We start from the raw sequence: 56201 nt of genomic DNA, 5'->3' as shown, positions 1-56201 counted from the left end.
TGATCTCTTTATCAGCTCATTACCCTATCGGGGCCATTGAAAAGGGCCGTCCGTCAACCGGATGACGGGGTTCCGCGACCGGCCTGCTCCCGGACGCCGGCCTGTTGGGCGGTGGCCGCGATGTTCTGGAGGGCCGCGATGTGGCGGGCCAGCGCCTCGCGGCCGGCGGGCATGAGGGACAGCCAGGTCCGGGGCCGCTTGCCGATGTGGCCCTTGCGCACGTGCAGGTAGCCGGCTCCCTCCAGTGCCGTGGACGTCTTGCTCAGGACCGAGTCGGACACCTGGCAGGCGTCGCGCACGGTGGCGAACTCGGCCTCGTCGCAGGCGGAGAGGAACGCGACCACGGACAGGCGGGTCGGATGGTGGATGGCGTCGTCCAGGGCCGCCCGTTCCCGGCGGGAGTCCTCCCGGGCCTCCTGTGCCGAGGTGGTGTCGTCCGGGGCCCCCTGCTTCCGGGCGGTGTCGTCCGGGGCCGTCCGCTCGCGCCCGTCCGGACCGCCGCTCACGCCAGCTCCCGCAGGGTGCGCCGGATGGCCGCGTTGCGGACGAGGCACGCCGCCCACACGCCGAGCCCCCAGACGCCGAACACGGTGATCTGGACGACGCCCGCTCCCGCGCCGAACGCCCAGCAGCCCGCCCCCGCGAGGATGCCCGCCCCGAAGACGGCCGGCAGCACGACCCGGCTCCGCCGCAGCCGCGAGGACCACGACGGGGTCACCAGCACACCGGACCCGCGCTGCGCGGCACGGACGAGCACGAGGACGGCGCACAGCCCGAGCAGCGACACCAGCAGCGAGGCGACCGCCGCCACGCCGCCCCGGCCGTCGCTCCAGGCCCGCACCACGCTCGGCAGCACCAGAGCCGCCGCGGCGGCCGGCCCGTACGCCGCCGGGGTCAACCCCGCCCGGAGCCGGGCCCGCTCCCGCGCCACCCGTACGTCACTCAGCGCACCGGCGGCGTACTCGGCGGAGGCGAGGGGGAGTTCGGGCCGGTCGGTCCGGTTCTCCCGGGGCGAGGCGGACGGCGAGGGGGACGACGGCGAAGAGGGCGAGGGCATGGGCACGGCGGTCCTTCCGGGGATACGCAGACGACCTGCGGGCTTTCATCATGGCATCTACTTTCCATGAAGGAAAGTACTTGCCCCGGGTCCGGGAGGGAGGTGAGTGGAGGGGCGTGCGGCGGAGTTCCGCGATGGAGCGGGCCACGGCCCTTCGTCGGCCCGGCCAGGCGCGGGTCTGCGCCGGGTCGCCCGCCCGGCCCGGAACACCGCAGCGGCCCCGCAGAGGTGAGCCCTCTGCCACGAGCAAGCTCGTCCGAACCATCCGTCCCGACCGAGCAGAGAAGTGAGGCCGTTCCCATGAACCGGGTCCGTACAGCTTCACCACCCGTCACCGGCACGGACGACCCTCCGGGCGGCGCGGCACGGGTCCCCTCAGCGCCCAGCGGGATCCGGGTGGAGGGGCTCGACCTCCAGAGCCCCCGCCCGGCCGAGCGGTACGGCGCCCCGGTGCTGGGCCTGTCGCCGTTCAACTCCTTCTACTCCACGCAGACCGTGACCGCCCTGCGCCAAAGCGCCGCCGAGTCCTTCTCCGACGTGCACGTGGTCCTCCCGGGGGGCGCCGGAATCTCCTGGATGTCGCGAACACGGAAGGCTCCGTGACCGTACAGTGGACGGCATTCTCCTCCCGGCGGCGCTTCGGGCCCATCCGCGACGGGTTCGGCGCCGAATCACCGGGAGGGGCGGGCATCGGAGTCCCGCGCCCGTACGTGGAGGTAACGCGTGGTCGAACGACCGGCGACGGCAGCGGTTCTCGTCCTGCACGGAGGCCGCGAGACCGGGACGGCGCCGCCGCCGCCCGGTCCGCTCAACCTGCCCGGCGTCCGGATGCGGCCGTTCGTCCGCGCCCTGGAGCGCGCCGCCCGGCCGCGGGAGGACGGCGCGGAGGTCCTGGTACGCCAGGTGCGCTACGCCCATCGCGGCTGGAACGGCGCCCGCGCGGACGCCTACCGCGACGCCGTCGCCGCGCTGGACGCCCTCGGCGAGGAGGCGGGCGACGTGCCGGTGGTGCTTCTCGGCCACTCCATGGGTGCCCGCGCCGCCCTGCGCGCGGCCGGGCATCCCCTGGTCCGCTCCGTCGTCGGCCTCGCGCCGTGGTGCCCGCCGGGCGACCCCGTGACCCAGCTCGCCGACCGCGACGTCGTCCTCGTCCACAGCACCCGCGACCGGACGACCAGCCCGCAGGCCAGCCAGTCGCTCACCGCGCGCGCCCGCCGGGCCGGGGCCCGCACCTGCATGGTCACCGTGCGCGGCGGCGACCACGCGATGCTCCGCCGGGCGCCCGCCTGGCACCGCGTGGCGACGGACCTGGTCACCGGGCTGCTGGGCCTCGGACCGCTGCCGGGGCCGGTGGCCGTGGCCTTGGCCCTGCCGTCGACCGCCGAGGCCGTCGAGGGCACGGTCGACCTGGACCTGCTGCGCGCCGAACGCCCCGGCACGGCCCCGCCCGCCCGCAGCCAGTGAGGCCGGGCGGCCGCAAGGCCCGCCCCGCGCCACCCAGCTCAGCCCAGTTCGAGGCTCGTGACGCCGTACAGCCCGGACCGGTCGATCACCGGCTCCGGACCCGCGTACATCCGGGCCGTGTCGAACGACGGCGACAGGCCCAGCTCCCCGGCGAGCCGGACCGCCGCCGCGTTGACGTCCGGTACGTCGATGGCCACGGCGGCGCGGGGCCCGCCGGGCGCGCCGGCCGCGACCGCGCTCACCAGGGCCGCCGCCACCTGCGGGGACGCCGCGTACAGCGGGCCGATCCGGGAGGCGTCCCGGCACGGGCGCAGCACCGCCAGGCCCTGCACCCCGCCGTCGTCCAGCGCGGCCAGGGCCACGTGCCGCGGGGCGGTGATCCAGGACGCCAGGAAGGTGTCGCGGCCGGCGGGGAAGAACCGCCGGTCGTAGGCGGCGAGCCGGTCGAAGGGCAGCGTCCGGGCGTCGGCCAGGACGGTGCCCGGCGGCGGTGCGAGGCCGGGCGGCACGGTCCCCTCGTAGCGCGCGTTGCTCCAGCAGGTGCGGAACCCCGAACGGCGGTAGTTGTCCTGCTGCGCGGGCACTCCGTCGAGCCCGATCGTCCGGCCCGAGAGCCGCGCCATCCCCGCCCGCCAGGTCCGCATGCCGTAGCCCCGGCCGCGCAGCTCGGGGCGGGTCAGGTAGAAGCCGAGGAAGCCGTAGTCGTCGCCGTAGCGGACGACGGAGACGGAGCTGACCGGCGCGCCGTCCAGGCGGCCGATCAGGAACGCGCCCGGGTCCGTCGCGAAGAAGACCCCGCCGTCGGCGAGGCCCGGATTCCAGCCCTCCTCGTGCGCCCACTCGCCCAGGACCGCGATGTCCTGGGCTCCGGCCGTGGTGATCTCGAAGTTGTTCGGCACGGCTCAGTCGTACCCCGGTCGCGGTCCGTTCAAGGGGCGACTCTCAGGCGGAGGACGCGGACTTCCGCCGCCGTCCGCGCAACCGGCGCAGGACGAGCGCCGCCGAGGTGACCAGCGGCAGGAGGCCCGCCACCGCGTCCGCCGTGTTCAGCCTGTCGTGCGAGCCCTTGGCGTGGCGGACCCGTTTGGCCGCCCGGACGACGGCCAGGGCGCTTCCGCCCAGACTCAGTACGAGCCCCGCCGTGCCGCCGCGCGATCCCTGGGCGGACGCCGACTTCTTCCTGGCCATCGCGGGTACCTCCCGGTGCGGAGTGCCGGACCCCCGGTTCGGGTGGACCGCCCTCTCCACGTAACCGGGTGTCCGGCGCGCCCGCAAACGGACGCGGGCGCGCCGCCGGTCACCAGCCGGTCCACAGCAGGTGGTTGACCAGCAGCGCCGGTACGGCGGACGCGACCAGCCAGAAGCGGGCGCCGCGTACGGGCAGGAGCGCGGCGGCGGGCAGCAGCCAGAGGAGGAACGGCTGCCAGATGCGCTCGGTCTCCGCCTTGCTCATCCCGGACAGGTCGGCGGCGAGCAGGGCCAGCAGCGCCGCCAGGACGAGCAGGGCCAGCCGCTGTTCGGCGGACGTCCCGCCGCCGCGCAGCGCCCGTACGGCGGCGGGGGCCCGCGCCGCGCTCCGGCGCAGTCCGGCGACGGCGGCCAGGCCCGCCGCGAGGGTGGCGCAGGCGAGGTTGGCCCAGACCCAGTAGCCGTAGGGGCGGATGCCGCCCGCGCCCTGGTAGTAGCGCTCGACCAGCAGGTGGTAGGCGGTCCACCAGTGGAAGCCCGTCAGGGTGAACGCGGCCGGGACGACCAGGGCGCCGAGGACGAACGGCGCCACCGGGCGGCCGGTCCGGGCCACGAGCAGCACGGTGAGCAGGACGGCCGTCATCAGCCCGAGCCCGTAACTGAGGTAGCAGGTCCACCCGAACAGCAGACCTCCGCCCGCCGCGGCGGCGGCCGGGAAGCGCGCCCGGCGGGTCGCGGCCAGGGCGAGCAGCGCCACCGCCCACGCGGCGACGGCGGCGAAGTACCCGTCGGCGGAGACGCCCGCCCAGACGGCGGCCGGGGCGAGGACGAGGAAGGGCGCGGCCCGCCGGGCGAGCGGTTCGCCGGCCAGCGCCCGCACGGTGATCAGGACGGCGAGCACCGCCGAACTCCCCGCCACGACGCACCAGACGGCGGCCCATGCGCCGCCGCCGAGCCCGATCCGGTCCAGCCAGACGAAGGTCAGGGTCGCGCCCGGCGGATGGCCGGCGACATGGGCGGGCCAGTTGCCGGGCGGCCCGATGACGATGTGGTTCGTGAAGTCGCGCAGGGCGGCGGGGATGTCCTCGAAGCGGTCGATGACCCGCAGGTACTCGTGCTTGGTGGTCAGCCGGCGGGTGACGCCCCGGTCCCAGCCGTCGACGAGCGCCATCGCGAAGACCCACACCGTGTTCGCCGCCCAGGCCGCGGCGAGCAGCCCGCGCCAGGGCAGCCGGGCGGCCAGCGGCGGCCCGTAGGCGACCACCAGGACCGCCGCGGTCAGGGCCGCCGGGGTGCCGGGGCCCAGGTGCGGGTCCCAGGAGGCCAGCAGCGGCGGCCACTGGGCGCGCAGGCTGCCGTCCCGCTGCTGGATGACCCGGCCGATCAGCACGGCGGCGGTGACGAGCGCGACGCCCGCCGCGGCGGCGGCCAGGTCCCGGCGCCGCTCCCGCCCGCCGGACGGGCTTCGGGACGCGCTGCCGGGTCCGCTCCCGGAGGCGGTCCGCCGGTCGTCCGTGCGGTCCGGTGGCGCGTGGTCGACGCCGGTCGCCGTGGTGGCGGTGTCGTCGGCGGGCTCCGCGTTCTCGGTGTCTTCGGTCTTCACGCTGGCACGCTATGCAGGCCGGACGCCGATCCGGCGGTACGGCAGGGCCGGGTCGCCGGATCGGGCCGGGCCGTCGCGGCGGCGGGGCGGTCGCGGCGGGGCGCTCGGGCGGGGCACCGGCGGCACGCGAGGCGCGCCGTCGGACCGCCGGACGCCGCGCGTGCGGGGGACACCGGGGCGCGGCCGGGCGTCGCAGCCGGAGCGAGCGGCCCGCGCCGCCTAGCGTCGCCCCCATGCCCGACCTCCGACGGCTCCGCGCTCCCCTCCACCGCCCGACCGCCGTACGCACACCCGCCGACCCGGCCTTCTGGCGCAGCCCGGTGCGCGGGCTGCGCCTCACCGCCGTGCTCGGCCTCGTCCTGCTGGCCGGTCTCACCCTGGTGCTGGTGACCGGCCTGCTCTCGTACGCCGCGTACAACCCGGATCTGAACCCGGTCAACGACAAGACGCCCGACAAGGGCCTGCTGGGCTTCTACCTGTTCTCCTGGCCGACCGGACCGCACTGGCTCTACCGGCTGACGCAGGGCCTGCACGTCACGGTGGGCGTGGTGCTCGTGCCCGTCGTGCTGGCGAAGCTCTGGTCGGTGATCCCGAGGCTGTTCGTGCTGCCGCCGGTCCGCTCGGCGGCGCAGGCACTGGAGCGGATCTCGCTGCTGCTGCTGGTGGGCGGGGTGCTGTTCCAGATCATCACCGGACTGCTCAACATCCAGCTGGACTACCTCTTCCCGGGCTCCTTCTACACCCTGCACTTCTACGGGGCGTGGGTGTTCACCGCCGGTTTCGTCGCCCATGCCGCGCTCAAACTGCCCCGGGCCGTACGGGCGCTGCGGCGCGGCGTCCCGGACTCCCCCGCCGCCGCCCCGGACCCTCCCGTTGACGCGGCCCCTCCCGTGGTCCCGGACCCGCTCGCCTCCCCGGACCCGCTGCCGCCCACGGTCTCCCGGCGCGGCGCGCTCGCCATGGTCGGCGCGGGCTCCTTACTCCTGCTGGTCACCACGGCCGGGCGCAGCTTCGACGGGCCGCTGCGCAGCCTGGCGCTCCTCACCCCGCGCGGCGGAGAGGAACCGGGGTCGGGCCCGAACGGCTTCCAGATCAACAAGACGGCCGCCGCCCTGCGGATCACCGAGGCGGACACCGGTGAGGGCTGGCGGCTGACGGTGCGCGGACCGGCCGGCGAGTTCCGTTTCTCCCGGGCCCAGTTGCTGGCGATGGAGCAGCACGGGGCGGCGCTGCCGATCGCCTGCGTGGAGGGCTGGTCGACGTCGGACCAGCGGTGGCGCGGAGTACGGCTGTCGCACCTGGCGGCGCTCGCCGGATACCCGGCCGACCCGCCCGGCGTGTTCGTGGAGTCCCTTCAGCGCGCCGGGTCGTTCCGCAAGGCCGCGCTGCGCGACAACCAGGTCCGCGACGGCCGGTCGCTGCTGGCGCTGGAGGTCAACGGCGCGCCGCTGTCGGCGGACCACGGCTATCCGGCCCGGATCATCGTGCCGGCCGCGCCCGGGGTGCTGAACACCAAGTGGGTGCGGACACTGACGTTCGGAGAGCTGTGATGGCGATGGCGTTCGCGGACCGTGACGGCCACGACGGTCGGGAATCCGTGACGGCCACGACGTTCGGAGAGCTGTGATGTCCACGACCGCGACGCCCCGCCGCCCGCGCTTCTCCTCGCGCCGCCGCTACGGAGCGGGCCCGCTGCACCTGCTCCTGCTGGCGGCCACGTTCTGCCTGGCGGGCTACGCGGGGGTGCGGCTGCTGGACGGCGACACCCTCGGCGTCCTGCTCTGGTTCGCCGGATCGGCCGTCGTGCACGACCTGGTGCTGCTGCCGGTGTACGCGGGCGCGGACCGGGCCCTGCGGGCGGCTCTCGGCCCGCGCAGGGACCTGGTCGTCTTCGTCCGGGTGCCGGTGTTCCTGTCCGCGCTGCTCCTGGTCGTCTGGTTCCCCCTGATCACCCGGCGGACCGAACAGCGCTACGAGGCCGCCTCCGGCATGTCCCCGGACGTCTACCTCGGCAACTGGCTGCTGATCACCGGCGCGCTGTTCGCGCTGTCGGCGCTCTGGCTCCTGGTGCGCGCGTTGCGTTCCAGGACGGGGCGGGGCCGCCGCAGCGAGACGAAGGGCCGGCCCTCCGCGCTCCACTGATCGACGGTGCGCCAGCCGCACGCGCGGGCGTACCGCAGCAGCGCCTCCGTGCCCAGCCGGGCCCAGGGGAACAGGGCGGCGGCGGGCTCGGAGCCGGGTGCGGCGGCGGCCTCGGGGGCGGGGCGGCCGTCGTCGAGGCGGACCTGGACGCGTTCGTCGAGGTCGAGCGGGGCGGTCTCCGCGATCAGCAGCCCTCCGGTGCCGAGCAGTTGGGCCGTCCGGTGGAGCAGGGCGTCCGGGTCCCCGCCGATGCCGATGTTGCCGTCGACGAGGAGCACGGTGCCCCAGCGGCCCTCGCCCGGCAGCGGGTCGAAGACGCTGCGCAGCAGGGCCGAGCCGCCGAGCCGGCGGGTGCGGGCGACCGCGGCCTCGCTGACGTCGATGCCGAGCGCCCGGTGGCCGAGCGCGGTCAGCTCCGCCACGAGCCGCCCGGGTCCGCAGCCGACGTCCAGGACCGGCCCCTCGCAGCGGTGCAGGGCCGACAGGTCGGCGGCCCCCGCCCGGGAGCACCAGCGCTCGACGTCCAGCGGCAGCAGCCAGCCGTCGCCCCGGCGCAGGAAGAGCGGACCGCGGCCGGTGCGCAGGGCGTTGGCGTACGGGTCGGCGCCCCAGGGCGCGAGACGGCCGCCCGGGGCGTCGGGCGGCGCGTCGGCGGCGGGGCCGGATGACGGGGGCAGCGTGGTGCTCATCGCACCCCCGCGGCCGTCAGCCCGGCGAGCGCGGCGGCGAACCGGCCGTCCGGCGCGTCGGCCGCCACCCGGTCGGCGTCGGCGGCGGTGTCCACGTCGAGCAGGACCGGCAGGTCCCGCACGGTGAGCCCGGCCTCCACCAGTCTGCGGCGCTGGACCGCGCCGGTCCGCGGCGTGGACATCGGCACCCCGCGCAGCAGGGCCGGGTCCGGCTCCGCCAGGCCCAGGGCCCAGAACCCGCCGTCCTCGGCCGGTCCGAACCACGCCCCGCAGCCGGCCCAGCCGTCCGGGGCGAGCGCCGGGGCGAGATGCCCGGCGGTGATCTGAGGAGTGTCCATGCCGACCAGGAGGGCCGGCCCGGTACACGCGCCGAAGGCCGCCGCCAGCCGCTCGTCCAGGCCGCCCGCGCTCTGCGCCACCACCTCGACGCCGGGCGGCACCCAGGGGCCGGGACGTCCTTCGAGCACCAGGACGCGCCGCCGGGCGGGCAGGGTGAGCAGGGTCTCCAGGGTGTCCGCGAGGGCCGCGGCGGCGAGTTCGGCGGCCTCGGCGGGGGTGAAGGGCGGGCAGAGCCGGGTCTTGACCCGTCCCGGCACCGGTTCCTTCGCGATGACCAGCAACTCCGTTGGTCCCACGGGGCCGTACGCGCTCATCGGACGCCCTCCGCTTCCGTCCTCCGGACGGGTGCCGGGCGGGCGGCCACCGGTGGTTCGCGCAGGACGCCCCGCATGTCGCGCACGGCGTGCCAGGTGCCGAGCCAGGTGCCGGTGACCTTCGACCTGCCGGTGCGCGGGCGGTAGGGGACGTCGCTCTCGGCGACCCGCAGTCCGGCGTCGGAGGCGCGGACGACCATCTGGAGCGGGTAGCCGCTGCGCCGGTCGGTGAGGCCGAGCGCCAGCAGGTCGGTGCGCCGGGCGGCCCGCAGCGGTCCGAGGTCGCGCAGCGCGAGGCCGGTGCGGCGGCGGAGCATACGGGCCAGCGCCAGGTTCCCGGCCCGCGCGTGGGCCGGCCAGGCTCCCCGGCCCTCGGGACGGCGGCGGCCGAGCAGCAGGTCGCAGTCGCCGTCGGCGATCCGCCGGACGAATCCGGTGAGCAGCGACGGGTCCAGCGAGCCGTCGCAGTCGCAGAAGCAGACGTACTCGGCCTCGGCGGCGAGCAGCCCGGCGTGGCAGGCGGCGCCGAACCCCCGCCGCGCCTCGGTGACGACGGTGGCGCCGAGGGAGCGGGCGAGGTCGGCCGAGCCGTCGGTCGAACCGTTGTCGACGACGATCGCGCGCCAGCCGTCCGGAATCCTGTCGAGGACCCAGGGGAGCGCTGCGGCCTCGTCCAGGCAGGGCAGAACGATGTCGGCCTTCGGGAGTGCGGTCTTCGCGAGGGCGTCAGAGGAGTCTGTCACCCGGCCCACCCTACGGAGACATCTCGGGCATTTAGGTCTTCATGTTGTGAGGAAGCATGGACATCGGCCGGATGGCGGTGTGCGCCTCGCCGCCCCCCGCCTCGCTGCCTCGCCGCCTCGCTGCCGCCCTGCCGCGAGCCGCTTCCGCGACGGCCCCGGTCGCGGCCTGCTCCTACGCCTACGCCACCGAGGACGTCGGCTGCGAAGTCCCGGACGGCGCGACCGGGTTCCGGGAGCTCTCCCGGGGCGCCTCGCCGCGCAGCGGGGCCGCGGCGAACGCCTCCATCCCGGCCGTGAACGCGACCTCCGGCCGCCAGCCCAGCTCCTCGCGCAGCCGCCGCGAGTCCGCGGTGACGTGGCGGACGTCGCCGAGGCGGTACTCGCCGGTCACCACCGGATCCGGCCCGCCGTGCGCGGCGGCGAGCGCCGCGGCCATCTCGCCGATGGTGTGCGGCTCCCCGCTGCCGGTGTTGTACGCGGCGAACGCGCCGGGCCGGCGCTCCCGCACCGCCTCCAGCGCCACCGCGTTGGCCGCCGCGACGTCGTGGACGTGGACGAAGTCGCGGCGCTGGCGGCCGTCCTCGAAGACCCGGGGCGCCTCGCCGCGCGCCAGGGCGGAGCGGAAGAACGAGGCGACGCCCGCGTACGGCGTGTCGCGCGGCATCCCGGGGCCGTACACGTTGTGGTAGCGCAGCGACACCGCCCGGCCCCCGGTCGCCCGCGCCCACGCGGCGGCCAGGTGCTCCTGGGCGAGCTTGGTGGCCGCGTACACGTTGCGCGGGTCCGCCGGGGCGTCCTCACCGACCAGGCCGGGCAGCAACTCCGCCCCGCAGGACGGGCAGTGCGGCTCGAAGCTCCCGGCACGCAGATCGGCGTCCGCGCGCGGCCCGGGGCGGACCGATCCGTGGCGCGGGCAGTCGTAGCGGCCCTCGCCGTAGACCACCATCGACCCGGCCAGCACCAGGTCCCGCACGCCCGCCGCCGCCATCTCCGCCAGCAGCACCGCCGTACCGAGGTCGTTGCACCCCACGTACAGCGGCGCGTCCGCGAACTCCTTGCCGAGGCCGACCATCGCCGCCTGGTGGCACACCGCGTCGACCCCGGCCAGCGCCCGCGCCACCGTCTCGCGGTCCCGCACGTCGCCGATGACCACCCGGTCGCCCGGCACGTCCGAGGCCGGCCCGTGGTGGGCCGAGGGCAGCAGCGCGTCGAGCACCGTGCTCTCGTGCCCGGCCGCGGCGAGGGCGGCGACGACATGTGACCCGATGAACCCGGCTCCGCCGGTGACCAGTACGCGCATGGGGCCACGCTAGGGGTCGTCCCGTGATTCCCGGCGGAGCAGCGCCCGCGCCCCGCCCAGCGCCCCGCGCTCAGCCGAACGCGTACGCCACGGTCGTCGCCGCGCCGAGGGCCGCGCCCGCCGCCGTCTGCGCCACCGAGTGGTAGCCGAGGGCCACCCGCGACCAGCAGACGGCGATCGTGAGCACGTACGCGGCGATCCACCAGGGCGTGTGCACGACGGCGAGCAGGGAGACGACCGCCGAGGCGACGGCCGAGTCGACCGAGATCTTCCAGACCGTGTTCACGGCCAGCAGTCCGATCGTCATGACCCACAGCGCCAGCATCGCGACGAGGATGCCGCCGGGCGCGTCGCCCGCCACCATCACCAGCGAACCGGCGCCGATCGAACCGAGGATGACGAAGAAGATCGGGGCGCGCTTGGTGCGGTCGACCACGTGGCGGTCGCCCCAGGTGCCGCGCCCGCGCTCCCACTCGATGTAACCCGCCGGGATCAGCCCGGCGCAGAGCGCCCCGAGGAACCCCCAGAGCAGCCCGGTCCAGTCGCCCGCGGCGGCGAGGCCGACGCCGAGCATGCCCGCCAGCAGGACGTTGCGCGGCTGGAGCACGTCGGTGACGGTGCGCGCCGCGAAGATCCGGGCGGCGGCGGGGGTGCGGACGTCGTCGGTGGTGCTCACGCGGTCTTCTCCGTCGGGTGGGGGGTGTGCGCGGTCGCCGCCGCGAGGATCTCGCGGGCACGCGGCTCGGCGACCGACCGGTACGCGGCGGCCACCCGGACCAGCCGGGCCACCTCGCCGTCCTGGTCGGCCGCCTGCTGGGCGGCCACGGCCGCGGCGGGCCCGGCGGGCGCGCCGGACTCCTTGGCGACCAGGGCGGCCTTGATCCAGTACGCGTCGCCGAGCGCCGCCGTCCGGCGTGGACCGGCGCTCTCGCGCGCCGCCTCGCGCTCCGCGACGGCGGCCAGCCGGTCGGGCACGTAGTGCCGCAGCTTCTCGACGGCGTCCGCGATGTCGGCGGCCCAGCGGTCGACGCGCAGGTCGGCCGGGGCGTTGAAGCGGGTCAGCTCGCGGACGAGCGAGGCGGGCGGGTCGAAGGGCTGGTCGGGGAACGACGCCATCAACTCGAACCAGAGGGCGTGCAGTTGGACCTGGGCCCGCCACAGCCGGGCGCGCCGGGCCCTGGCGGCGAAGGCCGGGACCGAGGCGCCGAGGGCGAAGAAGGCGAACAGCACCAGCTGCGCGGCCTCGGTGATCTGGTCGAAGCGGAGCGCGAACTCCTCGGTGGGCCGGTCGGCGACGCTGATCCAGAGGAAGAGGGTGCGGCTGACGGTGTAGCCGACGCCGATGAACATGGCGAAGGTCATCATGCCGAGCCCGACCCGCAGATGGCGCCGCCGCGCGTCGGCGGTGGCCAGCGCCCACTGGAAGGCGCAGACGGCGGACGCGGCGCCGAGGTAGAGGTAGAACACGCTCATGTAGAGCGTGGCGCCCCACTCCCCGGCGTGGTCGGAGACGAAGCGGTCGGAGGGTTCGGAGCGGTCCACGACGGTGAAGAAGAGGACCGTCAGCAGGATCAGCGTGGCGACCGACGCCTTGGCCGCGACCTGCTGGACGAGGCGGGCGAAGCGCACGTGGCGCGGGACGTCGCCCGCGTCCGGGTAGCTGCCGTAGATGGCCACGATGTAGCTGAGGATGGCCAGAATCGCCACGGTGGCGGTGTAGTGCTTGATGAGTACGGCGAGGTCGGTGACGGCGCTGTTGTTGAGGCCGGTGCGCACCACCTCGGTCTTGGTCCACAGGGCGACGGCGAATCCGGCGTAGCAGCCCCACAGGGCCCGCCGCCGGCGGTCCTCCTCGTCGCCGCACAGGGCCGCGGGCAGACGCCACAGGGCAACGGCCGTCATGAGCCCGGCTATCAGGTAGCCGGCGAGGTCGAGGGAGGTCACGGCGGTCTTCGTTCCTCGGTGTCGGGAGGTGCGGGCAGGAGGGGGAGCGGACGGCGGCGGTGCGCCCGGGCAGGTGTCACGTGTCAGGGGTCATGAGGCGGCGCCGGGCTTCTTCCGGAACAGCCCGCGACGGCGGTGCGCGACGGGGCGGGAGAGCGAGTTGGCGAGCCGCCCCACCATGTCATCGGTGGTCAGGTCGCGCGCCATCCGGGGGATCAGCGAGGCGCCGAATTCGGCCATCCGTTCGTCATGGGTGTCGTACTGCGCGCGGGCCTGGACGGTGCCGCCGCCGGAGGCGAACGCCTCGGCGGCGGTGGGGGAGATCATCCGGGCGATCAGCGAGGTGTCGAAGACCGGCAGCAGCGCCCGCAGTTGCCCGGCGTCGAGCGTCGTGCCGTGGTCGAACCACTCGTGGCACAGCTCGTGCAGGACGACGTGCTGGGTCTGGTAGTCGGTGGGCCTGCGGCGGTAGAGCACGAGGCTGGTGTCGCCGGCCTTCAGCCGCAGCCCGCAGGCCGCGTTGACGCGGGCGAGCCGGTCCGGCATCTCGTGCAGGCGGATGGTGCGCCCGCGCGCGGCCTCCATGTTCGCCACCAGTCCGGTGAGCGAGAAGGGCGCCGGGATGGGCAGGTCGGCGAGCCCGGCCTCGCACTCTTTCCGCAGCTTCCGCAGGGACATGACCAAGACGCTACGCTTCCGGACCGGTCGGGCGGGAGGCCGCCTCGCTCCCGTCCGTCCCGCCGCCCCCGCTGTCCCGGGCGGCGTCCTCCAGCAGGGACAGGGCGAACCGGAGCAGTTCCGGCGGGAGTCCGTCCTCGTCGAGGCCCCGGCCCGCCAGCCCGCTGATCTCGCCGGTCCGCCGCTTGGCCAGGAACTGGAGCCCCGCGACGACGTCGTCGACGACCTCCGACTCGTCCTTGAAGAAGCGCCAGTCCACACCGAATCCCAGACCCAGGGCCTTGAGGATGTCCTCCGAGGGCTGGGTGACCTTGCCGGCGAGGATGTTGGAGAAATAGCTGTGCGAGAGCGACCCGCCGCGTTCCTTCACCAGGTCCGCGAAGACGCGGCCGGAGATCTTCTGGCCGGGAAAGGTCTTCTCGACCATGTACTCGACCTTGTCCCGCAGCGAATCGAGCCGCGGAAGCTCCTCCGACGGTCCGGGCGGTTCGTGAGGGTCCGGCCCGTGTTCGCCACCGTGGTCCATCGCCATCCGGGCCTCCACGATCACCTCGGAGTCGGAACTGAGCTTGCGCAAACACTCTACGTCACTGTTAACTCGAAAAAACACGGGCAGGGGACCACGAGGGGAGTCCCCTGCCCGTGATTCGCCGAGAGTGTCCGGAGAATCGGCACGGCAGGTCCGGAGCGGTCCCGGGGGCCGTCCCGGACAGGGGTGTAGCCCTTCACGACGGGGGATGCGTGAAGGGCTACGCGTGCATTATGGCCCCGCGGTCCGCCCGACGACAACTGACCGGTCGGTCAGCGATTCGCCGCGCCGCGCGCACGGCCCGCTCCGAGGTCCCCTGAACCTGTTCCGGCCGCGATAGACATGGCCTTCCGGTCCCCTTAGGCTTTCTTGTGCAGTCAGGTGAAACAGCGGTACGCAGCAGAGGGGCACCCCGCGGGCGTACGGCGCCCCGGGTCCTCCGGTCCTGTGTGACAGAAGAGGTGCAGATGCCCCCGGAGACCCCCTCGCACGCCACCGACCGGCTCGACGACGACGACTACCCCGCCTACACGATGGGGCGAGCCGCGGAGATGATCGGCGCCACGCCGGGTTTCCTGCGGGCGATCGGCGAGGCGCGGCTGATCACGCCGCTGCGCTCCGAGGGCGGCCACCGCCGCTACTCCCGCTACCAGTTGCGCATCGCCGCGCGCGCCCGCGAACTGGTCGACGCCGGGACGCCCATCGACGCGGCCTGCCGCATCGTCATCCTGGAGGACCAGCTCGAAGAGGCGCTGCGCCTCAACGAGGAGCTGCGCGGCGACGCCGACCGCTGAGCCCGGCCCGGACCGACGCCCCGGGTGCGTCCGGCGCTCTCGCGTGCATATCTGTATTCGCCGGCACAGAATTTCACGCAAAGCGCGATGAGGCTTTTTTGCCGGCCGGTTTGTTCCGCCGGGCGGAGTGATTTGACGTACAGCCTCCGCCGGTGGCGCCGTGCTAGTGTTGATCTCAGTTGCAGTTGTGGTTCCCAAAAACTTCAAGTGCTCTTGCCGGTCGGATGTCGGCGGGCGCACTTTTGTATTTCCGGTGTTCTTCCGGACGGGGTAATCATCGCGGCGACGTGGGGTCCGCACAGTGTGGACCCGCGGGCTCTGCCCCTAAGGAGATATGACATGGCTACTGGCACCGTGAAGTGGTTCAACGCGGAAAAGGGCTTCGGCTTCATCGAGCAGGACGGCGGCGGCGCCGACGTCTTCGCCCACTACTCGAACATCGCCGCCACCGGCTTCCGCGAGCTGCAGGAGGGCCAGAAGGTGAACTTCGACGTCACGCAGGGCCAGAAGGGCCCGCAGGCCGAGAACATCACCCCCGCCTGACCGCTCAGGCAGTACTGCGCAGCTGGGGCCCGCACCTTGGGGTGCGGGCCCCAGCTCGTTGTCGTTTCCGGGGAGCGCCCGGCGCCTCCCCTTCCGAAGCCGTCCCCGGTGCACTGATTCCCGGCGGCCCGGTTTCACTTTCTTTTGTCATTTCATCGGCTCGTTCTTGCGATTCTGGGCGCCGTTCACGGCGGTCCTCGAAGAATCCCTCGATACGCGCCACATCGAGGAAAGGTTCTGCATGAACCGCGAACGCGCGCCCCGCTCCAACGACCGATATTCCCGCACCCGCTCGGGCGGCGCCCCCGGCGGTCGCACCGGCGCTCCGAAGTACTCCGGCGGCGGCGACCGCCGCGCGGCGGGCTTCGGCGGCGGACCCAAGCGCTCCGGCGGCCACGGCCGCCGCCCCGCCGCCGTGAAGGGCGAGTTCGCCCTCCCGGTGACCATCACCCCGGCGCTCCCCGCGGCCGAGACGTTCGACCAGCTGGAGATGCCCGCCGCGCTGAAGGCGGCGCTCGTCGCCGAGGGCATGACCGTGCCGTTCCCGATCCAGGCGGCCACCCTGCCGAACTCGCTGGCCGGGCGCGACGTCCTGGGCCGCGGCCGGACCGGTTCGGGCAAGACGCTCGCCTTCGGCCTCGCGCTCCTCGCCCGCACCGAGGGCCGCCGCGCCGACGCCCGGCGACCGCTGGCCCTGGTCCTCGTCCCCACCCGGGAACTGGCCCAGCAGGTCACCGACGCGCTCACCCCGTACGCCCGGTCGCTCAAGCTGCGGATCGCCACCGTCGTCGGCGGCATGTCGATCGGCCGCCAGGCCAGCGCGCTGCGCGGCGGCGCCGAACTCGTCGTCGCCACCCCGGGCCGGCTCAAGGACCTGATCGAGCGCGGCGACTGCAAGCTGGACCGGGTCACCATCACCGTCCTCGACGAGGCCGACCAGATGGCCGACATGGGCTTCATGCCCCAGGTCACCGAGCTGCTCGACCAGGTGAACCCGGAGGGGCAGCGGATGCTCTTCTCGGCCACGCTCGACCGCAACGTGGACCTGCTCGTCCGCCGCTACCTCCACGACCCGGTCGTGCACTCCGTCGACCCGGCCGCCGGCGCGGTCACGACGATGGAGCACCACGTGCTGTACGTCCAGGGCGCCGACAAGTACGCCACCACGACGGAGATCGCGGCCCGCGAAGGGCGCGTGATCATGTTCCTGGACACCAAGCACGCCGTGGACAAGCTCACCGACCACCTGCTCCAGAGCGGGGTCCGGGCGGCGGCGCTGCACGGCGGGAAGTCCCAGCCGCAGCGCACCCGCACCCTGGAGCGGTTCAAGACCGGGCACGTCACGGTCCTCGTCGCCACGAACGTCGCGGCCCGCGGCATCCACGTCGACAACCTCGACCTGGTCGTCAACGTCGACCCGCCCAGCGACCACAAGGACTACCTGCACCGGGGCGGCCGGACCGCCCGCGCCGGGGAGTCGGGCAGTGTCGTCACGCTGGTGCTGCCCAACCAGCGCCGCGAGATGACCCGGCTGATGGCGGACGCCGGGATCACCCCGCAGATCGCCCAGGTCCGCTCCGGCGAGGCCGAGCTGAGCCGGATCACCGGCGCGCAGGCGCCGTCCGGCGTCCCGGTGGTCATCACCGCACCGCCCAAGGAGCGCGGCAGCCGCGGCGGCGCGTTCATGGGGCGCGGCACCAAGCGCGGCGGCGGGGCCCCCGCGCGGAGCCGCCGGCCGGGCCTGCCGACGCCGGAGGCGCGTGCCGCCGCCGCCCAGCGGCGGACCAACCGCGCGGCCTGACCCGCGGGGCGGCGGCGCGCGCCGCCGCCCTTCCCGTACGGCTCCCCCGTACGCCTCCCGTCGACGCGAACCCTGGTGAGGAACCATGCGCTGTGTCATCGCCCGCTTCCCCTTCGATCTGTTCAAGAACGAGGTGGAGGACTCGATGAAGGGCATCAAGCCCGAACCCGTCACCGGCGACGCGGTGGTCATCAGCCGCCGGGTCTACCCGGTCAAGCAGGTCGGCGAGGTCATCACCCGGCAGGACCGGCGCGACTTCAGCTCCGCCGAGGTCGTGCGGGCGCTGACCCGGCTCGGCTTCACCTGCCGCACGGCCGAGAGCGCCGCGCCCGCGCCCGCCCGTACGCCGCTGGAGACCGCCTCCGCGCTCCTGGGCACCCCGGACGCCGCCGCGGCCCCCGTCCGGGAGCCCGGCGTCGGCTGAGCCCCGCGCCCGGCGCGTCGGTAACCGGGCGGCCGACGTCGGTTACCGGCCGACGTCGGCCGCGCGGGGGGCCGTTCGGGTGACGCGGGACATCGCCGCGCCACCCGGACGGGCGAAGATCGGATCATGAAGAAAACGCTCACCGCGCTCGGCATGACCGTCGCGGCCTCCGTCCTGCCCGCCGGGTCCGCGTCCGCCGACGAGACGCACACCGACTCGCACAACGCCCCGCACGTGTCCCTGATCTCGACCGGTCAGATCGACGACCCGCTGGAGGACGTCCTGGAGCACGTCGCGCTGCTCGGCAGGAACTCGCTGGTGGACACCTGAACGGCCCTCCTCCGGGCGGCCGTTCGGCGGTTCAGGACGGCCGCCCGGAGGCGGAGGGCTGCTTGGCCCACGCCATGCGCGACTCCAGCACCGGGCGCAGCAGCCGCCGGACCGGCGGGGTGCACAGCAGGGTGACCATCACCGCGGCCCCGGCGGTGACCGCGACGGTGCCCGCCGTGGTCCGGAAGAACGGCAGGTCGTAGACGCCCTCGTAGCGCAGGCCCCGGACGACGAAGCCGTGCAGCAGGTACCCGTACAGCGTGCCGGTGCCCAGCGCCGTCATCCAGGTCCGGCCCTTCGGCACCCAGGACAGGAAGCAGGCGCCGAGGACGACCGCGCCGAGGAACAGCAGGACCGTGGCCGCCGGACCCGTCCAGTCGGCGGTCCCCATCGCCTCGGCGCTGTTCTTCCGGAAGAACCACGACGTGGAGATGCGGGGCACCAGCCAGTACGCCAGCAGCAGCCCCGCGATCATGACGGGCACCGAGGCGACCCGCACCCAGGTGCGGCGGACCAGCTCGAAGTGGTGCGGGCCCAGCCGCAGGCCGAGCACGTAGAACGGCAGGAACTGCAGGATCCGCTGGATCTGCAACGGTCCGTCGGCGGCCGGCGAGAGCGTGGCCAGGGCCGCGATGGCGAGCGAGACCAGGACCGGCGCGCGGACCGCCTGCCACAGCGGGGTGGACAGCCGCCAGAAGAACAGGGCGGGCAGGAACCACAGCAGCCAGTACGGCGAGAGCGGCGACAGCTCGAAGTCCGGTGTCTCCAGGGCCCGGTGGAAGAGCGTGTAGAGGATCTCGAACAGCACGTAGGGCACGAGCAGGCTGGTGACCAGCTTCCACACCCGGTCCGCGCGCAGTTCGAAGCCGCGGGAGAAGTAGCCCGCGATCAGGATGAACACCGGCATGTGGAAGGTGTAGACGAACGTGTACGCGGTCTCCACCAGGCGACCGCTGCCGGGCAGCGGCTCCCAGGCGTGCCCCATCGCCACGAGCACGATGGCGAGGTACTTCGCGTTGTCGAAGAAGTGGTCCCGGCCGCCGGCCGCCGGGGCGGCCTTGTCCGGGGCGGCCACCGCGGTGGACAGCGGCGGCTTCGAGGTCAGGGGCGAGGGCATCCTGACACCTTAGGGCGTGCCCCCGCCGCCGTCGCCGGGTGCCCCCCGGCGCTCCGGACGCCCGCCGTCCGCCTGCCCCTCCGGCTCCACGTGCGGCAGGATCCGCTCCAGCGGGCGCGGAATCCACCAGGCGGCGCGGCCCAGCAGCGTCATCACGGCCGGCACCAGCAGCAGCCGGACGACGGTGGCGTCGATGAGCACACTGGCCGCCAGGCCCAGGCCCAGCATCTTCACCACGATGTCGTCGCTGATGATGAACGCCGCGAAGACGCTCACCATGATCAGCGCGGCGCAGGTGATGACCCGGGCGGTGATCTCCAGCGCGTGCGCCACGCTCGCCTTCGGGTCGCCGGTGCGCAGCCACGCCTCGTGGATGCGGGAGAGCAGGAAGATCTCGTAGTCCATGCTGAGCCCGAAGACGATGGCGAACATCATCATCGGCACGTAGCTCTCGATCGGGACGTCTCCCGAGACGCCGAGCGCCGGTCCGCCCCAGCCCCACTGGAAGACCGCCACCACCACCCCGTAGGAGGCGGCGATGGACAGGACGTTGAGGACGGCGGCCTTCAACGCCACGAGCAGGCCCCGGAACACCACCAGGATGATCAGGAAGGCCAGGCCGACGACGACGGCGATGATCAGGGGCAGCCGGCCGGCGACGATGTCCAGGAAGTCGACCTGGGCGGCGGTCGTGCCGGTGACGTAGGCGTCGGCCCCGGTGCCGGCGACGGCCCGCGGCAGGACGTCGTCCACGAGCCGGTTCACCAGGGCGGTGGTCCGCTCGTCCTGCGGGGCGGCGACCGAGTACGCCGTGCCGGTGAGCGCGTCGCCGTCGGAGGTGGCGGTCAACGGGGTGACGGAGGCGGCGTCCCGCACGCCCGTCAGCGCCTTCTGCGCCTGGTCGGCGAGGGCGGCCCGGTCGGCGGACGGCACCTTGCTCTGGTCGATGACGAGGGTCAGCGGCCCGTTGGAGCCGGGGCCGAAGGCGCTGGACATCAGGTCGAAGGCGCGGCGGTCGGTGAACGACGTCGGGTCGGCCCCGTCGTCGATGTGGCCGAGCTGGATGAACAGGAGCGGGAAGGCCAGCACCGCCAGCACCACCACGCCGCCACCCAGGAACCACCAGGGCCGCCGCTCCACCCGCCGCGCGTACCGGTGCCAGCCGCCGTGCGCCTCGCCGCCCGGTTCGGCGTCGGTCTCGGCCACCGGGGTGCGCACCCGCAGCCGGTCGACGCGGCGGCCGACGAGCCCGAGGACGGCCGGTACGAGGGTGAGCGCGCCGACCACCGCGGTGACGACGGTGACGGCGGCGGCCAGTCCGAGCTTGCCGATGAAGGAGATGCCGGAGACCCACAGCCCGGACAGCGCGACGATCACCGTGAAGCCGGAGAGCAGCACGGCCCGGCCGCTGGTGGCGGCGGCGTTCCCGGCGGCGGTCACCGGGTCCTCGCCGTCGATCAGGTTCTGCCGGTGCCGGGTGACCAGGAAGAGGGCGTAGTCGATGCCGACGCCGATGCCGATCATCGTGGCGAGCGTCGGGGAGACCGTGGCGAAGGTCGCGGCGGCGGCGAGCAGGCCGAGCAGCCCCAGCCCGGCCAGGGCGCAGACCAGCGCGGTGACCAGCGGCAGCACGGCGGCCACCAGGCTGCCGAAGCCGATCAGCAGCACCACGATCGCCACCGCGAAGCCGATCAGCTCGCTCAGCCGGTCGTTCGGCTCCGGCCGGGCCAGTTCGCCGAGCGGGCCGCCGTACTCCACCTCCACCCCCGCCGAGCGCAGCGGACGCACGGCGGAGTCGACGCCGTCCAGGTAGGACGGGTCGAGCGTGGTGGGCTGCACGGAGAACCGGACGGTGATGTAGGCGGTCTTCCCGTCCGTCGACAGGGGCCCGGTGTCCGGGTCGGGCGGCGGTGGCGGGGTGGAGCCGGACGGCGGCAGCGGATTCTGCGCGGAGAGCACGTCGGGCAGCTTCTGGAGGTCGGCGACGGCCGTGGCGACCTGGTCGGAGACGGCGCTGAGCGGGTGGTCGGCGTCGTGCAGCACGACCTGCGCGCTGTAGCCCCCGCCGGACGGGGCGTGGGCCGTGAGGACGTCGAGGCCGTTCTGCGACTGGGTGCCGGGCACGGAGAAGTCGTCGGAGTAGTCGCCCCCGTAGACCTGTTGGAGGACCTGGACCCCGGCGACGGCGGCCACCCAGAGCACGAGCACGGTGACGCAGTGCCGGGCGCACCACCGGCCCGTGCGGCGCAGCACCCCGGGCCGCCCGGCGGCGGACCGCGCGGAGGTGCGAACCTGTGACGACGGCATGCGGCTCCCGCTCCCGCCCCCGGGGAAGGCGCCCGTCCGGGCGCCTCGGACCCTTCGCATTCAACGGCCCCCGGCGAAGCGCGGCACCCCGGCGCGGGGGAACGGGTGACGGGCGGCCCTGTCAGGGTTCCCCGACGGGCCTGCCCCACCCTCGTCCGCCGGACAGCCGGATGGGCGGATCCGGCCCGCCCGGCCAGGCTGGGCGCATGACGCAACCCACCCGTACGGCCCTGCTGTTCACCCTCTGCGCGACCGCCGTGGCCGCGACGCTGACCCCCGGCCTCGCGGCGGCCGACGGCCGCCCGGCGGTCCGCGCCGAGCCCGCGTTCGCCTGGCACGCCTGCGAACCGTCCGGCGGCGCCCCCGTCCCGGCCGGCCAGGAGTGCGCCTCCCTGCGCGTACCGCTCGACTACCGCGACCCGGGCGGGCCGGCCGTCGAGGTGGCGGTGGCCCGGCTGCGCACGGACCGGCCCGCCGCCCGGCGCGGGACGCTGCTCGTGATCCCGGGCGGCCCCGGCTCCTCGGGGGTGCAGCGCCTGGCGCAGAAGGGCGAGGCGCTGCGGGCGGCCACCGGGGGCGGGTACGACCTGGTGAGCCTGGACCCGCGCGGGGTCGGCGGCAGCACCCGGGGGCGCTGCGGGCTTCCCGCCGGGGACCGGTGGCTGACGACCCTGCGGTCCTGGCCCGACGCGGACGGCGGGATCGCGGAGAACACCGAGCGCGCCCGGCGGACCGCCGCCTCCTGCGAGAGCGGGGGCGACGCGCTGCTGCGCTCGGTCTCGACCCTGAACGAGGCCCGCGACATCGACCGGCTGCGCGGTGCGCTGGGAGAGCGGGAACTGACGGTGTGGGGCACGTCCTACGGGGCGTACGTCGGGGCGGTGTACGCGCAGAAGTTCCCGCAGCGCGTCGACCGCCTGGTCCTGGACAGCACCGGCGACCCGGACCCGGCGCGGGTGGCGCACGGCTGGCTGGAGAACATGGCGGCCGGGGCCGCCGACCGCTTCCCCGACTTCGCGGCCTGGGCGGCGGACCCGGCCCGCGAGGAGGCGGGGCTGCGGCTGGCGGACCGGGCCGAGGACGTGGAGCCGCTGCTCCTGGCGCTGGCCCGGCGACTGGACGGCTCCCCGCGCGCGTCGGACGTGGCGGGCGTCCCGCTCACCGGGAACGGGTTGCGCCAGGCGCTCCAGAACGCGTTGTACAGCGATGCGGCGTTCCCCGCGCTGGCCCGTCTGGTGCGGGCGGCGCAGGACCCGCTGGGCCGCCCGGTGCTGCCCCCGGAGCTCGCGCGGGCGCTGCCGGACGAGGACGCGTCGCTGATGGTCGCGGGGATCTGCAACGACGTGCGCTGGCCGTCGTCGGCAGCCGGTTACGCCCGCCGGGTCGCCGCCGACCGGGAGCGGTACCCGCTGACGGCGGGCATGCCCGCGAACATCACGCCCTGCGCCTTCTGGAAGTCCGGGCCGTCGGAGAAGCCGGTGCGGATCACCGGCGAGGGCCCGTCCGAGGTGCTGATGATCCAGAGCCTGCGCGACCCGGCGACCCCGTACGCCGGTGCGCTGAGGATGCGTGAGGCCCTGGGGGACCGGGCCAGGATGGTCACGGTGGGGCAGGGCGGGCACGGCATGTACCTGGGCAACGGCAACGCCTGCGGCGACCGGGCGGTCAGCGCGTTCCTGGTCGACGGCGTGCGCCCGGCACGGGACGCGCACTGCCCGAACTGAGCGGGCCTCCACCCGGGGCGGTACCCCGCTGCCCCTCGCTGTGCGGGCCGGGCGGCGGGGTCACCCGAACGGCCCGCTCCTGTGCGAAGGCGCAGGTCTGGGCGCAGGGTGGAGGGCATGTGGTCCCGCCGACTCGTCCTGGGCGTCCTGCTGCTGCCCCTGGCCCTCCTGGTGTTCCGGGACGGGCCGGCGGTCCACGACCCGCAGCGGCAGTTCGCCGTCGGGCCGCGTCCGCCGCGCGGGCTGCCGCAGCCGGCCGTGGTGAGCCGGAGCCGGTGGCGGGCGGACGAGGGCCTGGTGCGGGAGCACCCGCACTACACGGGCCCGGCGCGGGCGGTGTTCGTGCACCACACCGGCAACCCCAACGACTACGACTGCGCCGACGCCCCGAAGCTGATCCGGGCGGTCCAGGCCGACCACATCCGGCAGGACGGCTGGGACGACATCGGCTACAACTTCCTCGTGGACCGCTGCGGCACCATCTACGAGGGCCGGGCGGGCGGGGTCGCCCGGCCGGTGCGCGGAGCCCACACCAAGGGGTTCAACACCGACACGGTGGGCATCGCGGCGATCGGCTCCTTCGGGGAGGGCACCGAGGTGCCGAAGGCGATGATGGACGCGCTGGTGCGGCTCGCGGCCTGGAAGCTGCGACCCGGCGCGGACCCGCTCGGCACCGTCGACCTGGTCTCGACGAACGCCGAGAGCCGCTTCGACAAGGGTCAGGTGGCCCGGCTCCACGTCATCTCCGGGCACCGGGACAGCTTCGAAACCCGGTGCCCGGGGGACGAGCTGTACGGGCTGCTGCCGGAGCTGAGGGAGCGTGTGGCCCGGCTGCGCGCCTCCGTGCCGGGCCACTCGGCGTCCTCCCGGCTGCGCCCGTACTTCTGAGCATCCGACCGGGACGGCCTTCAGCGCGCGACGAACTGCGTGAGGATCGCCTGCACTTCGTAGATGTCGACGCCCTTGGTGAAGGTCTTCTGGACCGGAGTGGCGTTCCCCGAGATCCAGATCTTCAACTCGGCGTCCAGGTCGAACGTTCCGGCCGTCTCCACCGCGAAGTGCGTGATGCTGCGGTAGGGGACGGAGTGGTACTCCACCTTCTTGCCGGTGATGCCCTGCTTGTCGACCAGCAGGAGCCGGCGGTCCGTGAACAGGATGGTGTCGCGGATCAGCTGGAATGCGGCCTGCACCTGCTCGCCCTGGCCGAGCAGGCGCGCGTAGTCCTGCTGGGCGGTGGCCGGGTTGACGGTGTGGGCGTTGCCGAACAGTGCCATGGATGTCCCGTCTCTCGTATCTTCGTACGGTGATACGCCTGTACGGGGTGTTTCGGTTCCCACGGGGCGGTACCCCGGCGGGTCGAGGGGGGTCGGTGGCGCCGAGCGGGTCCGCCTCGACGGTGCGCGATCCGGCACCGGCCCGCGCACGGGGAGTGCTAGCTTCCTTCCCGTGGCGGAGCACCAGGACGAGACCAGGGCGGCCTACGACGGGGTCGTCGAGCTGTACGCGTCGATGTTCGCCGATCGACTGGAGACGCGGCCGTTCGCGCGGAACATGATCGGCGCCTTCGCCGAACTGGTGCGCGGTACGGGGAATCCGCGGGTGGCCGACGTCGGTTGCGGGCCCGGACATCTGACGGCCGTGCTGCACGATCTGGGGCTGGACGCCTTCGGGCTCGACCTCTCCCCGGCCATGGTCGACCACGCCCGGCGGGCGCATCCGGCGCTGACGTTCGACGAGGCCCGGATGGAGGCCCTGCCCGTCGAGGACGGCGCGCTCGGCGGTGTGCTGGCCCACTACTCGATGATCCACACCCCTCCCGGGGAACTACCCGCGCTGCTCGCCGAGCAGGCGCGCGTCCTGGCTCCGGAGGGCCTTCTCCTGGTCTCGTTCTTCGGGACCGACGCGCCCGAGCCGGTCCGCTTCGACCACAAGGTGGCGCCCGCCTACAGCTGGCCGGCGGACCGGTTCGCCGAGTTGCTGGCGGGGGCCGGGCTCGTCACCTTCGCGCGGCTGCTCCACGACCCGTCCTCCGAGCGGGGCTTCCTCGACAGCCATTTGTTGGCCCGTCTCCGCTGAGGCGACGCCGGATGTCCGGCGCTCGAGGGCTGTCTGCCGGTGGACATCACAGCGGGACCACCGTCACCTCGGTCGCCTTGATGCCGGTCCACACGTCCGTGCCGTCGGCGATGCCCAGTTCGGCGGCGGCCTGCGGGGTGATCTCCGCGACCAGGTCCGGGGCCTCGGCGGAGGTGATCAGCAGGCGCAGCCGGCTGCCGCCCGCCGTGATCTCGCGGACCGTGCCCGGCCAGACGTTGCGCGGGCTGCCGGTGGGCCGCTCCCGGTGTACGGAGACGGCCTCCGGAGCGACGACCGCCAGGGCCTCGGCTCCCGTCGGCAGCGGGTCGGCGACGACCAGCAGCCCGCCGTCCGCGAGCGCGAGCCCGTCGGCGGTGGCGGTGCCGGGCCAGGCGTTGCGGCCGAGCATCCGGGCCACCCACGGCGAGCGCGGGTGGCGGGTCACCTCGGCGGGCGGCTCGTCCTGGACGGCGCGGCCCTCCTCCAGCACCAGGACCCGGTCGGCCAGCGAGACGGCCTCGACCGGGTCGTGGGTGACGATCAGGCAGACCCCGCCGAAGTCCGCGAGGTGCCGGCGCAGGGTGTGCCGCACCCGGGCCCGGGTGGTCTGGTCGAGGGCGGCGAGCGGTTCGTCCAGCAGCAGCAGGCGCGGACGGGCGGCCAACGCGCGGGCCAGGGCGACGCGTTGGGCCTGGCCGCCGGAGAGGTCGCCGGGCTTGCGGTGGGCCAGGTGGCCCACGCCGAGGCGGTCCAGCCACGCCTGGGCCTCGCGTCTGGCCCCGGCCCGCGACGCCCCGCGGGCGCGCAGCCCGTACGCCGTGTTGCCGAGCGCGCTCAGGTGCGGGAAGAGCGCGCCGTCCTGGGGGACCCAGGCGACGCCCCGGCGGTGCGGCGGCAGTGCGGTGACGTCGTCGTCGCCCAGGCGCAGTTCGGCGCGGGCGCGCGGGGTGAGGCCGAGCAGGGCGCGCAGCAGGGTGGTCTTGCCCGCCCCGTTGGGGCCGACGACCGCGATGGTGGTGCCCGCCGCCGCCTCCAGCGTCAGCCGGGTGAACCCGGTGACCTCGGCGTGCAGCGGCCGGCGCGCGGACGGCACGGCGTCGGCCGGCGGTGCGTGCGGGTCCGGCGGTGCGGTGGGCTCGTCCGCCGTACCGGCCCCGGCCTTGGGCGTACGGGGGCGCCGGTCGCCCGGGGTGCCCGTCCAGCGGCCCCGCAGCGCGATCAGCACGACCATGGCGATGGCGAGCAGCAGCAGCGAGACGGAGGTGGCGGCCTCCGGCGACTCCTGGAGCAGCAGATAGACCTGGAGCGGCAGGGTCTGCGTGGTGCCGGGCAGGTTGCCGGCGAAGGTGATGGTGGCGCCGAACTCGCCGAGGGCCCGCGCCCAGGTGAGCGCGGCTCCGGCGACCAGCCCGGGGGCGACCATGGGCAGGGTCACGGTGAGGAAGACCCGTACCGGCGAGGCTCCGAGGGAGGCCGCCGTCTCCTCGTAGCGGGGGTGCAGGCCGCCGAGCGCGCCCTCCAGCGAGATCACCAGGAACGGCATCGCGACGAAGGCCGCCGCGAGCACCGCGCCCGAGGTGTGGAACGGGAGCGTGATGCCGAAGGCGTCCTCCAGCCACGGCCCGAGCAGCCCGCGCCGCCCGAAGGCCAGCAGCAGCGCCACGCCGCCGACGGTGGGCGGCAGCACCATCGGCAGCAGGACCAGCGAGCGGACGAACGCCTTGCCGGGGAAGGGCACCCGGGCCAGCAGCCAGGCCAGCGGCACCCCGAGCAGCAGGGAGATCCCGAGCGCCCACAGCGAGACCAGCAGCGAGAGCCGCAGGGCCTCGGTGGTGGCGGGATCCGTGAGGTGCCCGCCGAGGCCGCCCCAGGAGGTGCGGACCAGGATGCCGACGAGAGGCAGCATCAGGAACGCCACCGCCAGCAGCGCGGGCGCCGTCAGCAGCACGGGGGCGCGGGCCCCGGGCGTGCGGCGGCCGGGACGTTTCATCGGTGCCCCCAGGGCTCGGAGTGCGGTGCCCCCGTGCCCGTCCCCCTTCGGGACGGGCACGGGGGCGGTGTCGGCCGGAGCGGCCCTACGGCTGCTGGAAGCCCGCGCCCTGGAGGATCTTCTGCGCGGCGGGCGTCGAGAGCCAGGCGACGAACGCCGCCGCGGCCTCGCTGTTCCGGGAGCCCTTCAGCGTCGCGGCCGGGTAGGAGGCGATGGCGTTCTCGGCGTCCGGGATCTCGATGGCGTCGACCTTGTCGGTGGCGGTCGCGGCGTCGGTCTTGTAGACGAGTCCGGCGTCCGCCTCGCCCAGCTCGACCTTGCTGAGGACCGCGCGGACGTTGGGCTCCTGGGAGACCGGCTTCACCACGATCTTCCGCGCGTCGAGGATCTGCTCGCTGTAGCGGCCCACCGGCACCTCGGGAGCGGCGAGGACGACCTTCAGCTTGCTGTCGGCGAGGTCGTCGAGGCCGTCGATCTTCTCCGGGTTGCCCTCGCCGGTGGCGATGACCAGGCGGTTCTTGGCGATGATCGTCGGAGTGCCGGTCTCTCCCCCCAGCCCGTCCATGGTCTTGGTGTCGGCGGTCACCAGGGCGTCGGCCGGGGCGCCCTGCTCGACCTGGGCGGCCAGCTCCTGGGAGCCCGCGAAGGAGAACGTGATCTTCGTGCCGGGGTTCTCCTTCTCGTACGCGGCGCCCGCCGTCCTGAAGACGTCGGTGAGCGAGGAGGCGGCCAGCACGGTCAGGTCGGCCTTCGGCGCGCCGGACGCGGCGGCGGAGGGCTTCGCGGAGCTGTCGGCGTCCTCGGCGTCGTCGCTGCCGCAGGCGGCGAGCGGCACGAGCAGCGCGGTCGTCAGGACGGCGGCGGCGGTGCGACGGCGGTTGATCAGGGGCATGAGGGTGAGGCTCCTTGGATGCGTACGCGGCCGGCGGGCGCCGTCCGGGCGGTGCTGGCGTCCGCCGGGCGCGGCGGGCGCGTACGGGACGCGGGCGGCGGCCGGTGCGGGCCGCTTCAGGTGCGGTCGATGTGCACGTTGGTCGACTTCACCCGGGCGGTCGCCCGCATGCCGACCTCCAGGCCCAGCTCCTCCACCGCTTCGCGGGTCAGCAGGGAGACGAGCCGGTGCGGACCGGCCTGGATCTCGACCTGGGCCGCGACGTCACCGAGCTTCACCGCGGTGACGATGCCGGGGAAGGCGTTGCGCGCCGAGGTGTACGGGGTCTCCTCCTCGCCGCCGCTCTGGCCGACCTCGATCGAGAACGCGGCCAGGGAGCGGCCGTCGATCAGACGGCGTCCGGCCTCGTCCCGATGGGTCGCGACCCGGCCGGCGTCGGCCCAGCGCCGGGCGGTGTCGGGGCTGACGCCGAGAAGTCGTGCTGCCTGACCGATTGTGTAGGACTGCATGTGCGACACGCTAGGCCAATCGGGCTCGCATCCACCATTCTCCGGACGATGGTCCATGGCGGATGCGAGGCGATCGGAGGAAGGCACGGAGTGCGTCCGGGCAGTGCGTCCGGGCAGCCGAACGCCGCGCCGGGCGTCGTCCCGGCACGGCGTACGGTCCGCCTCGGGTCAGGTCACGGCGTCACGGGGCTGCTCGCCGGCACCTCGCCCTCGGTCCTGGACACGTCGATCACGGAGAAGGACGCGCCCTGCGGGTCGCTGATGGCGGCCATCCGGCCGAAGGGGCTGTCGACGGGTCCGTACCGCAGCACGCCGCCGCGGGCGGTCGCCTTCGCCACCGCGGCGTCGCAGTCCGGCACGGCGAAGTAGACGTTCAGATAGGCGGGCACCTCGGGCGGGAAATCCTCGCCCATCGTCATCCGGCCGAGCACCGGCGGGCCGCCGAGGTCGAACATCGCGTAGTCCATCGACGGGTCGTCGAACCGGCTCACCTTGTACGGGAAGACGGCGGCGAAGAACGCGTCCGCGCGGTCCGGGTCGCGGGTGAAGACCTCGCCCCAGCAGAACCCGCCGGGCGCGCCCATCTCCGTCTCGAACCCCTCGTGGCTGCCGGCCTGCCACACGCCGAAGACCGTGCCTCCCGGGTCGCGGGCCAGCAGCATCGTGCCGAACTCGCCGACCTGCATGGGGCCCATCAGGACCTCGCCGCTGTTCTCGCCGATCGCCTTGCCGGTCGCGGCGGCGTCGGGCGAGGAGAGGTACAGGCACCACGCCGCCGGGGCGTCGGCGCCCGGCATCGGCGGGACGACGGCGGCGGCGGCACGGCCGTTCGCGTACGCCTGCGTGTAGTTGCCGAATTCGGACGAGCTCTCGCCGAACGTCCAGCCGAGCACGTCTCCGTAGAAGCTCTTGGCACCCTCGACATCGGCGAACATCGCGTCCGCCCAGCACGGGGCGCCCTCGGGTAGTACAGCCATGGCACTGACTCTTTCCCTGTCCTTGCCGCCCGGCCGTCGGGCCCTCCCCGCCGCACGGCCCTCCTTCCACGCTAACCAGGACGCCGCCCGGCCGCGCGCCGGGGAAGGCGGTCGGCGCGGATCACTCGTCGGGTCCGCCCGCGGGTTTCACCGGGCGGCGCAGGCTGAGGACGACGGAGACCGCCAGAATGACGACGATGACGGCCAGGCTGACCAGCGAGGGGATCTCCGGGATGGAGGTGCTGATCAACTTGTGGCACGCCTGGAGGATGAGTTTGACGGCGATGAAGGCCAGGATGACCGCCAGGCCGTGGCTCAGGTAGTGGAACCGGTCCAGCAGTCCCGCCAGCAGGAAGTACAGGGCCCGCAGTCCCAGGATCGCGAAGGCGTTGCTGGTGTAGACGATGAAGGTGTCGTCGCTGACGGCGAGCACGGCGGGCACGCTGTCGACGGCGAAGACGAGGTCGGCGGCCTCGATCGCGGCGACCACCGCGAGCAGAGGGGTGGCGATCCGCTTCCCCTCTTTCCTGACGATGAAATGCGTGCCCTCGTATTCGTCCTGCACCGGCATGATCCTGCGCAGCATGCGTACCGCGAAGCTCTTGCCGGGATCGAAGTCCTCCTCCTGGCCGCTGAGGATCTTGTAGCTGCTGTAGAGCAGGATGGCGGCGAACAGGAACAGCACGCCCGTGAAGCGGTTCACCACCGCGACGCCGAGCGCGAGGAAGATCGCGCGGAATACCAGGGCGCCGATGACGCCGAAGAAGAGCACCCGGTGCTGATAGGCGCGGGGCACCTTGAAATACGAGAAGATCAGCGCGAAGACGAAGAGGTTGTCGACCGACAGGCTCTTCTCCAGCAGCCACGCCGTCGTGTACTCGGTCCCGGCCGTCGTGCCGAGCACCACGAAGACCACCACGCCGAAGAGCAGCGCGAGGGTCACCCACAGAGCGCTCCACAGCCCGGCTTCCCTGAAGCCGATGACGTGCGCGCTGCGGTGCGCGAGGAGGTCGACCGTCAGCGAGATGACCACGGTCGCCACGAACACGATCCAGAGCCAGACCGGTACATCCACGCCGGGGACCTCCCTCTAGGTTTTTACGAGTGTTACCCGCCGGGGCCTGGATCGCGCGCGGGAGTGCGCCGGGTGGCGGCAGCGACCGAGGCCAGCAGCTCGGCGTCGAGGAACGACGGGTCGGCCAGCCGGGTGGCGGCGGCGTAGGAGTTGAACAGCGCCTTGGTCACCCGCAGCGCCGCCGCGGGCCGGCGCACCACGGGCTTCGCCCAGGCGTCGACCGCCTCGTCCAGTTCCGCCTCGGGCACCACGCGCTGGAGCACCGAGAGCGCGTGCGCCTCGGCGGCGCCGAAGGCCCGGCCGGTCAGGACCAGCTCGCGGACCCGGGCCGCGCCTGTCTCGTGGATCAGCCGGGGCAGCACGCCGCCCCAGGCGACCGGCAGCCCGAGCGCCAGCTCCGGGAGCCGGAACCCGGCGGTGTCCGCGCCGACCCGCAGGTCGCAGGAGAGCGCGAGCGCCAGCCCCGCGCCGATCGCCCGGCCGTGGACGCGGGCGATGGTCACCGCCCGGCTCCCGGAGATCGCCTCGCAGACCCGGCGGGCCTTCTCCCCGGAGATCCGGATGCCCGGACCGGTCGGATCCTCCTCCAGCCGGTCGGCGAACTCGGCGCGGTCGCCGCCGAGGCAGAAGTCGTCCCCGGCTCCGCTGAGCACCAGCACCCGGACCTCGGGGTCCGGGTCGGCGACGACGCCCCACAGCTCGTCCAGCATCGCCCCGGTCACCGCGTTGCCGTTCGCGGGCGTGTGCAGCTCCACGTGCAGGACCGCGCCGTCGCGCCGGGTGCGGACGGTGCCGGGGTGGACGGCGCAGGTGGGGGAGCCGGGCGGCGACGGCCTCACAGCGCCACGCCCAGCGAGGTGACCCGGCGGAAGACCATCCGGGCCGCGTACACCGGCGGTGTCACGGTGTGCAGGGTGGCGAAACGTTCCAGCATGCGGGTCAGCAGCGTCCGCGCCTCCAGCTTGGCGAGTGCCGCGCCGAGGCAGTAGTGCACCCCGCTGCCGAAGGCGAGGTGGCCGCCGCCGCGGCCGATGTCGAAGGTCTCGGGGTCCGGATTGCGGCGCGGGTCGTGGCTGGCCGCGCCGTACAGCACGTGGACCATGCCGTCCTTCGGGATCGGGACGCCGGCCAGCACGGTGTCCCGGGCGGCGATCCGGGTGTTGAAGTGGATGGGCGGGTCGTAGCGCAGCACCTCCTCGACGGCCGCGTCGACGTGTTCGGGATGGCTGCGCAGCCACGCCCACCGGCCCGGTTCGGCCAGGAGCGACGTCATGGAGCTCAGCAGGGTGCCGGTGGTCTCCAGCGCGGCGATAGTCACGAACATGACAAGCCGATAGAGGGTCTCGTCCGCCCGCTCCCGGTCCGGCTCCAGCGCGTCCCAGGCGTGTATCCAGCCGGTCAGCACGTCCTCGCGCGGCTCGGCCCGGCGCCCGGCGACCAGGGCGGTGAAGTACGCGCGCAGCCGCGCGGTCGCGGCGGCGGACACGGCGAGCTGACTGCCGGTGGGCAGCAGCTCCTGCGCGTAGACCTGGTCGTGGGTCATCTCCAGGATGTGGGAGTGGTCCTCGGGCGGTATCCCGAGCCAGGCCCCGACCGTGGCGATGGGCAGCCGCTCGCTGACGATCGAGGCGAAGTCCGCCTCGCCGCGGCGCAGTCCCTCGGCCAGATCGTCCAGCAGCCGGTCGGCCTCCTGCCGGACGGTCGGGGTCAGGCGCTGGAGGGCGGAGCGGTCGAAGAGGTTGCCGAGGCTGCGCCGCTGACACGTGTGTTCAGGCGCGTTGAGGCGGGAGAGGGTTCCCGTCATCTCCCGGGTGGCGATCGCGTTCCACCGCGGGGCGTCCCCCTGGCGCTCCTGCCAGGCGAAGTCGGGCGGAGCCAGTCGCGCCCGCGCAGCACCTGGCTGCAGGCGTCGAAACCGGTGACGAAGTAGCCCTTCCAGGGCGCGCGGACGACGTCCCCCATCTCCCGCAGTTCGGCCAGGATGCCGTACGGGGCGGCCTGCCCCTCCGGCGAGTTCAGCCGGCGGAGCAGGGAGACGAGGACCTGAAGTTCGGCGCGGGTCCGGGTGGTGACACCAATAGCGCTCACGCAGAGTTCCTTGACCTGGGCCCATGGTTACCGCCGTGAACCTACCCCTCCGGATATCCGCGCCAAGCATCGATCTTTGTGGCCCCCGTCACATGTAATTGCCGTGAATGCCCGGTGTGTTCAGTGAATTGTCCGCGCGTGGGTCATACGCGGAAGACATCGAGGAACGAGCTCCACCAGCCCTTGGCCTTCTTGGGCGACTCCGCCGCGTGACGGGGCGCGGCGGTCTGGCCGGGGGCCGCGGTGCGGTACGGGTCGGGCATCTGGGCCGGGGCGGGGGACTGGGCGCCGGTCGCCGCGCGGCGAGCGGTCGTCGGGGTGAACCGGACGGGCAGCGCGACGAGCGCGCGGTGGAACGGGCCCGGCCGCCAGCCGACGCCGTTGGCCGGCACCGCCAGCGCGAGGTCCGGCACGGTGTTGAGGATCTTCTCGATGGCGGTCAGCGCGATCAGCGTCGCGGGCGACTTGGCCGGGCACACGTGCGGGCCCGCTCCCCACGCCAGGTGGGCGCCCTTGCTCAGGGTCTGGCGGGCGTCGGTGAGGCCGGGGTCGGTGTTCGCGGCGGCGAAGCTGATCACGACCGGGGTCTCCGCCTTGAGCGTCACGCCGTCCAGCTCGACGTCCCGTACCGGGTAGTGCGTCGCGTAGTTGGCGATCGGCGGGTTGTTCCACAGGACGTCGTCCAGCGCGTCCTCGACGAGCATCCCCGAACCGCGCCGCTCGGCGCCGCCCGGCTGGTCGCCGGAGAGCATCAGCAGCAGCGCGTTGGCGATGAGGTTGCGCTCCGGCTCCACCCCGGCGCCCATCAGCATCACCAGCTGGTCCTTCAGCTCCTCGTCCCGCAGCCCGGCCGGGTGCTGGATCAGCCAGGAGGTGATGTCCTCGCCGGGCTGGCGCCGCTTGAGGGCGACGAGCTCCATCAGGCACTCGGTCAGCTCGGCGTTGGCGCGCAGCACGTCCTCGCCGTCGAAGATGGCCGCCATGGAGCGGGTCAGCCGGTCGCCGATGTCGCCGGGGCAGCCGAAGAGCTGGTTGAACAGCAGCAGCGGCAGCAGCTTGGCGTACTCGTTGAGCAGGTCGGCGGTGCCGCGCTCGATGAACTGGTCGATCAGGTAGTCGGCGATCCGCTCGACGTCCCGGCTCAGCCGGCTGACGTTCAGCCGGGCCAGCGACTCGGTGACCGCCTTGCGCAGCCGCAGGTGCTCCGCGCCGTCCGTGAAAAGGCAGTTGGGCCGGTACGCCATCATCGGCAGCACCGGGCTGTCCATCGGGATCGCGCCCTCGCGCAGCGCCGCCCAGCGCCGCGAGTCCCGGGCGAACAGCGACGGGTTCTGAAGGACCCGCAGCGCCGCTTCGTGCTGCACGATCAGCGTGGCGTCCACCCCGGGCGCGAGCTCGATCGGTGCGGCGGCTCCGTGCGCCCTAAACCTGGCGTAGACGCTCTGCGGATCGGCGGCGAACTCCGGTCCGTACAGCGACGTCTGCGGCTGGTGCATGGGGCACCCAGCGGGGGCGCTGTAGGGGGTGGCTCCCGGCTGAGAGTCCATGTGAGCTTCCTCGGTGTGATCGCGGGGCGCCTCGCGCCCCGGCTTCGGGCTTGGGGGGTACGTCGGTCAGGCCGCGTGCGACAGGAGGTGCCGGACCAGCGTGATCAGGGCCTGCGCGGAGGAGTTCTGGTCCCGGGCGTCGCAGTAGACGACCGGGGTGTCCGGCAGCAGGTCGAGCGCTTCGCGCAGCTCGTCCTCGGCGTGGCGCGAGTACGGGTCGAAGCTGTTGACCGCGACCGCGTACTCCAGTCCGTACGTCTCGACCAGGTCGATGACCGGGAAGGTGTCGGAGAGCCGCGCCGGGTCGACCAGGAGCAGCGCGCCGAGCGAACCGCGCGCCATGTCCTCCCACAGCTCGACGAACCGCTGCTGCCCCGGCGTACCGAACAGGTACAGCACCAGCTCGTCGCTGAGGGTCAGCCGCCCGAAGTCCAGGGCGACCGTGGTGGTCTTCTTGTCGGGCGCGCCGCGGAGGTCGTCGACCTGGGCCGCGGCCTGGGTCATCCGCTCCTCGGTGCGCAGCGGGGTGATCTCGGAGAGCGTGCCGATCAGGGTCGTCTTGCCCACGGCGAAGTGCCCGACGACGAGGATCTTCGCCGCACGCCGCACGGCGTCCGGGACATAGATGTTCTCAGCCGAACCGGACCTGGAGTCCATGCAACACCTCTTCGAGGATCTTCCTGTCAACGAGCTGAGCCGGTGGCGGCGCCTTGCGGCGCAGCAGGTGTCCCTGCTGGCTTAAGTCCTGGAGCAGCAGCCGGGCGACCCCGACCGGCAGGCCGAGGTGGCCGGCCACCTCGGCCACCGACAGGTAGCCGCCGGCGCACAGTTCCCAGATCGCCCGGACCTCGGGGCTCGCGTTCGGCGGCGGCTGCCGGTCGGGAGCGAGGGTGACCAGCGTGACGAGGGTCAGATCCTCCGCGTCGGGCAGCCCTCGCCCGCCGGTGATGACGTAGGACCGGACGAACCCGCTGCTGACCTGCTGCTCCTCGCCCGGCGCCGTCATATCTCGCTGCCCGCGCTCTGGCGGGGCGGCGTGGTCATCGCCTTCCCCAGCGCGGTGACCTGCTGCTGCATCCGGAAGGACATCGCTTCCATGTCGACGTCGGCCGCGGCGGTGGCCGCCAGGTAGGCGCCGGTGCCCGCGGCGATCAGGAAGATCCAGCCGTCCTCGTACTCCAGGAGCGTCTGGCGCCAGCGGCCGGGGTCGCGGGTTCCGATGAACGGGGCCACGGCCCGGCTCAGCGACTGCATGGAGCTCATGGCAGCCGCGACGGTCTCCGCGTCGTCCCGGCCGATCTCGCTGGAGTTGGCCAGCAGCAGTCCGTCCGCGGACACCAGGATGGCGTGCCGGGCGCCGGGTACCTGGAGAACATCGTTGAGTACCCAGGTGAGATCGGGGTTCACTGGAGCTCGGGTCCTTCCGTGGTCGTCGTCGTGTCACGCCCGGACCGCGTCCCGCGCTGGAACGCGCCGAGGCGGGATGCGGTCACCTCGCTGCTGCTCGTCGGCCGCGGTTCCGACGGGGGTACCGCGGACACCGGACTCTTGCGACGACGCTTGGGCAGTCCCCCGGCGGTGGTGGTGATCTGGGCCAGCGGCTGGGTGGTCGTGTCCGGCTGCTGGGTGGGTGGGAAGAGCGGGGTGGGCGCCGGGGCCTGCCGGTGGTCGGCGCGCGGGATCTGCGGCGGGAGGGCCGCGGGGATCTCGTGCGCCTCGGCGGGCACCGCGGCGGGCGGAGCCTCGGTGGTGAGCAGTTCGTCGGGGATGAGTACCACCGCGCGTACGCCTCCATAGGGGGAAACGGAGTCCACCGAGACCCGGAACCCGTAGCGCGCGGCGAGCATTCCGGAGACGGCGAACCCGAACTGCGGCGGGATGCCCAGGCTGGAGACGCTGATGGCGGCCTGGGGGGAGAGGAGCCCCGCCGCGCGGTCCTTCTCCTCCTGGCCCATGCCGAGACCGGCGTCGTCGACGATGAGGCAGACGCCCGTCGGCACGGCCTGGATGTTGACCTCGACCGGGGTCCCGGGTGCGGAGTAGTTGGTCGCGTTGGCCAGCAGCTCGGCCAGCACCACGGCCACCGGTTCCACGGCCCGGCTGACGACGGAGAAGTTCACCTGGCCGTTGACGCGCACCCGGTCGAAATGGCGGATGCGTCCCTGGGCGCTGCGGGCCACGTCGAAGACGGACGCCACGGTCTCGCGCCGGCCGAGCCAGCCGCCGCAGAGCACCGCGATGCCCTGTGCGCGCCGCCCGAACTGGCTGTTGGCGTGGTCGACGGCCATCAGGTCCGCGAGGATCCCGGGGTCGTCGCCGTACTTGCGCTGGGCCTTCTCGATCACGACCTGCTGCTCGTCCGCGAGTCCCTGGAGGGTGCGGACGGCGGCCTTGAGGACGGCCTTGGTCTCTTCCTCGGCGTCCTTGCGCACCTCGGCCAGTTCGGCGGTCTGGCGCTGGAGCAGCCCGTTGTGGAGGACGTGGAGTTCGTCACGCTGGCGCAGGAGCGTGTCCCGCTCACCGCTGAGTTCGGTGTTTCTTCGGCGCAAGGTGATGTTGGTCGCGCGAGCTCGCAGGACGGCACCCACGGCGACCAGTGCTACGACAACCAGCGCCCAGGTGACGGGGCCCTGTGGAAAGGTCATGAGACTCACTTCAAGTGCCATGGCTGGAAACGGCTTGACGCTCCGTCGGATGGCGCGGGGGTGGTTCGGCTTCGCCGGACCCGTTGCGCCGTCTTCGGGAGTGCCCCTCCGAAGGTGGGGCCGAGGAATTCATCCCTCCCGGAATGCCCCCATACGCCATCAGCCCACTGGAAGTGAGATGATCTTATCATTGGCAGACTGGCGAAATGTCAAGAGTGCCGCGCCAGTTGCCACTCACCGCAGAACGTTCACATCGAGTTGATCCGGAAGGCGGAATTCCGGCACTTTCACGCCGCACTTCCGTCGCTTTTCCGCCATCCTTCCGACGGGCGACGATCTTTCGGCCCTGGCGCGAGAAGGCCGCGACCCGGGTCCGAGCCGTGCTGTCGACGCATCAGAGCGGCTTCGGCAGGCGGTGCTTCGGTCGAGCAGGCCCCAAGTGCCACCGGGGCGAGGAAGATTCGAGCGGCGTACGGCACATCCGCTTCCCGTCCTTCGTGGAGCCGGTGCGTCGTCCGCGTTGCCGGGTGTGGCGGCGGAGTGGCATGCCGTGAACGCTGTGGCGCGGGCATGACAGCATCACGGCAGCGTCATGGCATCGCTTGCCCGGCCCGAACGCCCCGCGCCATCGTCGGACGCGGCCCGCCGATCCCGTGGGCCGCAACCGCAGGGCACGGCCCCACCCGTGGGGCCGCGCCCCGTTCGAGGAGGCTCTCGATGGCAGCAGTACGCACCACCGGCCGCCGGATCGCCGCGGCGATCGCCACCGCCACCACCGTGGCGCTGACAGTCGGAGCAGGAGCGGCCTTACCCGCCCAGGCGGCCCAGCCGGAAGGCAGAGTCCTGCACGCGGGGGCGGCCGGGTCCGTGCCCGGAAGCTACATCGTCACGCTGAAGCCGACGGCCGGCTTCGCGGCGTCCGCGACGCGGGGCAGGCAGCTGATAGCCGGTTACGGCGGGAAGGTCCAGCGCACCTACACCGCCGCGCTCAACGGCTACGCCGCCACGCTCGGCAGCGCCGAGGCCAGGCGGCTCGCCGCCGACCCGGCGGTCGCCTCGGTCGAGCAGGACCGCACGGTCCACTCCACCGCCACCCAGACCAACGCACCCTGGGGCCTCGACCGGATCGACCAGGCGAACCTCCCGCTGAACGGCACCTACACCTACCCCGATACGGGCGGCGTCGGCACGACCATCTACGTCCTGGACACCGGGGTGCGCATCACCCACCAGGACATCGCCGGCCGCGCCTCCTACGGCTACGACTTCGTCGACAACGACGCCGTCGCCCAGGACGGTTACGGCCACGGCACGCACGTCGCCACCACCGCCGCGGGAACGACGTACGGCGTCGCCAAGAAGGCGAAGATCGTCGCCGTGCGGGTGCTCGACAACAACGGGTCCGGCACCACGGCCGGCGTCATCGCCGGGGTGGACTGGATCACCGCCAACCACGTCGCCTCCTCCGTCGCCAACGTCTCGCTCGGCGGCGGCCCCAGCCCGACGCTGGACGCCGCCGTGCGCCGGTCGATCGCCTCCGGAGTCACCTACTCCATCGCGGCCGGCAACTCCGGTGCCCCCGCCGCCGGTTACTCTCCGGCCCGGGTGGACACGGCGATCACCGTGGGCGCCACCACCAGGACCGACGCCAAGGCCGCCTACTCGAACCACGGCCCCGTCGTCGACCTCTTCGCGCCGGGCTCCGACATCACCGCCGGCTGGAACACCAACGACAGCGCCACCTTCACCGGCAACGGCACCTCCTTCGCCGCGCCGCACGTCTCCGGCGCCGCCGCCGTCTACCTGACCGACCACCCCGGCGCCTCCCCGGCCGCCGTCGCCACCGCCCTCGTGAACGGCGCGACCCCCAACGTCCTCACCTCCATCGGAACCGGCTCCCCGAACAAGCTGCTCCGGCTCGTCCCGTAACGGCACGACGGCCGGGGGCGCGTACGGGACTCGTGCCCGTACGGGCCCCCGGCCCACGTCGTCCGGGCTCGGACGGGCGGAGTGGATGCACGGAGGGTGAGCGTTCCCCCGCGCGGGTCACCCTCCGTGCCAGGGGTCCGGCCACAACCCGGTGGCGGCGGGGTGCGCCAGCGCGACGGCGTCCTCGGGGTTCACCTCGTCGGGCAGCCGGTAGAGGCGATCGGCGGGTACGGCGACCCGCTCGGCCGCCGCGCCCTGCCGGCCGGCGTGCCCCATGCTGTTGCACCACACGCGCTCCCCGACCTCGAATCCGGTACCGGGCGCGGTTTCGGCGACGGTGCCGGCCAGGTCGCGGCCGATGACGAAGGGAAAGGTCAGCGGCGTACGCCAGGCCCCGGAACGGACGAAGGTGTCGACGTGGTTGACGGAGGCGACCCGCACGTCCACCACCACCTCGCCCGCCCGCGCGACGGGCGGCGGGAGTTCGCCGTAACGGATGGTGCCGGGAGCGCCGAGCTGTTCGATGTAAGCGGCGAGCATGGTGCCGGAGTCTGGCACCGGCCTCGGTGCCCCGTCGCCACCTGACCGGATTGTCTGTCAGGTCGCGGGCGGCGGGCGGCGGGCGACGGGCGACGGGCGGTGGGGACCTGTGGGCGGCGCTGGGCGCGGGACGGGGGCGGCACGGGGGCCGCGCTCCTACGATGACGCCGTGACCCGGACCCAGCCGCAGACGCAGCCCCAGCCTCACACTCAGCCCCAGCCTCACACTCAGCCCCAGCCTCACACCCAGCTCCAGCCCCAGACGCTGACGCTGACCGACATCGTGGCCGAGGACCCGCGTATGACGGCCGATGTGGCACCGCTGATCCGGACGCTGCGGCCCACGCTGACGGCCGAGGCGTTCACCGCCTTCGCGCGGGAGGCGCACGCACGGGGCCTGCGGTTCACCGTCGGCTACGACGAGGCGACGGGCCGGGCCCTGGGAGTCGCCACCCACCGCGTCCTGGCCACGAGCCGGGGCCGGGTGCTCTTCGTCGACGACCTGGTGACGGCGCCGGAGGCACGGGGCCGGGGTGTCGGAGCCCGCCTGCTGGCGGAACTGGAGGACCGGGGCCGAGCGGCGGGCTGCGTGCGCGTGGAACTGGACTCCGGCACCACGAACGTCGAGGCGCACCGCTTCTACCACGCCAGAAGGATGACGATAGGCGCGCTGCACTTCGCGTTGGACCTGGACGTGGGCGGGCCGGCCGGGACGGACGAGAAGAGCGAGACGGGCAGGACGGGCAGGACGGACGTGACGGACGTGACGGACGTGACAGGCAGGACGGACGGGACACGGAGGCGAAGCCCATGACGACGCCACGCCCTCACTGGATCTTCGGGGACCAACTCGGCCCGCACTTTCTCGATCCCCGCCACGGCGGTCCCGACCGGAGCGCGCCGGTACTCATGATCGAGGCACGCTCGGTGCTGCGCCGACGCCGCTTCCACCGTGCCAAGGCCCACCTGGTGCTGTCCGCGATGCGGCACCGTGCCGCCGAACTGGGCGACCGCGTCACCTACGTCCGGGCGGAGACGTACACCGAGGGCCTGGAGCAGATCCTGGGACGACCCGCGCGCGGCCGAGGGCGAGGCGGGCAGGACACGGACGAAGCCCGACGGCAGCACGGCCACGGCGACCGGCTGACGGTCGGCCACCCCACCTCGCGCCGGGCCCGGGACTTCGTCGCCGCTCTGGACGGCGTGGAGGTCCTTCCGGCGAGGGGATTCCTGGTGACCCAGGACGACTTCGCCGCATGGGCGGCCGGAACGGGTCCTGGGGACAGAGGAAACAAGGGAAACAAGGGAAACAAGGGAAACAAGGGAAACGAAGAAGACGAAGGAAACGAAGGAAACGAAGGAAGAGGAAAGGGCGAAGGGCAGAGCCTGCGCCTGGAGGGCTTCTACCGCTGGGTGCGCGGACGGCACGACCTCCTGATGGACGGCGAGGAACCGGCGGGAGGCCGGTGGAACCTCGACCACGACAACCGCGAGCCCCCGCCCCGAGGAGCCGAATCCCTCGACGTCCGCGCCCCCTGGCAGCCGAAGGAGGACGTCATCGACGAGGAGGTCCGCCGCGACCTCGACCGCTGGGAGCGCGACGGCGTCGTCTCCTTCGTCGGCCGCGACGGCCCGCGACGCTTTCCCGCCACCCGGCGCGAGGCGCTGGCCGCGCTCCGCCACTTCATCGCCCACCGGCTCCCGGACTTCGGCCGCTACGAGGACGCCATGCTCGCGGGCGACCCCGTGATGAGCCACAGCCTGCTGTCCGCACCGCTGAACCTCGGCCTCCTCGACCCGGCCGAGTGCGTGGAGCGCGCCGAACGGGCCTACCGGTCCGGCGACGCACCGCTCAACAGCGTCGAGGGCTTCGTCCGGCAGATCGCCGGCTGGCGCGAGTACGTATGGCACCTGTACTGGCATTTCGGCGAGGACTACCGCCACCGCAACGCCCTCCGCCACACCGCGCCTCTGCCGGACTGGTTCCTCGAACTGGACGCGGACGCGGTCACCGCGAACTGCCTGTCCACCGTGCTCGCGCAGGTACGGGACACCGGCTGGACGCACCACATTCCCCGCCTGATGGTGCTCGGCAGTCGCGCCCTTCAGGACGGCTGGGACCCGGCGGCGGTCACCGACTGGTTCCACCGCTGCTTCGTGGACGGTTACGACTGGGTGATGCTGCCCAACGTCGTCGGCATGTCGCAGTACGCCGACGGCGGACTCATGACGACCAAGCCGTACACGTCCGGCGGCGCGTACATCCACCGGATGAGCGACCTGTGCGGGCCCTGCGCCTACCGCCCCTCCGACCGTACCGGCGACCACGCCTGCCCCTACACCGCCGGATACTGGGCCTTCCTCCACCGCCACCGCACCCGGCTCGCCGCCAACCACCGCACCGCCCGCGCGGTCAAGGGCCTCGACCGCCTCAAGGACCTGCCGGAACTGCTGGAAGCGACCGAGCGGCGGGGAGCCGCTCCACCGTGACGACCGGTCACCAGTCGATGGCGTCGCCCATCGACTGCTGCCAGTACGTGACCTTGAGCGAGTCGTCGATGTAGACGCCCTTGGCGGGCAGCGAGGGGTTGGCGCCCTTGCCGACGCTCTCGTTGCCGGAACGGCCCTGGAAGTAGACCGTCAGGGACTTCTCCGTCGACCCGTGGGAGCCGCTGCCGTCGGTGGAGGACAGGCTCACGGAGGCGTAACCGGACTCGCCCGGCTCCAGCGTGACGACCGCCTGCGGCTTGGAGGCTTCGATGACCGGCGGCACCGACTGCGCCTGCCCGAAGCGGAGGGCCGGGTAGCCGTACAGGAAGCAGGACGTGGTTCCGGTGTTGGTGACGGTGAGGAGCATGTGGTTGACAGGACGGTTCAGCGGGGCCGCGACCGTCTTGGTGGTGGAGCCCTCGCAGGTGACCGTCCTGGCGGCGGAGTCGGAGACGACGGCGGTCGGCACGGCCTCACCGGAACCGGAGCCGCCGGAACCGGAGCCGCCGGAACCGGAGCCGCCGGAACCGGAGGCGGTCGATCCGGCGTCGGACGGGCGGGAGGAGTGCGAACCGTCCGCCGGGCCCTCGCTCCGCGTACCCGTTCCGTCGTCGCACGCCGTCAGGGAGAGAGCGGCGATCGTGACGGTCGCGGCAGCGGTCAGGAAACGGGTGCGGGAGTTCCGGATGACGGACATGTGGGTGCGCCCCTTCGAGGTACGGGTCGGTGTGGTGTGTTGGATGACTGGAGCTTGCGGGGTGATCCGTCCCGACCGCCACGGACAGCGGCGAGTCAGGGACACTGGAACGCCGAAACGGGCTGTGAGCAGGGGGAATGCGGTGTTCCTGGAATGGGTGAACGGGACGTGGGGGGACGGTGGGACGAGTGCCTGAGGCGAACGGAGCCCGGGAGACGGGCGAGTTCGCGGCGCTGTTGCGGGAGCTGAAGGACCGCTCGGGGCTGAGCTACGGGGCGCTGGCCAAACGACTGCACACGAGCACATCGACGCTGCACCGCTACTGCAACGGCAGCGCCGTGCCCACCGAGTACGCGCCGGTGGAGCGCCTGGCGCGGGCCTGCCGGGCGACGCCGGAGGAACTGGTGGAGCTGCACCGCCGCTGGATCCTCGCGGACCACGAGCGACGGAACAGGCCGGACCAGACCCGGGCGGACCGCGTGAGGAACGCGCCCGCCACGGCCCGGGAAGCGCAGGCTCCGGCCGGAGCGGCGACGCGCGAAACAGACGCGCGGGCCATACAAGCGAGCCAGGCCGCACAAGCGACCCAGCCCGCACAGACCACACAGGCCGCACCAGCGACCCAGCCCGCACACGCCGCACAGGCCACACGCGAGATCCAGCATGCCGACAGCGAACTGGTCGTCGCCCGCCTCCGGCACAGGCCCCGACTGCGCCGGGGCCGCGACCGCGCGCTGATCGGCGCCGCCACGGCAGTGGCCGTGCTGGCAGTCGTGGGGCTCGCCGCCAACGTGCCCTTCGGTGAGGCCGAGAAGACGGACGACCGCGCGGTCAAGTCCCTCATCCCGAGGAGCGGCGCGGTGGACAGGGTGGAACCCTCGGCTCCGGCTCCGAGCTCCACGAAGCCCTCTCCGAGCGCCCGGAGCCGTACGCCGCCCGCTTCCGCCCCTGCCCCCGCCGCCGGTACGGGCGTCGGAGGAGGGCCCGGCTCGGTGAGGAGCGGCGACCGGAGGGCGGACGAGCCCGCCGAGAAGAACGACGGGGCCCCGCCGTTCAACGTCACCTCCCGGCCGTACGTCTACGAGAGCCCGTGCAGCCAGCACTTCCTGGTCGACAGCGAGCCCGAGCAGGTCGGGCCGCCGGCGAACGAACAGGACGCGCCGCGCTGGGCCGCCGCCTACGGGGCGGTCTCCTCAGGTGAGCAGCGGGTCGCCCTGACCGTTCAGGGGACCGGGCGGGAGACGGTCGTCCTGGAGAAGCTGTACGTCCGCATCGTCACCAAGGGCGCACCGCTCGCCTGGAACGACTACGCGATGGGCGTCGGCTGCGGAGGCCGTGTCGACACCGCGTCGTTCGGACTCGACCTCGACGACGGCAGTCCGGTGGTGAAGCCGCAGGGGGACCAGGGCGACTTCCCGTACACGGTCAGCGAGTCCGAACCGCAGGTCTTCTTCATCACGGCGAACACCCTGGCGCACGACGTCCGCTGGGACCTCAGCCTGGAGTGGTCCAGCGGAGACCGTCGCGGAACGCTGCGCATCGACGACGACGGCAGCCCGTTCCGCACGAGCGCCGGAGCGGGCCGCCCGGGGTACGACTACCCCCTGGGCGGCGGGGAGTGGATCGAGCGGGAGTACTGACCGGCCGCCGCCCCGGTCGGCGGATCGTCGTCCACAGCCTGTGGACGACGATCGCACCGGACACGAAGGACGCACCGGACAGCGTCTGAGCGGACGACGGGGCCCGCGCCGGACGAAGGGGCCCGCGCCCCACCGCGTATCCGCGCCGGACGAAGGGCCCGCGCCCCACCGCGTATCCGCGCCGGATGACGGGGCACGGGTCCGACCACGGGTGACGGCCCGACGTCAGCCGGCCGCCCGGCTCACGGCGTCGCGTTCCCCCGCATGGTCACGGTCTGGACCTCGCTGTACGGCGACAGGTTCCCGGCCTGGTCGTAGCTGCGGGCGCGGTATTCGTAGCTGCCGCCGTCGGCGGGGCGAGGGTCGCAGACGGTGGCCGTGGCGCTACCGGAGCGCGGGTCGTAGGGCTGGTGCAGGACGACCGACCACGTGTCCGCGCCCACCGCGCGACGCTCGATCTCGAAGCCCGTGAAGTCGCGGATCGGGGCCGGCATGTCGTCGATGGCGGTCGCCCGGATGCCGCCCGCGCAGGTGCCGAGGGCGAGCCGGGGGGCGTAGGCGGGGGCGATGCCGTCGGGGATGCCGAGCCAGAGCTCGTTGGTGGCGCTGGCCACCAGATAGCGCGGGTTGTAGGTGGTGGTGCCGCCGTCGTTGGTGACGAGGACGCGGTAGTGGCGCCACTCGCCGTCGGGGGTGATCGGCTCGGTCGTCCAGGTGTTGCCCCGGGTGGTGCCGAGGGGGACCCAGACGAACGAGCCCTCCACCTTGTCGTTGCTGAGAACGGTGTAGCGGTCGAAGTGCGGCTCGGTGTTGAGGGGCCACTTCAGGGTGACCTTGCGCGTCGCCGGGTCGTAGACGCCGGTCACCGAGGCGACGACGGGCAGCGGCTGGACGACGGTGTCCGTGCTGCCCGACGAGGTGTTGCCCGCTTTGTCCTTGGCGCGCACCTCGTAGTAGTAGGGCGTGCGGTCGTCGGGGTTCACCAGCGGGTCGGTGTGGCTGCGGGCGGTGGTCGTGGTGACCTTCGTCCAGGTGCTCGAACCGACGGGACGCCGGTAGAGGGTGTAGCTCGCGAGATCCATCTCCTTGTTGGCGGTCCAGGAGACGGTGGTCCTGCGGTTCGCCGTGTTGTAGGCGGTCTTCACGCCTGCGGGGGCGAGCGGCTTGGTCCGGTCGTACGTGGCCGAGGTGCGCGGGCCGTAGGAGTACTTCACCTTGGCGGCGCCCGACCAGTTCACGTAGTCGACGCGGAGGGTGTGCCTGCCCGCGGGAACGGTGAGGTTGACGCTCTTGGAGCGGGCGGTGTCACCGGTGCCCTTCCACAGGTCGACGGTGCGGACCCCGTCCAGGTAGACGCGGACGCCGTCGGTGGCGGAGGCCGAGAACGTGAACGGCCCGCCGGAACCGAAGTCGCGGGTGACCGACCAGCGGACGCCGAAGTCGTTCGACGGAACACCGGAGGCGGGGCTGCCGGACCAGCTCTGGCTGATGGCGCTGTCGCAGTCGGTCCGCACCGGCGAGCCGGAGAACGAGGTGTTCTTGTAGAACGTCCGCTGGTAGACGTCGGCCGAGCAACCGGCTCCGGCCGCCACCGCCTGCGGAGCGGCGGCGAGCAGGCCGCCGAGGACGACGGCGGACAGACCGCCCCCGATCGAGGCGGCGACAAGACTCTTGTGATGCACGAGGACCTTCCGCGCTGTTATGGGCATGACGTACAGCGTGGAGACCCGCGAGCGGAGAGGAAGGTTGCACGACGACGCGTCCAGGGCTTCCCTCCGCCTGCGGTCCAGGGCCGCCCCGGTGGCCGGCGGGGCTCCGAACGAGTGGACTCGCCGGAGCGCGCAACGGACGGTGCCTTCCGCCTGGAGCCCGGATGGTGATGTGGCGCTCCGCTCACCGACCTGGAAGAGGCGCTTCGAGATGCGACGCACCACTGCCCGACGTCTGTTCGCCGCGACGCTGCTCGTGGCCTCCGTGCTGGCCCCGATGGCAGTGGCTCCCACTCCGGCGGTCCACGCCGCGGGTGCCGACCAGGCCGACCACCAGTACGACACATGTGCCGGGAAATGCCTCGATCCGGTGCTGAGCGCCCGGCTGGACAAAGCCATCGAGGACGTCCGCGAGCAGGCCGGCATTCCCGGCGTCGTCGTCGGACTGTGGATGCCGGGGAAGGGCGATTACGTCCGCGCGACAGGCGTCGCCAACAAGGTCACGGGTGCGCCGATGGCCGCGGACTCGTACATCCGGATCGGCAGCGAGACCAAGACCTTCACGGTTACCGCCCTGCTCGAACTCGTCGACGAACACCGGATCGGGCTGGACGACCCGATCTCCGCCTACGTACCCGGCGTGCGCAAGGGCGACCGGATCACGCTCCGCCAGCTCGCCGAGATGCGCAGCGGCCTGTTCCCGTACACCGCGGACGCGGACTTCGTGCACGACCTGCTGAGCGACCCGTACCGCTCCTACACCCCGCGGGAACTGCTGGCGTACGGCATGAAGCACAAGAACACCTTCGAACCGGGCGCGGAGTTCCAGTACTCCAACACCAACCTCATCCTGCTCGGCCTGGTGATCGAGAAGGTCAGCGGACAGCGACTGGAGCACTTCATCCGCGACCGGGTGCTCCGCCCGTCCCATCTGCGCAAGACGCTCTTCCCGACGGGTCCCGAGTTCCCGAGGCCGCACGCGCACGGCTACACCGACCAGACGCTGAGCGGCAGGACCGAGGACGCCACGCACTGGAACCCCAGCTGGGCATGGGCCGCCGGTGCGATGATCTCCGATCTGCACGACCTGCGCCGCTGGGCCGAGATCCTCGCCACCGGAAAGCTGCTCAGCCCCGAGACCCAGGCGCAGCGACTCAAGACGCTGCCGACCACCTTCCCCGGCCTCAGCTACGGCCTGGGCATCTTCGAGACCGGCGGCTGGATCGGTCATAACGGCTCGCTGCCGGGGTACGAGACCGTGACCATCTACCTGCCCTCGCAGAAGGCCACCCTGGTCATCATGATCAACACGGACTCCCTCAGCGGAGGCCAGGAACCCTCCACGCTGCTGGCCCGGGCCGTGACTCAAATCGTCACCCCGAACAACGTCTACGACGGCGGAGTCGGCCCGCGTTAGGGGGCACCGCGCCGACCGGACACGGAGCGTTCCGCGCCGGTCGAGCCGCCGCCGCGGGACGGGTTGACGCTTCGGTCAAGCGATCGGCATCCGAAGGCGACCCACGGTCGGCATCTTCAGGTCACTGGGCTTGGTGCAGGTGTTGCCAAGCCCACCAGGCCGCCTGAGACGGGGGGACCGACCCTGCTGACATGAGGAAGTCGGTATCACAGGTCGTCAGCTGTTCCCTCGATTGCGGGGCCCCAGTCTTCGGGCAAGGTTGCGGCAAGTAGCGCGACTGTCTCCGATGCGGTGTCCGCCACACCTACTTCGCGAAGACCGGACTCACCCGTCTCCCACAGGCGAATGACAGAGAAGCGCCCGTAGCGCCGCCTGAAGAGGGAGGGAACGTCTCGGGACCACGGGTACCGCGTGCAGCGGCTGAACTGAAGAGATCCGTGACTGATGAGCGGAAAAAGTGAACACAGTTTTGGATTCTCGTAGGCCGCTCGTGAAAGGGTCGGGTCAATCACGGTGGATGGTTCCGACAGTACGCTTTGCCACTCCCTGGTGACTGACTCGGGAACGCCGTCGCCAATCTCAGCTGCCATTCGCTTGCTCTCTTGAGTCTGAGGTACTCGGGGTTCAATTCCATGATGTCTGGTTTATCGATATGAATTCTCGCATTTCCTGAATACCAGGATATTTCTTCCCGTGGGCGCCCGTCCGGGTCGGCGTAACCGTCAGCCACGTCTGTTTCGTAGGCTCGAACCGCACGGGCCACCACGCTCATCTCCCATGCCGTGCCGTTGCCCGCGTCCGGCCATCGATCTCTGTTGCCCAGGCCGAAGTTATCCCCACGCTCCACGGCTACTCTAAATGCTTCGATAATGGTTTCCGGTGTATTCCAATTGCCGGAATCTCCGGACCGGTTAGGCATTCCGTCCAGAGTTATGGAAAGTGTCGTATCGCGATCATTCACGGCAGAGGCGACGTTGGTCATCCATACGGGACCCCCAGGCTCTTCGTCGCCGTAGTTGCTGTCATTGTATGTGTGGGCGCCTGGGTCCCCAATATTGCGCAGGTGCGCGGCGAGGTTGTTGGAATTTCCACCAGGACGGTTCACCCTCAGCACCACACTGTGCCGGTGCTCCCCGCCCCGGTGCGGGCACCCCGCCAGCCCCAGCGGGTCGATCCACCGTGTCGGGTCGTCGACGTACGCGACCGCGTTCGGGGCCGGGGCCAGGCCGAGAGGGTCGGGGGAGAGGTAGCGGCCCGCGTCGGGGTCGTAATGGCGGTGGCGGTTGTCATGGAGGCCGGATTCGGGGTCGAAGTACTGGCCCGGGAAGCGCAGCGGGGTGTACGCGGCGGCGTCGCGGTTCCACGAGGTGGTGCCCCACAGGGCTGCGCGGGTGTGCCAGGCCACCTCGCCCTGCTCGTCGACGAGTTCACGAGGCGTGCCGACGAGGTCGGTGATGATCGCGAAGAAGCGGCGGTCGACCTCCGCCTGGTCCACGAGCCGCCGCTCCACCTGGGTGATCGGCTTCACGCCGTCGTGGTCCCAGGTGAGGGCGACGGAGTCGGCGGAGCCGGCCATCGAGGTGCTCTGTTCGCACAGGGTGTCGCCGTCCCAGGTGAAGACCACCTCCTCGGCAACCGTCGCTCCGTCCGTTGAAAGGCGTTGCTTGGCGGTGCGGCGTCCCAGGGCGTCGTAGAGGTAGCGCCAGCGCGTACCGTCCGGTGTGGTGACCGAGACCAGGCGGTCCTCGGCGTCCCAGCCGTAGCGCCAGGTTTCGGGCTTGCGGGAGAGGCGGACCTTCTGCCGCACGACCACCCGGCCTTGGGCGTCGTGTTCGTAACGGAAGCGGCCTGCGCGGGTGATGCGGGTGCCGGCGTACTCGCGCGGTCCGGTGGCCTCGTCCGAGCCGGGCCAGGAGGCGCTGGTCTGGTTGCCCGCCTCGTCGTACGCGTACCGCTCCGACCAGTTCTCCGCGGTGGCGCCGGTGACGCCGGTGACGCCGGTAAGGCCAGTGACACCGGTGACGCCGGTGACCCGCCCGTCGCCGGAGACCTCCAGCCGCCTGTGCCCGCTGGTCAGTTCATCGACCGAGTCGAGGTGTCCGTCGGCACGGTACGTGTACGAGCGGCGCTGGATGATCCGGTCACCCGTCGTGCGGACGCGCTGGTCGGCCAGGCGGCCCACCGGGTCGTACGCGAGCTCGACAGTCAGCGCGTCACCGAATCGACGGGTCGTCTCGCGCTCTGAGCTTCGTGGGAATTGTGGTACGAACCCCACGTGACCCGCACAGCTCACTGCGGGGTGTCCGTGGCCAGTTCCAGGTAGCGGTTGTAGGCATCCCGACTGTCCGAGACGAACTTCCAGCTCGTCATCGCGTCCCTCAGCTCGGTGCCGGACAGCCAGCCATGCCAGGCTACTTCGGTCGCCTGCGGAGCTATCCGCCCCTGATCCACGGTGGCTTCATGCACCGCGAACCAGTACGGGCTCAGCTCGCCCCGACACAGGAATGTGAACAGCGGCCGGACCGGAGCCCGAACCCCCATCTCCTCGCGGAGTTCACGGCGCGCAGCCTGCGCGTACGACTCCCCCGCCCCCACGGCACCGGCCACCAGCCAGCTGTACTCGCCCGGAAAGCGTGAGCTGCTCTCGGGCCGCCGGTGCACGAGATAGCGACCCGCCGCGTCCCGGCAGAGCACCATGGACATGCGGTACAGCCATCCGGCCGCCACAGCCTCGCTTCGGTCCACCACGCCGATGACTCGGTCACGCTCGTCGACACGATCCACAAGTTCGCCCATGGCCCCGATACTTCAGCATCGGCTGCGCCCGGCGCCACCGGTCCGCGCGAGCGTGAAGCGCGGCCCGACCGCGGTGTGATCCAGCACACACCGGCTGGAGCGATGACTCCGCCCCTTGCCGTCGGTCATAGGGGCGACACCATCGAAGCGAGGAAGGCCCGCCATGACCGACAGGCTCACCGCGCTCCGCCACATCCTTTCTGCGCCCACGTCACGGTTGGGGGCGCGTTGGGCTGTGGCCGGTGGTGTGGTGGCGGGGCCGCTGTTCCTGGCGGTCGGACTCTTCCGGGGCTTCGTGGGGGACGGTTTCGACTTCACGCGGAACGCGATCAGCCAGCTGGCCCTGGGCGATTGGGGCTGGATCCAGACGGTGAGCTTCCTGCTTACCGGTGTGCTGCTGATCGCCGGCGCGGCCGGACTGCGGCGGGCGCTGCGCGATGGCCCCGGGGGGACGTGGGGGCCGGCTCTGGTCGGCGTGTTCGGCGTCTCCTTCTGGGCTGCGGCGGCCTTTCCGGCCGACGCCGGGGCAGGCTTTCCCGCCGGGACGCCCGAGGCGACCGCGATGAGCGGGCACGGGGCGGTCCACATGGCCGCCGGGATGATCGGTTACCTCGCCCTGTGCGCCGCGTTCGTCGTCCTGGCCCGTCCGCTCGCCGCCCGCGGCCTCCGCGGCTGGGCGGTCGCGTCCCGCGTCGTACCCGTGGCCGTCCTCGCCGGGTTCATGGCCTCGGCCGCCTCCGTCCTGGCGTTCACCGTCGGTGCCGGCCTCGGCCTGCTGTGGCTGAGCGCGGTGACGGCTCGGCTGGCCGGCGCTCCGGCCGACCGTAAGCCGACCGCCGTTCCCGCAGGCGTCATCGTCACCACAAAGATCATTCCGACATGAAACGGAGGCACCCATGACCGGTGCTGTGAAGGGTCCTGCCAGTTACTTTCCGGCCATCGAGAAGAAGTACGGCCGTCCGATCGCCGAGTGGAAGGATCTCATCCGCTCCTCCCCGTTGACCAAACACCTGGAGCTGGTCAACTGGCTCAAGTCCGAGCACGGGCTCGGCCACGGTCACGCCAACGCCCTCGTCGCTCACACCCTTGCCGAGGACAGCGACAAGTGATCAGGCCGGGACGTCGAGGCCGGCTTCGTCACGCAACTGCTCTCCGACAAGCGGAACAGTAGGAACAGAGGGGCGCTTCGCGGGAGGCGGTGATGATGCCCGCGATGCGGTCGCCGGAGGATTCGATGAACACAGACACCGCCGACGGACGGCCTCGGCACCCCAGCGTGCGTAGCGCACCAGCCGTCAGCAGGTCTTCCGCTCGACACTCGACGACATCCGAGTAGATGGGCAGGAGTGTCCGCCGTCCGCTCAACTCACCCGAAACGGCCCGCGATCCGGGTCATAACCTGATTCGACCTCGTCTACCGACGGGCAGGGTCAAGGCCATGGCCCGCAGCCACCGCGCGGTCCTCAGGAGTCCGGACAACGCCCGATGTTCACGCGGTGGCCGCACTCGTTCCAACCGGGCCTACTACAGGATCACCAATTCGCTCTGAAGAATCAGGACTTCAACATTGGGGCGATCCTCCAGCAGTAAGGATCTTTCGAAGGCTGCGCGCGACGCGTACCGGGCAGACCGTGGTCGGCGACCGCCTGCGGTCCTTCGAGACTGTTGGAGGTCTCAGCGTCCGAGGCGATGATTCCGGGCCAGTCGCCGCATGACCAGTACAGCCGATGCCTTCCGGGCGATATCGCCGGCCGGCTCACCCTCGCAGAGCCGGCCTCGCCATCGCGCTCCCCTCTCGGAGGGCATCGGCCCGGCGACCTCCGGAATCCGTACGCGCCCATCGGCGATCATCCGATCCTCCGCCGGCTGTTCGCTGCGACGCGTTACACCGAAACCGTGAACTCCACGACAGCAGCCGTCATCGCAGCGCTGGGCTCAGCCGTGCGGCGGGATCTCGCCGCGTACCTTCCGCCGGCCTAGGACAGGCCGTCCAGCGGCCTGAGGAAACGGCGCTCGTAGCGCTTGATGCAGCGGGTCTCACGAGCCAGTTCGAACGCTTGTTGGCACTCAGGGTCGGACATGCTGTCCGAGCGGTACCGCTCATACGCGGCCAGGCTGGGGAAGGAGAACAAGGCGTAGGCGATGTCGCTGTCGCCCTCGCTCGGCAGGAAGTAGCCGTGGTGCGTCCCGCCGAACCGGTTGACGAGCCGGACCCAGCGGCGACCGTACTCCTCGAAATCCTCAAGCTTGTCGGCGTCGATCTCGTACTTCAGGTGAATGGTGATCATGCTTGCATGATGCCGTGTCGCGGACAGGCATCAGTGAGACCGGGGCCGTAGGCCAGCGCATCCGGCACGGATGTGACCCAGCGGACACGAAGAATCCCCCACCCGTTGGCGAATTCCAGGGGTCGTAGCAACAGCAACGCAGTGGTCGACTGGCTGTGGCCAGGAGCTCAGCGAGACGCCCGGCTGGGTTTCCCAGCCGAGCGTTCTGCGTGGGCGGCTGTTCAACTCGGTGGTGCCGCACCCGCCACCGTGGGGCTCGGGCAGGTGGCCGCCTCAGCGCGTGGGGTTCCGCTCCGCCGACCACACGGTGGAATTCTGAACCGCAGGACCGTCGATGCGGACCGCGCCCGCCGCGTAAGCGGCCCAGAGCAGATCCTGGCACCCGAAGAAGGACTCCCCCCAGCTGTCCACCCAGATGTGGACCCGGGACGGTCCGGCCGGTGTGGCGTCCCACCACTCCCAGCCGCGGGAGTCCTCGTCGGGGTCGAAGCGGTACAACCAGTCCTGCAGTTCCCATGGCCGACCGCCCCCGGTGTGTTCCGCATACCGGTCGCGCCCGGCCTGTGCGAACTGCGGGGCACGCTCCGGGTTCTGCGAACTTACAGCGGCGAACCAGTCCGGAACATCGTCGACCGGGAGGCTCTCCTGCTCGAAGTCCGCGGTGCCGCCCAGCCGCACGGCGGGTGAGAGCACCGACCGCAGGCACCGTGCGTACTCCGCGACGTCCCCTTGGACGTCGATGACGAAGAGGGAGAGGACGGGGGGCGCGGCATCGGCACTCGGGCGATCCCGGAGCCTCTGGAGTTCGGCGGCCAGGCTGTCGCTGGTGTGCATCATTTGAGGAGGATCACCCTTCTTGGACTACGCGTCCCGATCCGGGGACAATAGCATCCCTCAACCCGTCGAGCATTTTGTCGGGAATTCCGTACAGGTGCGGACCCTTGGTGGGGTCCGAGATCTCTGGATACTCTTTCAGAAGCGCTTTCCATTCCTGCCGGGTGAATGCGTCACCGTCAGGATGGTCTGCCTTGTTCTGTGGAAGCGCATTCTCGTGAATGGAGTCACGGTACGACTTGCGGACTTCGTACGACACGATCTGTCCGCCGTCCGAACGGAATTCAACGGTGTGCTTCATGTCCCCGCTCATATTGAGGTACAGCTTGCCGTGCCCGGTGATCGTCACCTCGCCGTTGTCGCCGATATGGACGCGCCGGCTCAGCGGATGGTCTGTCTGTTTGCGGTAGACCGTCACCGTCTCGTCCGGGCATCCGACGGGCGCGAGTCCGAGGGGGTCGGCCGAGGTGTGAGGGTTGTTGACGTAGGTCGCGGGGTTCGGTGCGGGTACGAGCCCGAGTGGGTCCGGCGTCAGATAACGGGCGGTCTCCGGGTCGTAGTGGCGGAAGTAGTTGTAGTGCAGACCCGTTTCCGGATCGAAGTACTGACCGGGGAAGCGCAGAGGGGTGTAGGCGGTGGAGGTGCGCGACCACGTGGTGGTTCCCCACAACGTGGTGCGCGAGCGCCAGGCGATGTCACCGGACTCGTCGACCAGTTCGGTGGGTGTGCCGACGAGATCGGTGACGATGGCGAAGAAGCGCCGGTCCACTTCTTCCTGGGAGGCATCGGCCGTGGTGATGCGTTCGGTCTGGGCCAGCGGACGCATCCCGGAGTGGTCCCAGGTGAGGACGACCGGGTGGGGCAGGCCGGTGGCGGTGGTGGTCTGTTCGCAGAGGGTGTTGCCGTCCCAGGTGAAGGTGGTGTGCTCGGCGACGGTGGTGCCGTCGGGAGCGAGACGCTGCTTCGCCGTCCGGCGGCCGAGCGGGTCGTAGCGGTAGCGCCACCGGGTGCCGTCCGGGGTGACGACGGCGGTGAGGCGGTCCTCGGCGTCCCAGGTGTAGCGCCAGGTGTCAGGTTTACGTGACAGCCGTGTCTTCCGGCGTAGGACGATGCGGCCGGCGGCGTCGTGCTCGTAACGGACGTCGCCGGCACGGGTGATGCGGGTTCCGGTGTACGTACGCGGGCCGGTAGCCTCCTGCCCGGGCATGGATGCGGGCCACGAGGCCGCGGTCTGGTTGCCCGCCTCGTCGTAGGCGTACGTCTCGCTCCAGCCGTCCGCGTGGACCGCGGTGACGCGGCCGGCCGGGTCGAGGTCGAAGCGCCGGGGTCCGGAGAGCGCGTCATCGACGCCGGTCAGCATCCCGTCGGCGCGGTAGTCGTACGTGCGGCGGTTGAGGCTCCGCGCACCGGACGAGGTCTCCTGCCCGGCGACGCGTCCCGCCGAGTCCCACTCGGTCGTGAACGTGAGCATCTCGCCGAACCGGCGCACCAGTTCGCGGCCGGCGGAGTCCCGGTCGAAGTTCACCTCGTGACCGCCGCTGGTCTGCCGGACGAGCTGCCCGGCCGCGTCGTACGTGTAGGTGGTGACCTGCCCGCTGGGGGTCACCCGGCGGGTGCGGCGGCCCAGCGCGTCGTAGGCGTGCGTGGTGACCCGGCCGTCTGCCAGCTCCGTCTTGACCCGGCCGCTGCGGTCGTACTGGTAGCTGAGGTCCCCGTCCGGGCCGGAGGCGTGGAGCAGCTGGCCGCCGGGGGCGTACGCGTAGCTGGTGGTCCGGCCGTCCACGCTCTTCCGGGTCACCCGGCCGGCGTGGTCGCGTTCGTAGTCGATGGTCTCGTCCAGGGGCGTGGTGCGGCGGACCACCTGGCCGAGAGGGTCGAGATCGTAGCGGAGGTCGCGCCCGTCGAAGTCCGTCTCGGCGATCACCCGGCCCCCGGGGTCGTAAGCGTAAGTCCACTCCAGTCCCTGCGGGTTGGTCACCCGGGTCAGTCGGAGCTCCGCGTCGTGGTCGAACGTGTGGCGGTACCCGTCCGGGCCGGTTCGAGCGGTGAGAAGATCGAAGTGGCCGTACTCGTAGCGGGTGGTGCGGCCCACGGGGTCGGTGTGGGTGAGGCAGTTGCCCTCGCCGTCCCATGTCCACGACTCGACGGCGCCGTCGGGCGCGATGCGGCGGGAGAGCAGGCCGTCGGCGTTCCACTCGAAGCGGGTGACCGCTCCCGAAGCGTCGATGGATTCCAGGAGACGGCCGAAGACGTCGCGCCGGTAGCGGGTCGTGGAGCCGAGTGGGTCGGTCACCTCCAGCGGCAGGCCCGCGCGGTCGCAGCGTACGGTCGTGACCTCCTCCGCTGCGTCGACGACGGTGTCGGGGCGCCCGTAAGCGTCGTAGGTGTAGCGCGTGGTCCGGCCGGCGGGGTCGGTGACCGAGATTCGGTTGCCCCGGTCGTCGAACTCCTGCTGCCAGCGGGCTCCGCCGGGTGCGGTGATCCCGGTCGCATGGCCCGAAGAGTCCCGCTCGGCGCGGATCGTGCTGCCGTCGGGACGGGTGAGCGCGGAGAGCAGGCCCTCCTCGTCGTAGGCGTAGACGGTTGTCCGCCCGAGCGGGTCCGTCCGGCTGAGCCGGTTGCCGCGGGTGTCGTACGTGAAGCGGGTGGTGTGGCCCAGCGGGTCGGTGGTCGCGAGGACACGGTTTCCCGCACCGACGAGGTGGCGCGTGGTGTGGCCCTCGGCGGTGGTCAGGGTGGTGGTGCGGTGCCCTGTCGCAGGATCGGGCCGACCGTAGCCGAGAGTGACGTGGAAGTGGCCTGCCTCGCCGCCCTCGGAGGTCACCCGGTGCTGATCGTCGTACGTGTAGGTGTAGCGGCGGCCGTTGGAGTCGGCCCAGCCCGTGATCCTGTGGTGGTCGTCGTACGCGAAGGTGAGGGTGGCGCCGGAGGGCTTGGTGACCTCGGTGAGGTTGCCGTCCGTGTAGCCGTAGGCCATGACGGGCCGTTCCGCCCGGCCGCCCGGCTCGTCGCCCGTCCCGGCCAGCGCGAGT

Annotated in this window: 51 protein-coding genes and 3 pseudogenes; 18 read left to right on the top strand and 36 right to left on the bottom strand. The window is 72.5% G+C overall.

The features are described 5' to 3' along the window. Positions 1 to 53 precede the first annotated feature (53 nt). Positions 54 to 506 (bottom strand): winged helix-turn-helix domain-containing protein, encoded by a 453-nt coding sequence (locus EES43_RS13730; RefSeq protein ID WP_124268997.1) that lies wholly within the window; start codon positions 504 to 506, stop codon positions 54 to 56. Further along, positions 503 to 1057, bottom strand: coding sequence for a hypothetical protein (locus EES43_RS13725; protein WP_124268996.1), 555 nt, complete (start codon positions 1055 to 1057; stop codon positions 503 to 505). The genes EES43_RS13730 and EES43_RS13725 overlap by 4 nt, the downstream gene beginning before the upstream one ends. A gap of 300 nt (positions 1058 to 1357) precedes the next feature. Between EES43_RS13725 and EES43_RS13720 the strand changes: the two genes are divergently transcribed. Together EES43_RS13720 and EES43_RS13715 are read left to right on the top strand one after the other, a co-directional pair. After that, positions 1358 to 1660 (top strand): hypothetical protein, encoded by a 303-nt coding sequence (locus tag EES43_RS13720; protein WP_124268995.1) that lies wholly within the window; start codon positions 1358 to 1360, stop codon positions 1658 to 1660. A gap of 120 nt (positions 1661 to 1780) precedes the next feature. Further along, positions 1781 to 2521, top strand: a complete 741-nt coding sequence (locus EES43_RS13715) for an alpha/beta fold hydrolase (protein ID WP_124268994.1) — start codon at positions 1781 to 1783, stop codon at positions 2519 to 2521. A 38-nt stretch (positions 2522 to 2559) separates the two neighbouring features. On the opposite strand, the gene EES43_RS13710 is transcribed toward EES43_RS13715, so the two are convergent. The 3 genes from EES43_RS13710 to EES43_RS13700 form a co-directional block, all read right to left on the bottom strand. Next, positions 2560 to 3420: a GNAT family N-acetyltransferase gene (locus tag EES43_RS13710; protein ID WP_124268993.1), complete on the bottom strand. Its 861-nt coding sequence runs from the start codon at positions 3418 to 3420 to the stop codon at positions 2560 to 2562. Positions 3421 to 3463: 43 nt separating this feature from the next. Beyond that, complete coding sequence (locus tag EES43_RS13705) at positions 3464 to 3709, bottom strand: hypothetical protein (RefSeq protein ID WP_124268992.1); 246 nt, start codon at positions 3707 to 3709, stop codon at positions 3464 to 3466. Positions 3710 to 3818: 109 nt separating this feature from the next. Further along, entirely contained in the window at positions 3819 to 5141 is a 1323-nt protein-coding gene (locus tag EES43_RS13700) for a hypothetical protein (protein ID WP_124271970.1), read from the bottom strand. 404 nt (positions 5142 to 5545) lie between these two features. Here EES43_RS13700 and EES43_RS13695 point away from each other — a divergent pair, with 404 nt between their 5' ends. Next, on the top strand, positions 5546 to 6862 hold the full coding sequence (locus tag EES43_RS13695) for a molybdopterin-dependent oxidoreductase (protein ID WP_124268991.1): 1317 nt from the start codon (positions 5546 to 5548) through the stop codon (positions 6860 to 6862). Positions 6863 to 7315: 453 nt separating this feature from the next. On the opposite strand, the gene EES43_RS13685 is transcribed toward EES43_RS13695, so the two are convergent. The 8 genes from EES43_RS13685 to EES43_RS13650 form a co-directional block, all read right to left on the bottom strand. After that, positions 7316 to 8143, bottom strand: coding sequence for a class I SAM-dependent methyltransferase (locus tag EES43_RS13685; RefSeq protein ID WP_124268989.1), 828 nt, complete (start codon positions 8141 to 8143; stop codon positions 7316 to 7318). Further along, positions 8140 to 8796 carry a TIGR04282 family arsenosugar biosynthesis glycosyltransferase gene (locus EES43_RS13680; RefSeq protein WP_124268988.1) on the bottom strand — a complete coding sequence of 219 codons (657 nt, stop codon included), beginning with the start codon at positions 8794 to 8796 and terminating at the stop codon, positions 8140 to 8142. Before EES43_RS13680 ends, EES43_RS13685 begins: the two co-directional genes overlap by 4 nt. Beyond that, positions 8793 to 9539, bottom strand: coding sequence for a glycosyltransferase family 2 protein (locus tag EES43_RS13675; protein WP_124268987.1), 747 nt, complete (start codon positions 9537 to 9539; stop codon positions 8793 to 8795). Before EES43_RS13675 ends, EES43_RS13680 begins: the two co-directional genes overlap by 4 nt. Before the next feature lie 178 nt (positions 9540 to 9717). Next, the gene (locus EES43_RS13670; RefSeq protein ID WP_124268986.1) at positions 9718 to 10839 is read right to left on the bottom strand and encodes an NAD-dependent epimerase/dehydratase family protein; all 1122 of its coding nucleotides are present in this window, start codon (positions 10837 to 10839) and stop codon (positions 9718 to 9720) included. Positions 10840 to 10909: 70 nt separating this feature from the next. Next, positions 10910 to 11413, bottom strand: a complete 504-nt coding sequence (locus tag EES43_RS13665) for a hypothetical protein (protein ID WP_241192644.1) — start codon at positions 11411 to 11413, stop codon at positions 10910 to 10912. Between the two features lie 98 nt (positions 11414 to 11511). Beyond that, positions 11512 to 12783, bottom strand: a complete 1272-nt coding sequence (locus EES43_RS13660; protein ID WP_124268984.1) for an MAB_1171c family putative transporter — start codon at positions 12781 to 12783, stop codon at positions 11512 to 11514. Positions 12784 to 12873: 90 nt separating this feature from the next. Next, positions 12874 to 13461 carry a toxin gene (locus EES43_RS13655; protein WP_124268983.1) on the bottom strand — a complete coding sequence of 196 codons (588 nt, stop codon included), beginning with the start codon at positions 13459 to 13461 and terminating at the stop codon, positions 12874 to 12876. 10 nt (positions 13462 to 13471) lie between these two features. Continuing rightward, the gene (locus EES43_RS13650; protein WP_124268982.1) at positions 13472 to 14038 is read right to left on the bottom strand and encodes a hypothetical protein; all 567 of its coding nucleotides are present in this window, start codon (positions 14036 to 14038) and stop codon (positions 13472 to 13474) included. A gap of 419 nt (positions 14039 to 14457) precedes the next feature. Here EES43_RS13650 and EES43_RS13645 point away from each other — a divergent pair, with 419 nt between their 5' ends. The 5 genes from EES43_RS13645 to EES43_RS13625 all read left to right on the top strand — a co-directional run bounded on the left by EES43_RS13645 (position 14458) and on the right by EES43_RS13625 (position 17882). Then, on the top strand, positions 14458 to 14784 hold the full coding sequence (locus EES43_RS13645; RefSeq protein ID WP_124268981.1) for a MerR family transcriptional regulator: 327 nt from the start codon (positions 14458 to 14460) through the stop codon (positions 14782 to 14784). Positions 14785 to 15123: 339 nt separating this feature from the next. Further along, a complete protein-coding gene (locus EES43_RS13640) occupies positions 15124 to 15327 on the top strand; it encodes a cold-shock protein (RefSeq protein ID WP_124268980.1) in 204 nt (67 codons plus the stop codon). Between the two features lie 241 nt (positions 15328 to 15568). Beyond that, positions 15569 to 17128, top strand: a complete 1560-nt coding sequence (locus EES43_RS13635; RefSeq protein ID WP_124268979.1) for a DEAD/DEAH box helicase — start codon at positions 15569 to 15571, stop codon at positions 17126 to 17128. 85 nt (positions 17129 to 17213) lie between these two features. Further along, on the top strand, positions 17214 to 17552 hold the full coding sequence (locus tag EES43_RS13630) for an SCO5918 family protein (protein WP_124268978.1): 339 nt from the start codon (positions 17214 to 17216) through the stop codon (positions 17550 to 17552). Positions 17553 to 17678: 126 nt separating this feature from the next. After that, the gene (locus EES43_RS13625; RefSeq protein ID WP_124268977.1) at positions 17679 to 17882 is read left to right on the top strand and encodes a hypothetical protein; all 204 of its coding nucleotides are present in this window, start codon (positions 17679 to 17681) and stop codon (positions 17880 to 17882) included. A 31-nt stretch (positions 17883 to 17913) separates the two neighbouring features. Here EES43_RS13625 and EES43_RS13620 read toward each other — a convergent pair whose 3' ends face one another. Next, on the bottom strand, positions 17914 to 18999 hold the full coding sequence (locus EES43_RS13620; protein ID WP_124268976.1) for an acyltransferase family protein: 1086 nt from the start codon (positions 18997 to 18999) through the stop codon (positions 17914 to 17916). A 9-nt stretch (positions 19000 to 19008) separates the two neighbouring features. Continuing rightward, positions 19009 to 21306 carry an MMPL family transporter gene (locus EES43_RS13615; RefSeq protein WP_124268975.1) on the bottom strand — a complete coding sequence of 766 codons (2298 nt, stop codon included), beginning with the start codon at positions 21304 to 21306 and terminating at the stop codon, positions 19009 to 19011. A gap of 206 nt (positions 21307 to 21512) precedes the next feature. Here EES43_RS13615 and EES43_RS13610 point away from each other — a divergent pair, with 206 nt between their 5' ends. Both EES43_RS13610 and EES43_RS13605 read left to right on the top strand, forming a co-directional pair. Further along, complete coding sequence (locus EES43_RS13610; protein WP_124268974.1) at positions 21513 to 23030, top strand: alpha/beta hydrolase; 1518 nt, start codon at positions 21513 to 21515, stop codon at positions 23028 to 23030. 117 nt (positions 23031 to 23147) lie between these two features. Then, positions 23148 to 23918 (top strand): peptidoglycan recognition protein family protein, encoded by a 771-nt coding sequence (locus EES43_RS13605; RefSeq protein ID WP_124268973.1) that lies wholly within the window; start codon positions 23148 to 23150, stop codon positions 23916 to 23918. A gap of 20 nt (positions 23919 to 23938) precedes the next feature. Here the strand turns inward: EES43_RS13605 and EES43_RS13600 are convergent, their stop codons facing one another. Next, positions 23939 to 24304 carry a PH domain-containing protein gene (locus EES43_RS13600; RefSeq protein WP_124268972.1) on the bottom strand — a complete coding sequence of 122 codons (366 nt, stop codon included), beginning with the start codon at positions 24302 to 24304 and terminating at the stop codon, positions 23939 to 23941. Positions 24305 to 24476: 172 nt separating this feature from the next. Between EES43_RS13600 and EES43_RS13595 the strand changes: the two genes are divergently transcribed. Further along, a complete protein-coding gene (locus EES43_RS13595) occupies positions 24477 to 25106 on the top strand; it encodes a class I SAM-dependent methyltransferase (RefSeq protein WP_124268971.1) in 630 nt (209 codons plus the stop codon). Positions 25107 to 25152: 46 nt separating this feature from the next. Here the strand turns inward: EES43_RS13595 and EES43_RS13590 are convergent, their stop codons facing one another. The 12 genes and pseudogenes from EES43_RS13590 to EES43_RS13535 form a co-directional block, all read right to left on the bottom strand. Further along, positions 25153 to 27096 (bottom strand): ABC transporter permease, encoded by a 1944-nt coding sequence (locus EES43_RS13590; RefSeq protein ID WP_124268970.1) that lies wholly within the window; start codon positions 27094 to 27096, stop codon positions 25153 to 25155. An 85-nt stretch (positions 27097 to 27181) separates the two neighbouring features. Further along, positions 27182 to 27988, bottom strand: coding sequence for a molybdate ABC transporter substrate-binding protein (gene modA / locus EES43_RS13585; RefSeq protein ID WP_124268969.1), 807 nt, complete (start codon positions 27986 to 27988; stop codon positions 27182 to 27184). Positions 27989 to 28104: 116 nt separating this feature from the next. Continuing rightward, positions 28105 to 28497, bottom strand: a complete 393-nt coding sequence (locus EES43_RS13580) for a TOBE domain-containing protein (protein WP_124268968.1) — start codon at positions 28495 to 28497, stop codon at positions 28105 to 28107. Between the two features lie 173 nt (positions 28498 to 28670). Beyond that, positions 28671 to 29474, bottom strand: coding sequence for a VOC family protein (locus tag EES43_RS13575; protein WP_124268967.1), 804 nt, complete (start codon positions 29472 to 29474; stop codon positions 28671 to 28673). A gap of 121 nt (positions 29475 to 29595) precedes the next feature. After that, complete coding sequence (locus tag EES43_RS13570; RefSeq protein WP_124268966.1) at positions 29596 to 30549, bottom strand: TerC family protein; 954 nt, start codon at positions 30547 to 30549, stop codon at positions 29596 to 29598. A 32-nt stretch (positions 30550 to 30581) separates the two neighbouring features. Next, positions 30582 to 31388, bottom strand: a complete 807-nt coding sequence (locus tag EES43_RS13565; RefSeq protein ID WP_124268965.1) for an enoyl-CoA hydratase/isomerase family protein — start codon at positions 31386 to 31388, stop codon at positions 30582 to 30584. Beyond that, positions 31385 to 32511 (bottom strand): annotated as a pseudogene (locus EES43_RS13560) (cytochrome P450). The gene EES43_RS13565 and the pseudogene EES43_RS13560 overlap by 4 nt, the downstream one beginning before the upstream one ends. Before the next feature lie 269 nt (positions 32512 to 32780). After that, on the bottom strand, positions 32781 to 34184 hold the full coding sequence (locus EES43_RS13555; protein ID WP_124268964.1) for a cytochrome P450 family protein: 1404 nt from the start codon (positions 34182 to 34184) through the stop codon (positions 32781 to 32783). A 66-nt stretch (positions 34185 to 34250) separates the two neighbouring features. Then, entirely contained in the window at positions 34251 to 34841 is a 591-nt protein-coding gene (locus tag EES43_RS13550; protein WP_124268963.1) for a GTP-binding protein, read from the bottom strand. Then, positions 34816 to 35190, bottom strand: coding sequence for a DUF742 domain-containing protein (locus EES43_RS13545; RefSeq protein ID WP_124268962.1), 375 nt, complete (start codon positions 35188 to 35190; stop codon positions 34816 to 34818). The genes EES43_RS13550 and EES43_RS13545 overlap by 26 nt, the downstream gene beginning before the upstream one ends. Then, a complete protein-coding gene (locus tag EES43_RS13540; protein WP_124268961.1) occupies positions 35187 to 35591 on the bottom strand; it encodes a roadblock/LC7 domain-containing protein in 405 nt (134 codons plus the stop codon). Before EES43_RS13540 ends, EES43_RS13545 begins: the two co-directional genes overlap by 4 nt. Then, complete coding sequence (locus tag EES43_RS13535; RefSeq protein ID WP_124268960.1) at positions 35588 to 36829, bottom strand: ATP-binding protein; 1242 nt, start codon at positions 36827 to 36829, stop codon at positions 35588 to 35590. Before EES43_RS13535 ends, EES43_RS13540 begins: the two co-directional genes overlap by 4 nt. 717 nt (positions 36830 to 37546) lie before the next feature. Between EES43_RS13535 and EES43_RS13530 the strand changes: the two genes are divergently transcribed. Further along, on the top strand, positions 37547 to 38758 hold the full coding sequence (locus EES43_RS13530) for a S8 family peptidase (protein WP_124268959.1): 1212 nt from the start codon (positions 37547 to 37549) through the stop codon (positions 38756 to 38758). Positions 38759 to 38908: 150 nt separating this feature from the next. Here the strand turns inward: EES43_RS13530 and EES43_RS13525 are convergent. Next, positions 38909 to 39298: pseudogene (locus EES43_RS13525) on the bottom strand (alcohol dehydrogenase catalytic domain-containing protein); the annotation flags it as partial. Positions 39299 to 39467: 169 nt separating this feature from the next. Between EES43_RS13525 and EES43_RS13520 the strand changes: the two are divergent. Continuing rightward, positions 39468 to 40112: a GNAT family N-acetyltransferase gene (locus tag EES43_RS13520; protein ID WP_241192413.1), complete on the top strand. Its 645-nt coding sequence runs from the start codon at positions 39468 to 39470 to the stop codon at positions 40110 to 40112. Beyond that, complete coding sequence (locus EES43_RS13515) at positions 40109 to 41788, top strand: cryptochrome/photolyase family protein (RefSeq protein ID WP_124268958.1); 1680 nt, start codon at positions 40109 to 40111, stop codon at positions 41786 to 41788. Before EES43_RS13520 ends, EES43_RS13515 begins: the two co-directional genes overlap by 4 nt. A gap of 7 nt (positions 41789 to 41795) precedes the next feature. On the opposite strand, the gene EES43_RS13510 is transcribed toward EES43_RS13515, so the two are convergent. After that, positions 41796 to 42485 (bottom strand): DUF4232 domain-containing protein, encoded by a 690-nt coding sequence (locus tag EES43_RS13510; protein WP_124268957.1) that lies wholly within the window; start codon positions 42483 to 42485, stop codon positions 41796 to 41798. Positions 42486 to 42673: 188 nt separating this feature from the next. On the opposite strand from EES43_RS13510, the gene EES43_RS13505 reads away from it, so the two are divergent. Continuing rightward, on the top strand, positions 42674 to 44125 hold the full coding sequence (locus EES43_RS13505; RefSeq protein WP_124268956.1) for a helix-turn-helix domain-containing protein: 1452 nt from the start codon (positions 42674 to 42676) through the stop codon (positions 44123 to 44125). Positions 44126 to 44367: 242 nt separating this feature from the next. Here the strand turns inward: EES43_RS13505 and EES43_RS31315 are convergent, their stop codons facing one another. Continuing rightward, positions 44368 to 45834, bottom strand: a complete 1467-nt coding sequence (locus tag EES43_RS31315) for a PA14 domain-containing protein (RefSeq protein WP_241192412.1) — start codon at positions 45832 to 45834, stop codon at positions 44368 to 44370. A 211-nt stretch (positions 45835 to 46045) separates the two neighbouring features. Between EES43_RS31315 and EES43_RS13490 the strand changes: the two genes are divergently transcribed. Beyond that, positions 46046 to 47251 (top strand): serine hydrolase domain-containing protein, encoded by a 1206-nt coding sequence (locus tag EES43_RS13490; RefSeq protein ID WP_124268955.1) that lies wholly within the window; start codon positions 46046 to 46048, stop codon positions 47249 to 47251. A gap of 508 nt (positions 47252 to 47759) precedes the next feature. On the opposite strand, the pseudogene EES43_RS13485 reads toward EES43_RS13490, so the two are convergent. Further along, positions 47760 to 49496: pseudogene (locus EES43_RS13485) on the bottom strand (RHS repeat-associated core domain-containing protein); the annotation flags it as partial. A gap of 44 nt (positions 49497 to 49540) precedes the next feature. Next, the gene (locus EES43_RS13480) at positions 49541 to 50047 is read right to left on the bottom strand and encodes an NUDIX hydrolase (protein WP_124268953.1); all 507 of its coding nucleotides are present in this window, start codon (positions 50045 to 50047) and stop codon (positions 49541 to 49543) included. 163 nt (positions 50048 to 50210) lie between these two features. Between EES43_RS13480 and EES43_RS13475 the strand changes: the two genes are divergently transcribed. Both EES43_RS13475 and EES43_RS13470 read left to right on the top strand, forming a co-directional pair. Continuing rightward, a complete protein-coding gene (locus EES43_RS13475; RefSeq protein ID WP_124268952.1) occupies positions 50211 to 50930 on the top strand; it encodes a DUF998 domain-containing protein in 720 nt (239 codons plus the stop codon). A 13-nt stretch (positions 50931 to 50943) separates the two neighbouring features. Then, on the top strand, positions 50944 to 51156 hold the full coding sequence (locus tag EES43_RS13470; RefSeq protein WP_124268951.1) for a DUF4287 domain-containing protein: 213 nt from the start codon (positions 50944 to 50946) through the stop codon (positions 51154 to 51156). An 867-nt stretch (positions 51157 to 52023) separates the two neighbouring features. Here the strand turns inward: EES43_RS13470 and EES43_RS13465 are convergent. The 3 genes from EES43_RS13465 to EES43_RS13455 all read right to left on the bottom strand — a co-directional run. Beyond that, positions 52024 to 52335, bottom strand: a complete 312-nt coding sequence (locus tag EES43_RS13465; RefSeq protein WP_124268950.1) for an NIPSNAP family protein — start codon at positions 52333 to 52335, stop codon at positions 52024 to 52026. A 273-nt stretch (positions 52336 to 52608) separates the two neighbouring features. Then, the gene (locus EES43_RS13460) at positions 52609 to 53172 is read right to left on the bottom strand and encodes a hypothetical protein (protein ID WP_124268949.1); all 564 of its coding nucleotides are present in this window, start codon (positions 53170 to 53172) and stop codon (positions 52609 to 52611) included. A 10-nt stretch (positions 53173 to 53182) separates the two neighbouring features. Further along, the coding region (locus EES43_RS13455; protein WP_164493170.1) for an RHS repeat domain-containing protein at positions 53183 to 56201 on the bottom strand (3019 nt) is incomplete at its 5' end.

It is taken from the genome of Streptomyces sp. ADI96-02 (assembly GCF_003846185.1).
Lineage (GTDB): Bacteria > Actinomycetota > Actinomycetes > Streptomycetales > Streptomycetaceae > Streptomyces.
Note: the sequence above shows the minus strand (reverse complement) of the source record. Positions and strands in the feature narration are given on the sequence as shown.

Bases quoted from the DNA above. Each gene is read 5' to 3' on its own strand.
- EES43_RS13725 (WP_124268996.1), bottom strand. From the start codon at position 1,057: ATGCCCTCGCCCTCTTCGCCGTCGTCCCCCTCGCCGTCCGCCTCGCCC.
- EES43_RS13720 (WP_124268995.1), top strand. From the start codon at position 1,358: ATGAACCGGGTCCGTACAGCTTCACCACCCGTCACCGGCACGGACGAC.
- EES43_RS13705 (WP_124268992.1), bottom strand. From the start codon at position 3,709: ATGGCCAGGAAGAAGTCGGCGTCCGCCCAGGGATCGCGCGGCGGCACG.
- EES43_RS13695 (WP_124268991.1), top strand. From the start codon at position 5,546: ATGCCCGACCTCCGACGGCTCCGCGCTCCCCTCCACCGCCCGACCGCC.
- EES43_RS13685 (WP_124268989.1), bottom strand. From the start codon at position 8,143: ATGAGCACCACGCTGCCCCCGTCATCCGGCCCCGCCGCCGACGCGCCG.
- EES43_RS13680 (WP_124268988.1), bottom strand. From the start codon at position 8,796: ATGAGCGCGTACGGCCCCGTGGGACCAACGGAGTTGCTGGTCATCGCG.
- EES43_RS13670 (WP_124268986.1), bottom strand. From the start codon at position 10,839: ATGCGCGTACTGGTCACCGGCGGAGCCGGGTTCATCGGGTCACATGTC.
- EES43_RS13665 (WP_241192644.1), bottom strand. From the start codon at position 11,413: ATGCTCGGCGTCGGCCTCGCCGCCGCGGGCGACTGGACCGGGCTGCTC.
- EES43_RS13655 (WP_124268983.1), bottom strand. From the start codon at position 13,461: ATGTCCCTGCGGAAGCTGCGGAAAGAGTGCGAGGCCGGGCTCGCCGAC.
- EES43_RS13645 (WP_124268981.1), top strand. From the start codon at position 14,458: ATGCCCCCGGAGACCCCCTCGCACGCCACCGACCGGCTCGACGACGAC.
- EES43_RS13640 (WP_124268980.1), top strand. From the start codon at position 15,124: ATGGCTACTGGCACCGTGAAGTGGTTCAACGCGGAAAAGGGCTTCGGC.
- EES43_RS13635 (WP_124268979.1), top strand. From the start codon at position 15,569: ATGAACCGCGAACGCGCGCCCCGCTCCAACGACCGATATTCCCGCACC.
- EES43_RS13630 (WP_124268978.1), top strand. From the start codon at position 17,214: ATGCGCTGTGTCATCGCCCGCTTCCCCTTCGATCTGTTCAAGAACGAG.
- EES43_RS13625 (WP_124268977.1), top strand. From the start codon at position 17,679: ATGAAGAAAACGCTCACCGCGCTCGGCATGACCGTCGCGGCCTCCGTC.
- EES43_RS13620 (WP_124268976.1), bottom strand. From the start codon at position 18,999: ATGCCCTCGCCCCTGACCTCGAAGCCGCCGCTGTCCACCGCGGTGGCC.
- EES43_RS13615 (WP_124268975.1), bottom strand. From the start codon at position 21,306: ATGCCGTCGTCACAGGTTCGCACCTCCGCGCGGTCCGCCGCCGGGCGG.
- EES43_RS13610 (WP_124268974.1), top strand. From the start codon at position 21,513: ATGACGCAACCCACCCGTACGGCCCTGCTGTTCACCCTCTGCGCGACC.
- EES43_RS13605 (WP_124268973.1), top strand. From the start codon at position 23,148: ATGTGGTCCCGCCGACTCGTCCTGGGCGTCCTGCTGCTGCCCCTGGCC.
- EES43_RS13600 (WP_124268972.1), bottom strand. From the start codon at position 24,304: ATGGCACTGTTCGGCAACGCCCACACCGTCAACCCGGCCACCGCCCAG.
- EES43_RS13590 (WP_124268970.1), bottom strand. From the start codon at position 27,096: ATGAAACGTCCCGGCCGCCGCACGCCCGGGGCCCGCGCCCCCGTGCTG.
- modA (WP_124268969.1), bottom strand. From the start codon at position 27,988: ATGCCCCTGATCAACCGCCGTCGCACCGCCGCCGCCGTCCTGACGACC.
- EES43_RS13580 (WP_124268968.1), bottom strand. From the start codon at position 28,497: ATGCAGTCCTACACAATCGGTCAGGCAGCACGACTTCTCGGCGTCAGC.
- EES43_RS13575 (WP_124268967.1), bottom strand. From the start codon at position 29,474: ATGGCTGTACTACCCGAGGGCGCCCCGTGCTGGGCGGACGCGATGTTC.
- EES43_RS13555 (WP_124268964.1), bottom strand. From the start codon at position 34,184: ATGGACTCTCAGCCGGGAGCCACCCCCTACAGCGCCCCCGCTGGGTGC.
- EES43_RS13550 (WP_124268963.1), bottom strand. From the start codon at position 34,841: ATGGACTCCAGGTCCGGTTCGGCTGAGAACATCTATGTCCCGGACGCC.
- EES43_RS13545 (WP_124268962.1), bottom strand. From the start codon at position 35,190: ATGACGGCGCCGGGCGAGGAGCAGCAGGTCAGCAGCGGGTTCGTCCGG.
- EES43_RS13535 (WP_124268960.1), bottom strand. From the start codon at position 36,829: ATGACCTTTCCACAGGGCCCCGTCACCTGGGCGCTGGTTGTCGTAGCA.
- EES43_RS13530 (WP_124268959.1), top strand. From the start codon at position 37,547: ATGGCAGCAGTACGCACCACCGGCCGCCGGATCGCCGCGGCGATCGCC.
- EES43_RS13515 (WP_124268958.1), top strand. From the start codon at position 40,109: ATGACGACGCCACGCCCTCACTGGATCTTCGGGGACCAACTCGGCCCG.
- EES43_RS13510 (WP_124268957.1), bottom strand. From the start codon at position 42,485: ATGTCCGTCATCCGGAACTCCCGCACCCGTTTCCTGACCGCTGCCGCG.
- EES43_RS31315 (WP_241192412.1), bottom strand. From the start codon at position 45,834: ATGCCCATAACAGCGCGGAAGGTCCTCGTGCATCACAAGAGTCTTGTC.
- EES43_RS13490 (WP_124268955.1), top strand. From the start codon at position 46,046: ATGCGACGCACCACTGCCCGACGTCTGTTCGCCGCGACGCTGCTCGTG.
- EES43_RS13480 (WP_124268953.1), bottom strand. From the start codon at position 50,047: ATGGGCGAACTTGTGGATCGTGTCGACGAGCGTGACCGAGTCATCGGC.
- EES43_RS13475 (WP_124268952.1), top strand. From the start codon at position 50,211: ATGACCGACAGGCTCACCGCGCTCCGCCACATCCTTTCTGCGCCCACG.
- EES43_RS13470 (WP_124268951.1), top strand. From the start codon at position 50,944: ATGACCGGTGCTGTGAAGGGTCCTGCCAGTTACTTTCCGGCCATCGAG.
- EES43_RS13465 (WP_124268950.1), bottom strand. From the start codon at position 52,335: ATGATCACCATTCACCTGAAGTACGAGATCGACGCCGACAAGCTTGAG.
- EES43_RS13460 (WP_124268949.1), bottom strand. From the start codon at position 53,172: ATGATGCACACCAGCGACAGCCTGGCCGCCGAACTCCAGAGGCTCCGG.